The following is a 57435-nucleotide window of genomic DNA, read 5'->3' as shown; positions in this document are numbered from 1 at the left end:
GGGTCCCGGCTGCTTGGACGCTGCTCGGGAGCTCACGGTAAAGCGGAGCCGTAGATCCTTGAGCACCTGGGCTTGCGGAGTCGCTTACTTTCTGCGCATTACAGGCTGTGACAGATGCAGCAACAACGGCAAGCGACACTGCTTGCACGATAAGGCGGGTGAAGCCCTTCATCTTTTCTCCTTCTTCATATTAAGAGGTTGTTCCCTATGCCGGGTCATTGATTGTCGCCTTGCTGATCGCAGCCCCTCCGACACCCCACTTGTCCATGATCCGGCCGTATTCCCCGGAGTCGATCAGGCGTTGGACAGCATCCCTCAAGACGTCGCGGATGTCCGTGCGGTCCTTGGCCACGACGATTCCTGCCCGGACGGGGTTGTTGATTGCCCCGGCGAGATCGTAGTCGGGACTTTGCTTACCGGTATAAGCGCACACGGCGTAGGCCGTGACAACGGCATCGGCACGGCCCTGTTTGATCTGCAACAGTGCGGCTGGGATAGAGTCGAACGTCAGGACCGTGACCGCAGGTTTCCCGTTGGGGATGCAAGTCTGTTCGCTAAGCCGTCGAAGATTTTGCACATGGTCCGCGCCCGCCTCCGCCGCGACCGTCTTGCCGCAGAGGTCCTCGTAAGCTGTGATGTTTTGAGGATTGCCCTTCCTGACCATGATCCCCGAGCCGGTGGTCGCGAAGTCGACAATGTCGACTTGCTGCCGCTTGACCGGAGTATCACTGGTCCACGTCCAGTAAGCGTCTACGCGATGCGAATTCACCGAGGGTACCGACTGGTCGAAGGCGATGTTCTGCAGGTCCACCGGCACACCGAGATATTGCTCGATGCCCCTGGCAAGGTCGGGGTCCACGCCGACGATGGTGCGCCCGTCATGGTCGATGATTGCGAACGGTTCGGCGCTTGCGGCAAGTCCGACTTTGAGCACGCCAGCTGCCTTGACACTGCTCGGAAGCTCGTTGAAGAGCGGCGCCGTAGATCCTTGAACACCGGGACCTGCAGAATCGCCTACTTTCTGCGCATTACAGGCTGTGAGCGACACTGTGATCAGTGCCACGGATACTGCCGAGATGACACACAATCTCTTCATCTAACACTCGCATTCTTGGACAACGCTGTCCGTTGTTGGGGTGGTGCCAAAGGGGTTGGCTGACTCGTGTGCCAGCCGAAGCTACGAACAAACGATGCTTCCGGAGCAAGCTCGTCTTCGGTCTGCCAGATGCCCTCGAAGTCGGCGGTTGAGGCTTTGACGACCGGGGACCAGTGCATTGGGGCAGACTCTTGGCGGAACAATGATGGGCCCACAGCCTAAAGCGACAGGCATGCTCAAAATCGCCACTTCGGCCGGCCCTCAGCCTCTTCAATCTCTCCACGGAACGGGCTCAGGTTGTCGATACCACTTAAACTCCGTGCTGGATTATCAACGACCAGCTGATCGATGACTTCTGCCGAAATGCCTCGTTCTTGAAGCAGGCCTAGGAAGTGACCGAACAGGAATGTGTACCCGTAATGGCCAGAGGCTCGTAGAAGGCTGCGTTTGCCAACGTCCTGCGAAAGTAGAATCCGGTCTGCGTAACCTGCTTCGAGGAGCGCGAGGAGGTAGCCTAGCTTGCGCTCTGTGTCCTGTTCACTGGTCCCTCGGATCGTATCGAGCTGGACCCAAACACCCGCCCTCGCCAAAGCTTCGCGATAGCCAGGTTCATGGACAGTGTCGCAGTGACCGACAATGATTCGTGCCGGGTCGACATTTTCCTCACGCAGGATCTCCACTTGCGCAATCCCGGTGGGGTAGGCGACCGAATGCAGGGAGATCGCGACTCCAGTTTGCAGCTGGGCCCGCGCCGCAGCCCGCAGAACTAGTTCTTCCCGGGGCGTGATTCTCCAGTCGTCGCTTCCGATCTCGCCGATGATTCCGGCCCTTATTCCTCCCCCGCCGGGGAAGCCCTCTGTCAGGTCCCGAACAAATGCTTCTGCCAGGGAGTCGATGCTTGCGTCCGCGAACAACACATCATCGAAGAACGAGTCCCGGTAGTGTCCGGTACCCAAGACGATATGCACGCCCGTGGCGTCCGATAGCGCCTTGATGGCACGGATGTTTGATGGCGTGCGTGACCCGAGCGGTAAGTAACCCTCGTCCGACGGCGAGCCATCGAGCAGGCCCGCTGGGTCTGGCGAGGCACCCACAGTCATCTCGGCCGGCGTTAAGTCGACGATAGTGCCTCCGCCTACATCGCGAAATGCCGCAAGCTCAGCCTCAAGGACCACGCGGTCAACAACCAACCCGTCAGTGGGGAACTCCTGAGTCCAGTTCACGTAGGTGTGTTCATGCATGAGCACCCGCCCTAGCCCGTCAGCTGCCACCGTTCCACGAGCGGTCTCGATCATAGGGCCCATGACGCCACCGGCAGATCGACAGTTGGGAAGGAACAGGCATGTTCCTTCAGGGCTGTGACAGATGCAGCAACAACGGTAACCGACACTGCTGGCATGATGAGCCGGGTGATGCTTTTCATCTTTCTCGTTCTTTCTATTCAGTCGTTGTACTTGCCGAGTGGTTAGAGGTCGCTCATGTTCGCCAGCCTTGCGCTGGGATACCAGCCGAGCAGGCGGACGGACCGCGCAGCACCAGCAAGCTCGTCCTGAAGCCGCCGGACGTCACGGAAGTCGGTCGCGGAAGCTTCGACAAGGACCCGGTATTCCCCCAAGTGAGCCCTAGTGGTGATGCAGTCAAAGCGGGACAGCGACAGACCGGACCGAACCAACGCCGCCTGGATCCCCGCGAGGTCGCGCGACTCCGGCTCAATCAGCACCGTGCACCGGTCTGGCTGTTGGAGCCGCTCTCGATCACGCCCCAGGAGCCAGAAACGAGTAATGTCTCCAGGCGGATCGGCGATTCCATCTGCGAGTACATCCAGCCCGGCTGCTTCGGCGGCACTGCGGTGGGCAATGGCCGCTCCGAAACCGTGAACCGTTGCAGTGACCATCTCCACGCCCGATGCTGTGGAGTTCGCGGGGACACGGGATGCCTGCGGGACGTGGCTGGATAGCCACTGGTCGCATTCAGCCAGCGCCTCCGGATGGCTGTACACCGCGGTGACTTGGTCAAGGCAGACACCAGGTCGCACCGCGAACGCCATGACGGCTTCGTAGACGACCTCTCCGGAAATCTCGACATCGCTTCCGAAAATCGACCTCAGATGCGGGCCGATCAGGCCGTTCAAGTTAGTTTCCACCGCCAACAGCCCGAAGTCGAGATCACCCCGGGCGACGGCCGCTACAAGATCTGCCGGGGTGGAGCGTGGCTCCCCCTCCGCATACCAGGCAGCAAGGAGCGGGGCTACGGCTTTTGAATGGAAGGACCCATTCGGTCCGAGATAGCCAATCTTCATCTGGGCCCCTTTCAGTCAAGGAAATTATGTGCTGCTAGTCACAATCGTGCGGTACATTGGACCGGTCTGTACAGGCCAATCTGACGCAATCAGGCCAGTCCAATCTTGGAGGGAGTCCGCTATGGCCGTTCGCTCGACAATGCCGTCGATAGCCGAGCTGTTTTTGGAACTTGAGGATTCCAATCGCCCGATGCGCTGGCGCCTCACCGTTGCGATACGATCAGCGATTGCAGACGGAAGGCTGTCCGTCGGGGCGCCGCTGCCGCCCAGCCGAACGTTGGCGTCGCAACTCGGCTGTTCGCGATGGGTCGTGGTCGAGGCATATGAAGAGTTGACGTCTGAAGGGCTGTTGGTATCGCGGCCGGGATCCGGTACCGTGGTCACCTCCTTGGCCATCACCACGCCCGAACGCAGAGCCCTTGAACTGCCACCAAGTGAACCCCGGATCACCTTCTCCGCCGCCTTCGCTGACCTTAGTGCCTTTCCGCGGGCGGAATGGGCCAAAGCAGCAGCACATGTGATGGCCAATGCATCTCCCCGCGACCTTGCATACCCCGTGCCCGACGGGGCACCTCAGTTCAGGACGGCCCTGGCCCAACGGCTTCGCAGAACCCGGGGAGTGCGCGCCGACCCGCCCGACGTGATCGCGTGCGGTGGGACCGTGCATGCAATCGGCCTACTCGCACGCGCCTTGCGACGCGAGGGGCACACCTCAATAGCCATAGAGGATCCGGGGTGGACGCGGCTTTGTCCTCCTTTGGAGGAGGCCGGACTCCGAATTGTCCCCATCTCCGTCGACGAGAAGGGAATCCGGGTAAAGGACCTTGCTGAGCGTAACGACGTCCGGGTTGTACTGACGACGCCGGCTCACCAGTTCCCGCTCGGCGTTGTCATGGCCCCGGAACGGCGGGCAGAACTGCTTCACTGGGCCCAAGCCCGCGATGGCTTGATCGTCGAAGATGACTATGACGGAGAGTTTCGGTACGACCGGCACCCGGTCGGTACGTTGCAGGCGTTGGACCCGGAGCACGTCGTGTACATCGGCTCCACAAGCAAAATTTTGAGCCCGGCACTGCGCCTCGGTTGGATGGTGGCGCCACAACGCATTGGCTTGGCAGTGTCACGAATAAGGGCATCCGTTGACCTTGGCGTGTCAGTCCTTGATCAGCTAGCCATGGCATTTCTTATGGATACCGGCCAACTTGACCGCCACCTGCGCCGAATTCGCCTCGATTACGGCCGAAAACAGCAACTTCTAAGTGACCTCGTCCAACACCATCTTCCCGGATCGACAGCAGACGGAATCGCCGCAGGCCTCCACGCAGTGCTTCAACTGCCCGATGGGGTGGACGAACACCATGTAGTAAGCCGGGCCGCGGAAAGAGGAGTCAAGGTTCTTGGCCTATCCCAGTACGGACACGGTTCCCGAAACCTGCCCCCAGCTCTTGTCCTCGGATACGCAGGCCTTACCGAGTCAGCGATGAGAGAAGGCGTCGCCATATTGGCTGAGGTGATCTCCACTGGCCCAAGCATTTGAGATTCCAAACAGCCCTTCCGACTGCCAATCGCAACTGCTGATCCGACGACAGCCGGGTCCAAGAGGCCTCACCCCTTGACTAATTAGACGAATAGCTGATCCCGCCACGGCCGACGGCTGGAGCCCGCTGGCCATTGCTTCCTGCAGGAACCCGGTCTCGGAGGCGTCCGGTGGCTAAGACGGGGCGGGAGTTTCGTTCCCGGCGCTAGCTGCGCCCGGCAGAGCTCTGCACCAACGCCTCGTCTTTCAACAGGACCGCTGGTTGACAACCGCTCCAATAGTCGCAGTGCGTAGCCGTGCTCGCATGAAATCCGCCGTTCTGCTACCACGCCTGCTTTTCTCTCGTCAGACCAAATGGGACGTCATGGCTCAGGGCCACAGTGCAGCGACCCGGCGCCTCATGAATGACCAGGATTCCGCGGAGGCCTTCTGTCATTGCCTTTCCCTGCATCAGCAATACAGCGTCGTTGAGCTCGTGTTCCAGCATGTCCTTGCTGGTTGCCGTGAGCGTTAGGGGTTGATCCTGTGTGTTTTCGTTCATCGTGCTTGCTTTCTTCTGGCTGTGATTGATTGTCTCCGGTCGATAATGACGGAGACCGTGGTTGAACCGCGGCGATCGGGTTTGCCGTGCGCGAATACGTCCCGGACTTGTTCGCGGGAAAGGTCACCGCACGGATGGGGCCGCCGGCTGCGGGTGCGCGGTCGATTCGCGGCCTCATCCACGCGCAAAGGGATTCTTCATTCTTGCCAGGGCACAACCACGCTGGCGGCCCCCGGCGGGAGCTGAAGCCGCTCGAGAGTGAACCAGGGGCGGGCTTCCTCGAACCACACGCTGACGTCATCGTCCTGGTGAATGGCCACCCGTCCACGGCCCCCATCGAGCCAGATCCAGAAGATTGACGCGTCCGGGGCAACGATGTCCACCATGCCGGTTGTGACGTTTTCGTTTTCTCGTTCAACGCAAACTCTGTCGTCTGGGTTCAGGAACACCCATTCGGCAGGCGTCAATGGCGGGCCGTGGGAATGCCGGCAGTGCCCTTTCACCACAATCTCATTGATGCGCGCCTGCTCCATCGAGACTGTCCTTCCTGCTGACGCGCAGTGCTCGGGGAGCATGGCAAGCTCTTCGACCAGTTGCACTGAGCGGAAAGGCCCCCGCTCCGGTGACGGGGTCAACGCACGATCACGTATAGCTTGCGGATTGTGGTGTGGACGTCCCATACCCCTTGCCAGCCCTCCGGGGTGATCAGTGTGTCACCGGCGCAGACCGTCACCGAATTTCCGGCGCTGTCCGTCAGCGTGGCCCTGCCGGTAAGAACCTGGCAGATCTCGGCATAGCCCTCACGGGAGGCAGTGAAACGGCCCGGGGAGCATTCCCAAAATCCCACCTCCGTCCCGGCGGCCTCCCATATCGATTTGCTCGTTTCGACCTGCCCGGCTGTCAAGGATGTCTCCTTCAACGCCGTCCGTCCAAGTTGAATGGTGGCAGGTTTGGCCACCACGACTGTTCCTACAGTGTCCCTCATTCTTCTGCTTACCTTCCTGAGATGAGGCCTGCGATGCTCGCAAGCGCTGACGTTCCTGGTCGACCAGAGCGGCATTCATTGCGGTCGGCCGCCCGGTATGCCCCGTAAATTGTCTGGACGGCCAGCCACCGAAGGGGTTCAAACTCCCAGTTGCGGGCCTGATGGTTCGTCCAGGGCAAACGTGTCAGATCAGTGTCGCGTCGGAGAATAAGATCGGTCAGGGTGCGTCCGGCCAGGTTGGTCGTCGTGACACCGGTACCGACGTAGCCGCCTGCCGATCCCAGCCCGGTCCGCGTGTCGTACTGCACGCTGGCTGACCAGTCCCGAGGGACACCGAGCACGCCCGACCACGCGTGATCGACCTGGACGTCGTGTGCGGCGGGGAAGAACCGCACGAGCAGATTCCGGAGGCTTTGGATGGTGGCCTGGTCGGTTCTGCCGTCCTGGTCGACCCGGGACCCGTAGCGGTACGGGACGCCGCGGCCGCCGAACGCGATGCGGTCATCCTCCGTCCGCTGCGCATACATGTAGACATGTGCGAAGTCGCTGAGGGCTTCATATCCGGACCAGCCGATCTCCTCCCAGAACTCCTTCGGGAGGGGTTCGGTGATGATCATTGAGGAGTTCATGGGCAACCACGTCCGGTGCTCTCCCTCAAGATCAGCGGTGAACCCTTCCGTCGCCCGGATGACGTGGTCCGCATGTACCGTCCCGTGTTCCGTCTCCGCCCTACCGGGCAGGATGTATTTGACGCGGGTGCCCTCGTAAATGGGCACGCCGGAAGCTTCCACCGCCGCCGCCAGACCAACGGCAAGCTTCGCCGGGTGGACGCGGGCACAGTGCGGATGCCAGATACCTGCAAGGGTGCCTCTGACACCCACCCGGGCCGCCGATTCTTCTGCGGACAGCAGGACGACGTCCGTTCCGGGCCATTCGCGCTGCGTGGTGAACGAAGCGTTGAGCCGCTGCGCCTGCGCGGGGGTGTACGCAACGTTGAGCTCGCCCCCCTTTCGGATGTCGGCGTTGATGTTCTCTTCCGACGCGACCCGGATCACCTCGTCCACAGACCGGTTCATGGCGTGCTGCTGATTGACGGCCGCCTGCCGGCCGTGAGTACCGACGTACTGGTCCAGCCCTCCGGTCACGGAGTTCGTTAGCCAGCCGCCATTTCGGCCGGAGGCTCCGTAGCCTGCGAAGCGGGACTCAAGGACCGCGATCCGGATGTCGGGGACGGCCTTCTTCAAGTAGTACGCAGTCCACAACCCCGTGTAGCCTGCCCCCACGATCGCGACGTCCACCTGGGTGTCCCCGGGCAGGGAGGGTCTGGGCGCGTGCAGACCGACTTGGTCCCACCAAAAAGACACGTCCCCGTTGCGCATCATTTCGCGGCTCCGGAAATCAACGTTCCGCCCAGGAAAGTGGACAACACCTTGACGTGTTCGACATCCGAGGAGTCAACACTCAAGGGGTCCCGGTCCACTACAACAAAATCCGCTAACTTACCCACTTCTACGGTTCCTTTCTCATGGTGTTCGTCCACTCCTTTGGCGGCCCACTCCCCGAACATGCGCAGTCCTTCGAGAGCTGAAATCCGGTGAGGTGAAGGCTTCGCGCCCGCCGTTCGGCTGGCCGCCAGACTGACGTTCCGGAGCGGGCTGATTCCATCTGGAACGGTTCCGGTTGCATCACTTGCTCCGATGACCTCAAACCCTGCGTCGATCAGCTGGCGAAGGGGCTGGAATCCCTGCTGATGTCCTTCGTCCGATACAGCGAAATGCGGTGTAGCCACAAGTCGTACCGGGGTAGCCGCAACGAGTGGAATGTCTTCGGGGTCGGTGAAGTCGGCACCGTGCTCAATCCGGTGCCGCATATTCATACGCCGTCGTGAAGCAATGGAGTTGATCACCTCACATACGAGCCGAATGGCGTGCGGGGTTACTGCGTGCATGAGCAGCTGGACGCCTGAACGATCCGCGGCATCCACGAACTGTTCAAGTTCCGCCCGGTCCCATTTCGTATCGTCTCTATGTTCCCCATAGGCCGTCGCCCCTTCCCCGTCGATGAAGGTCTTGGCGCCGCCGAATCGCAACATGTCGTCTCCGAAGCCGGATTCCGGCCCCCACGCCAGGACTTCTTCCAGGCTCGCAGTTCGCGGGACGTGAACGAAGAACCGCACACGGAACGGCAGCTCATTCGCCTTCGCCAGGCGGTGCAACGCCCGAACATCATCCGCGGAAGTCGAAATAGTGCTGAGGCTCGTGGTGCCAACAGCTGAGAACGTAGGGCGGGCGTGCGCCCTCAACGCAGACATGACCTCGGCCGATGAGTGCGTGGGCAGGCGGTCCCAGACTTCCGTGAACACGCCTGTCGGCCCTGATCTATCGACGTCTACATCCATCCAGGACGGTAGGGACCGCAGGTCATCGAGCCCCAGCGCAGTGATTGCAGCCGTGTTGAGGCAAGCTACATGCAGGCCGGCCATCACCACCATGGGTTCGCGTGGGCTGATCCAGTCAAGCTCGTCCTTGTGGGGCAGCCGGCCTTCCACGACTTTGTGCTGTAGCCCGAAGGAGCTCCGTGCGATGATCCATCCCCGTGGCTGGGACTGCCTGGCCTGCGCCAGATGCTCCAGAATCTCCGTCAAACTGCGGTGGGGGGGTGAATGCACGGAAACGTGATGCTCCAGACCCGCGAGAGTCAGCTCGAGGTGGCAGTGCCCGTCTACGAACCCCGGTAGAAGTACAGACCCAACCAAATCAACCACGGAATCAGCCCGTGCCGCATCAATGCTTCCAGCAGGTCCAATCTGTTCAATACGCGGCCCACACACGAGCACGTCGCTCGGAACCAGGGTCTGCCTACCTCCGAGGAGAGCATTTGCTCCAGTGAAAAGCTTGCGTTCCTGGCCCATCACGTTCCGCTGTTGGCGGGCACGACGACGCCGTTCGCTGGGTCCCAGCCAACGCATATGTGTTCACCCTCTGTGAGCGCGCCTTGACCGGCCGCTTCATGGAGGCGCCCGCGCGTGCCATCCGGCAGTTGAATCAGAATGCGACGGAAACTGCCGAAGTACGACACGTCGGATACCACCGCCGGCAAGACGTTGTGCCCGGACGGTTGTTGCCCCGCGGGGATCACGGTGAGGTGCTCCGGCCTGACAATCAAGGCTGCCTCGCCGGACACGTCCGAGGACGGAACGCGCAAAACGCGATTGCCGTAGGCGACCTCGGTGCCGGAACTCTTTCCGTGGAAGACGTTCGATTCCCCGAGGAAACGCGCGGCGAACAGCGTCCGCGGACGCTCATACAGCTCAGAGGGTGTACCGATCTGCTCGATGCAGCCTTTGTTGAACAGCACGATTCGGTCACTCAGCCCCATCGCTTCGCCCTGGTCGTGGGTGACGAAGAGGAACGTGGTACCGACTTCACGATGGATGCGGCCAATCTCGACCTGCATCTCATCCCTTAGCGCCTTGTCGAGTGCGCTGAGTGGCTCGTCCATAAGCAGCACCGGGGGGCGATAGACCAGAGCACGCGCCAGGGCTACGCGTTGTTGCTGGCCGCCGGAGCACTGCCTCGGCAGTCGGTCTTCGTACCCCTTGAGGTGAACGAGGGCGATGGCTTCATTGATGCGGTCTGTGCTCTCTGACTTCGATAGGCCACGGCCATGCAAGCCGAACGCGACATTGTCGCGGACAGACATGTGCGGAAACAGGGCGTAGTTCTGGAACACGACTCCCAGGTTGCGGCGGCCCGGGGACAGCGCCGTCACGTCCCTGCCGCCGATCCAGATTCGACCCGAGGTCGGCTTCGCAAAGCCGGCTATGAGATTCAGCGTGGTGGTCTTCCCGCTCCCGGAGGGTCCGAGGAAGGTCACGAACTCACCGGGCGCGACATCGATCGAGGCATTCTCGATCCCGACGGCGCCCGTGCGGAAGCGTTTGGTGATGGCGTCGAGTCGAACGCCGGAGGTGTTTGTGCTCATTGCATTGCCTTCTTTTGTCGCCGGTCGCCTTTCCGGGCGAGCATGGGCAGCAGAACAACCACCGTTGTCACTGCCAGGATGATGGTGGAGACTGACGCGATGGTCGGATTCACTTCGTTGGTCATGCTGACGAACATTTCGATCGGCAGTGTCCGAACTTGCGGGGACTGCAGGAAGCTTGCCGCGACCACTTCATCGAATGAGGTGACGAATGCGAACAGGGCTCCTGAGGTCACCCCACGGGAGATGTCGGGAAGGACGACGCGGAAAAATGTCCTCAGCGGTCCGGCGCCCAGGCTTGTGGCTGCCCGCTCCAAGGCGGGATCGACACCGGCAAGGCTGGAGAGCACCGTAATGACAACGAATGGCATTGCCAGAACGGTGTGGGCCAGCAGGAAGCCCTGCAGGTTGCCCGTCAAGTGCCAACGAAGGTAGGTGGCGTAGATGGCTACACCGCTGACGATTCCGGGCACGATCATGGGGGCCATGAGCGCCCCGGTGATGATCGTTGCGGCCCGTCCCCGGATCCGTCGTATCCCAAGGGCGGCAGTGGTACCGAGAATCGTTGACATGACGGTCACCAGGACACCAATCAGAACCGAGGTCCCGATGGAATTGATCCACCGTGGATTCTCGAAAATGTTTGCGTACCAATGAAGGTCAAACCCCTTTGGTGGGAACGCGAAGCTCTCTTGCGATGCGAACGAGACCGGAATCACTACGAGCAAGGGGGCAATCAGGATCGCACCGACCAGAACGGCCCACAGGCGCAGGCCCCAGCCGGATTTGTTTTCCTCATTCATTGCTGTCCCCTCCTTCAGAGGGCATGATGCCTCTCGTTGCTCTGCGAGCGATGGCAAGGAGCAGTCCTGTGATGACCAGTAGGACCAAGGAGAGAGCGCCGGCTCCGGCGAAGTCCAGCAGCCTGCCCACCTTGGTCTCGATGAATTGGCCGATGAGTGACTGCTGGGGTGAGCCGATCAGCCGGGGAGTGACCCAGAACCCCAAGGCGAGGATGAATACCAGTACCGATCCGGCGGTTACGCCTGGTAATGAAAGGGGAAGAAACACCTTGATGAACGCCCGTTGGCGCGACGCTCCCATCGAATAGGCCGCGCTGAGCAGATTCCGGTCAAGTTGGGTCATGTTGTTGTAGAGCGGCAGGACCATAAAGGGAAGGAGAACCTGTGCCATCGCGATCGTGACGCCGACCTGGGAGCCGAGCAGGGGTATTCCGCCCAGGCCGATTGATCTGAGGAGGTTCGCGATAGGCCCGTTGGGCTGCAGGAGCACGATCCAGGAAAAGGTCCGGGCCATGAGACTCGACCAGAACGGGAGCAAGACAAGAAACAGCAGGATTGATCTGGCCTTTGGCTTGGCAATGCTCATGAGGTAGGCGTATGGGTAAGACAGAACCAGGGTCACGGCGGTGACCAGCAGGGCAACGATCATGGTCCGGACGAGGATGGTGATCGAGGTTGGGTCACTGAACAAACGCGCGTATTGTCCGAAGCCTGGTTGAGGCTCCAGGAAACTCCGGGCACAGAGAACAACGAGCGGGACCAGAAAGAACACCACGACGACGGCCACCGCCGGTACTGCAAGCAGGGATCCGTGCAGCTTGGTTCCGGGCCTCGCCAACGTGCTAGTCATCATGTGCTCCATCGCTCCAAACAACGCGTCCACCGACGACGGTCAGATCGGACTCCAACCCGCGTAGCTCCCTCGGTGTCATGTGCCGCGGGTCCTGCCGATAGACAGCGCAGTCACCGCGGCCGCCGACGCGCAGTACCCCGATCTGACCTTCAAGACCGCCTGCATAGGCCGCGAACTCCGTGTAGGTGCGGATCGCGGTTCCCACGTCCACGGATTCACCAGCGTCGATCACCAGCCCGTCGCGGTTCTGCCGGTCGAGCATTGCCGCCACACCGAACCACGGGTTGGTGGCAAATGGTTGGGTCCCTCCGGTGTCGGAGTTCCCCGGTGGCATCAGACCGGCCTGTACCAGTGATCGGTAGGCGTAAACCCCGGCGCCGTCGTCTGCATGGATGAAGCCGGCAGTGGGCACAGGGATGACGCTCAAATCGCGAAGACGGGTGATCATGGCCTCGTCGATCCACTGGTTCGCAACGTGCTCCAGCCGGGTCCGCCGGTCGCGTGGTTCGGACACCCGCCCCGCTTCGTCGATGGCGTCCAGGGCCACCATTTGTGCCAGGTCTCCGATCGCGTGAATCCAGACTTGAAGGCCGGCCCTGTCCGCAATGACGAGCTCTTCGACCAAGTCTGCGTAGTGCCTGGTCACGGCACCCCATTTGCTGGGGCTCAAGGCGAGATGCCGGGAATCGAAGGACGACGAGTCATCGCCATCGACGAAGAGTTTGACGCCGTTGAGCCACAGGTGGTCATTCCCGAAGCCGCTCCCGATCCCGATGCCCGCAAGCTGGCTGACGGATGACAGGATGGGGTTCAATCCGGGCGCAACCGTGAGCGTCAGGCTGAGGCGAACGGGGAGGCGGCCGTCGGCGTTGAGCCGTTGGTAGGCACTGACTCCCTCGGCGGTGGCCGGTAACTCGTAGACGGTGGTGACGCCGTGCCTGGCGAATGACGTCGTCAGTTCGAGTTCGAGAATGTGTTGAAGTCGTTCCGGTGAGGTCGCCGGCACCGGGAACAGGTGGAACCCTTCGTCAACCCGTCCGGTAGGAACTCCGTCGTCTGAAAGTTCGACCAGGGTGCCGCGCGGTGATGTGTACCCGCGTACGATTCCGGCCCGCTCGAGAGCGGCCGAGTTGGCGCTGAGCCGGTGCATACTCTCCCGAACAAGGATGGGCACGGTGCCTGAAACGGCATCAAGTTCAGAACGGTTCGGAAGATCTTGCCCGAATGTCCCCTGCGCGATCAGCCAGCCATCAACGGTTTTCCCGAGGTTCTGCTGCAGACGCTCGAGCGTGTCCTGCCGATGCAATCCCCGGACGTCGAGCCATTCACGGCTCAAGGCACAGAATTCGACGTGCGTGTGAGAATCGATAAGTCCCGGCAGGATCGTTGCGCCGTCGACATCGACGACACGGATGCCCGGCAGGGTCTTGGTCTTTGCGAGCACTTCGGCGGTGGTGCCGAGGACTGTGACGATTCCGTCCTCTATCAGGATGCTCTCGCTCCGGGATCCATGCTCGTTGAGCGTGCTCACGGATCCATTAATCAGTGCTATGGAATGCACGGTTGCCTTTCAAAAAGGGATGTGTCCGCCGGCGGGACGAATGCCCGCCGGTGGAACGCCTGGCTGGGTCAGCCGGCCGTCCAGGCCGTCCAGCGGGAAACGACATCGTCCTGGTTCTGGGCCCACCAGCTGTTGTCAACCTGGTGGGAGACAGCGCGATGGTCCTTGGATGCTGAATCCCAGGCGGACTTCATGGGGTCCAGCTTGGGAGTTGCCGCGAGATTCGCCGCGCCGTAGGCGATGCTTTCTGCCCAGCGGGTCTGTGGCTCCTTGGATACGGCGTAGTCGATGAACTTCTGGGCGGCAACCTTGTTCGGCGAGCCCTTGACGATAGCGAGCGAGGCCCAGTGGTAGACGTTGTCCTGCCAGACCGGGACGTAGGGTGCTCCGGCCTGAGCAGCTTCATATCCTCGGCCTGACCAGATCAGCATCATGTCCGCGCGCTGCTGCTCCATCATCTGCACTTGTTCGGCTCCCGAGGACCAGAAGAGCATGTTGGCTTTGACGCGGTCCAGCACCTTGAACGCCCGGTTATAGTCGAGCGGGTACAGATGGTCCGGCGAAACGCCGTCCGCGATCAGCGCAAGCTCAAGGTTGCCCTCGGAAGGATCATTGGACATTGCGCGGCTTCCCGGATACTTATTCGTGTCGAAGAAGTCAGCGATGGAGGTCGGCGGCTTGTTCCCGTACTTGTTCTTGTTGTAAACGATCGTGTAGGAATACGTGTCCAAAGGCACGCCACAGTCCTCGACCGTACCTTCCGCAAAATCGCTCTTCTTGATGTTGCTCAGGTCCAGCTTTTCAAAATACTTGCCACAATAAGCGGGAACATCCTGCTGGCCGGCCACATACACGTCCCATGTGGGGTTCCCGGTCTCGGCCATGACCTTGAGCTTGGCCGGGTCCACAGGACTCTCCACCGTCACCTTGGTTCCGGTGTCCTTCTCGAACGGACCAATGATTGATGATTGCTGTGCGTCCTGGAAAGCACTTCCATAGGTGACCAAAGTCAGCTTCCCCGTGTCGGATGACGAGCTGGACGCAGCATCAGGGGACGCCGAGGCGCCGCAGCCAGCTAGAAGGAGAGCCAGAGCGGCTGCTGCCGCCGCACTCCGTTTACGATGTGACATCTGTTTTCTCCTTGAAAGATAGGACTGCTTTGTCCCATGGGTGGAGGCATCAGCGCGTTTGCGCTAAGCAATGGTTTGCATGTTCCCCGGCCACCTCAGCGGATCACGCTGCCTGACTGATTGCCCGTACGAATGCGGGAGGGGTGCTGTTCGTGTTTCGACGCAGAACCCACGTGGTTCTGGTTTTGGCGTCTGACTCGAGCCAACTGAGGCAGCTGCAGTTCAGGAGCCTCGTTGAGATATTCACATGTTTTACAACATTGTTTTACCAAGCTATCCTTACTGAAGGAACACGTCAAGAGCCGGGCTGCAAGGCGTCCTCGCAGTTCTCCGTGCCGTACCGAAAGGGGTGCCGATCGTGCCGATCGATGTCAACGAGTCCGTCCGCCTGTCGGATATCGCCAAGGCAACCATCCGGGTTGCCAGTGAGCGGGGCAGCCGCGGCGTGACACTGCGCTCAGTGGCAGAACATCTTGGCCGGTCCACCGCCTTCATCACCAACTTTGTTCCGTCGCGCGCGCAACTGATGGTGAATGCACTGGAGCATGCTCGCGCCGGGTGGGGAGCCGACCGCGAAGAACGGCTGTCCGGGACGGTGGGGATCGAGCGTATGGTTGGCGTAGCGCGTTGGATGTGCACCACTTCAGCCGAGGACATTGTGCTGCGCGCGCTCTGGATTGAGGCCATCGCTGATGTGCGGGGAGCAAACGCGGCATATGAGGTAGTCAAGACCGTCACGGACACCACATATGCCGAGTTCCTGCGATCCTCGCATGACGCCGGCTTGGCCCATGCGGAGCAGATTGCGGACATCCTGTATCTGTTTTGCCGTGGTTTTCACGTCAAGTCTGTCGAGGATCCGGACATATGGACCGACGAGAAGGCAAACAGGGCCCTGGAACACCTCCTGAACAAGTTGCTTCTTGATGCCCGGGGCAGCTGAGGCGCTTCGATCGGCACGTGTGCTAAAGCTGGATAGGCTGGCTGCCCACACAGGCGCCACGGCCTCCTGGCCCAAGAACTCCCCTGGATCTGACGGCCGATGTTCCATTTGGGCTGGGCGACAGGTTGCTATTAAATTGGTCGCTCCGTTTACGGACCGTGGCGAGGACGGACAGACGGGCCGTCGCCGCCCCTAGCAGGGGCCGAACGGTCCCCGAAGATTCACAGGACTGTTTCAAAGGCCCTTCCATGGGCAGGCAATCCGGATTGGCGGACGGTCGGCGCATGCTCGGAAGCGAAATCCCCGACCGTCCGCGTGGCCCTCGTCGCTGCCCGCAGCCGGACCTCGCTCGGGGACCCGGCTGCTCCCGACGAGAACTGCTGAGTTCTTTCAGCTGACGGCAGTCAGGGCGTCGTCGTAGATCGCGAGTGCCTGGTGCACTTCTTCGGGAGTGACCACGGCGGGCGGGACCACGTGGATGCGGTTGTCGGCGATGAAGGGCAGCAGTCCGCGGTTCATGAGCTCGGCCTTGACTCGTCCCATGAACGAGGGGGTGACGGGCTTGCGGGTCTGGCGGTCTTCGACGAGTTCCAGGGCCCAGAAGACGCCCCGTCCGCGGACCTCACCGATCACGGAGTGTCTTGCTGCAAGCGTGGCCAAGCCGGGCTCGAGGTGGTCGCTGCCGATGAGCCCGGCATTTTCGACAATGTTGTCCTCTTCGAACGCATCGATGGAGGCCACGATGGAAGCGGCGGCCAAGGGGTGGCCGGAGTAGGTCAGGCCTCCGGGGAAGACGCGCTCGTCGAACGTGCCCGCGATTTCCTTGGAGATGATGACGCCACCCACCGGGACGTAGCCGGAGTTGACGCCCTTGGCGAAGGTGATGAGGTCCGGGCGGACGTTGAAGGCGTCCAGGGCGAACCAGTCGCCGGTGCGTCCGAAGCCGGCCATGACCTCGTCGAGGATGAGGACGATTCCGTGTTCGTCGCACAGCGCGCGGACGCCCTCAAGGTAGCCGGGCGGTGGGACCAGGATTCCGGCGGTACCGGGAACGGTCTCGAGGAGCACGGCGGCCACGGACTGGGGGCCTTCCAGTTCGATGGTCCGGCGCAGGTGCTGCAGGGCGCGCCCGGCTTCCTGCTCAGGTGTCTCGGCCCAGAACTCCGAGCGGTAGAGGTATGGGCCGAAGACGTGGACGTGGCCGCGGGAGTATTCGTTGCGGATACGGCGCCAGTCCCCCGTCGCCACGATCGCCGCCCCCGTGTTGCCGTGGTACGAACGGTAGCGGGAGATGACCTTGTCACGGCCGGTGTGCAGGCGCGCCATGCGGATGGCATTCTCGTTGGCGTCTGCGCCGCCGTTCGTGAAGAACACCTTGTCCATGGTGCCTGGCGCGTGGGAGAGAATCTTTTTTGCCGCGAGACCCCGCGTGAAGTTGGCGTGGGCCGGGGCAACCGTCGTGAGGGTATCGAGCTGCTGCTTGATGGCCTCGATGAGGCGGGGGTGCTGGTGGCCGATGTTGGTGTTGACCAGTTGGCTGGAGAAGTCGAGGTACGTCCGTCCGTCGTGATCCCAAACGGTGCTGCCCGACCCGCCGGCGATCGCCAACGGGTTCAGCGTTTTCTGGGCGGACCAGGAATGGAAGACGTTGGCCCTGTCCAAGGCCACGACGTCGAAGTTGGTGATGGGTGCGGCCAGGGCAGTCCGGTTGGGAGTCACGGGAAGGTCCTCTCGTAGGGGCGTGGTCTTCCCTTTCATGATGTTCCTGGAGGGGCGTGAAAGTCCTTCGACATTTGTACAGTCAGCAAGGCGCGGAACTACGTTTTTCCAAGTAGGCTACAAGCGTGCCGCCAACCATCAATGCGATCCTTCGCAACCGCTCCCTCAACCTGCGCTTGGTCCAGCCTGACGGAGCCAGTCCGGCCGTTGACGCCCAGGTTTCGTGGGTACACAGTTCCGACCTTGATGACCCGACGCCGTTCCTGGACCCTGGACAGCTCCTCCTGACCGACGGGACGCAGTTTCCGGTCGACAACGCCGGCGATGATCTTTACAGCGCGTATGTGGCGCGGCTCGTAGAACACGGGATCAGCGGGCTCGGATTCGCCACGCAGGTCATCCACGGGGTCTTGCCGCAAGGCTTGGAGGATGCGTGCCGGCACCACGGCCTGCCGTTGGTTGAGGTTCCCGACCGCACGCCCTTCATTGCCATCATCCGTTTCGTGGCGGATTGGCTGGCGAGGGAGCAGAATGCGCGATCGGAGTGGTCGCTCCAGGCGCAGAGGGCCATCGCGAGGGCGGCGCTTCGCCCCGACGGACTGCGATCCATCCTCGCCGAGCTTGAGCGGCAGCTCCAGGGCTGGGTTGCCCTGTTCGACGCCGCGGGGAACAACATTCTGATGCCCAACAACCGCCCGGTGCCCTCTGCGCTGATGCCGGGGGTGGCGGAGGCGGTCAGGAAGGCGCTGGATCAAGGCTCCCGGTCTGTTTCCCAGCTGACGGTTGAAGGGGAGCAGATCACCTTGCAGACCTTGGGACGACGGCACTATCTGAGGGGAGTGCTGGTGCTTGGCGCCATCGAGCCGTTGGACCCGGCACGAACGGACATCATCAACAGCGTGATTGCGTTGGCCAGCCTGGCGCTAGAGCAAACGCGGACGCTGGACACCGCAAGGCGCCATCTGCGTGCGGGCGTGTTCGAGCAGCTACTAGCTGGGAACACGGATGTGGCGGACCGGACCGCGCGCCAAGTGTGGGGAAGGCTGCCTGTTGAGCCGCTGGTAGTGACGGTGGCACAGCCTCCGGGCGAAGGCCAGAACCTCCTGGAGGCCCTTGAGCTGTTGTCTGACGATCATCGCGGTGCCGTCTTCTATGCCCAGCGTAACGAGAACGTCGTTGTCCTGGCGGGGCCAGCACTCCATCAAAAGGTCGCGGGCCTGTTGGAAAGGTACGGCGCGACCGCTGGATCCTCTGGCGAGGCCGACTTCGGCAATCTGGCCGCGGCGCTGAAAGAAGGCGAGCGATCCCTGCAGAGGGCCGTAGAGTTGTCCCGCCCGATGGTGGCCTTCGAGGAGATGACCAAGGGCGGAATGCTGGGCCTGCTGCGGCGGGAAGAATCTGAATCGGTGGCCCGAAGGCTCCTTGAGCCTTTGGTTCAGCACGATCAGGCTGAGCTGACGCAACTGCTGCCGACGGTTTCGGCGTGGTTGCGGAACAACTGCGTCTGGGACCTGACCGCCCGCCAGTTGGGGATACACCGGCACACCCTTAGGAACCGGATCGACGCAGCCGGAGCTGTCCTGGGGCTCAACCTCGATGTCTTGCGGGACAGGCTGGAACTGTTCGCGGCCGTGCAGTTTCTGGAGGAGAGTTAGGGGTTTCGGGGGATATCTGCGCGCGGGTTGGATGAAGGCGGCCGATATGTGAGCGAGCGTCTTAAATGCCTGGAAAAGACGGCGAGCCTCCGGCGCGTTCGGGATGCGGGACGCACCGGAGGCCTTGGCTGTCAGAGCCCACTGCAGATGGCCCTGACACCTGTTTGGTTCTGGTTCCTAGTTTTGCGGGAAGCCCAGGTTGATTCCGCCATGGCTCGGATCCAGCCAGCGCGAGGTGATGGCCTTCTCCCGGGTGAAGAACTGGAAGCCCTGGAGGCCGTAGGCCTTGGAGCTGCCGAAGATGGAGTCCTTGAAGCCACCGAAGGAGTAGTAGGCCACGGGAACCGGAATCGGCACGTTGATTCCGACCATGCCCACTTCCACCTCGTTCTGGAAGCGGCGGGCCGCGCCGCCGTCGTTCGTGAAGATCGCCGTGCCGTTGCCAAAGGCGCCGGAGTTGATGAGCTGCAGGCCCTCTTCGTAACTGCGCACCCGGACTACAGATAGCACGGGTCCGAAGATTTCCTCCTGGTAGACGCGCGAGGTGACCGGAACGTCGTCGATCAGCGTGGGACCGAGCCAGAAGCCGTCCGGGTCACCGTCCACCTCAACGTTCCGGCCGTCCACGACCACCGTGGCGCCGTCGGCGGTCGCAAGGTCGATGTAGCTCGCGACCTTGTCCCGGTGCTGCTTGGTGACCAGCGGTCCCATGTCGCAATTGCGGCGGCCGTCGCCGATGCGGAGGGTGGACATGCGGGACGTGATCTTTTCGATCAGTTCGTCAGCGACGGGCTCGACGGCGACCACCACGCTGATGGCCATGCAGCGTTCACCGGCGGAACCGAAGCCGGCGTTGATGGCGGCGTCGGCGGTCAGGTCCAGGTCCGCGTCGGGCAGTACCAGCATGTGGTTCTTGGCCCCGCCGAGTGCCTGGACGCGCTTGCCGTTGCGGGCGGCAGTCTCGTAGATGTACTGGGCGATCGGCGTCGAGCCGACGAAGGAAATGGCCTTGACGTCGGGGTGCGCCAACAGACCGTCCACGGCTTCCTTGTCGCCGTGCAGGACGTTGAAAACACCGTCGGGAAGACCGGCCTCGGTGAAGAGTGCGGCCAGCCAGTTCGCGGCGCTGGGATCCTTTTCGCTTGGCTTGAGGATTACAGTGTTGCCGGCGGCGATGGCGATCGGGAAGAACCAGAGCGGCACCATGGCAGGGAAGTTGAAGGGGCTGATGATGCCGACGACGCCCAGGGGCGCCTTGGTGGAGTAAACGTCGACGCCGGTGGAGACGTTCTCTGAATGCTCACCTTTGATGAGGTGCGGGAAGCCAGTGGCCAGTTCGGCCACTTCGAGTCCTCGGGTGATTTCGCCCAGTGCGTCGGAGACTACCTTGCCGTGTTCGCAGGTGATGATCCCGGCCAGTTCGCCCTTGCGCTCGTTCAATAGTTCACGGAATCGGAAAAGGATCTGCTGGCGCTTGGTAATGGACGTATCGCGCCACGCCGGGAATGCCTTGTGGGCAGAGGTAATGGCCGCCTGTATGTCGGCGCCGTTGGCCAAGGCCACCCGCTTCGTCTCGACGCCGCGAGCGGGATCGAAGACCGGGGCGGTGCGGGCGCTGGAGGGGAGTGCTTCTTCTCCCCCGATCCAGTGGGACAGTACAGGAAGTTCTTGGAGAGTGGACACGAATGTTCTCGCTTTCGGACAAAGGCTGGAGAATGCGGAGGATTTCCCTCCCACTGTAGGCATTTCAGGTGCACGCCCGGGGATCGATATATGTCGAGCCTTGCTCCCCATTCAGGACATTTGTCCAGGACCGGAGGTCACAGCCGAAGAAGAATCATTGGCCGTGCCCCGCGTTGAAAACAATGTCCTGCCACTTCTTGTGGGCAGTCCGGTCGCCGGTCATGACGACATGTTTGACGTTGGTGTATTCCTCAAGTGAGTACGTCGACATGTCCTTCCCAAAGCCAGAGGCCTTGACCCCTCCGTGGGGCATCTCCGACACGATAGGAATGTGCTCGTTTATCCAGACGCACCCAGCCTGAATATCCTGGGCTGCACGGAGGGATCTCCCCACATCGTTTGTCCATGCCGAGGCTGCCAGCCCGTAGGGCGTGTCGTTGGCCAACGTGATTCCGTTAGCATCAGAGTCGAATGGCAACGCGGTCAGCACCGGCCCGAACACTTCTTCCTGGACAATTTCCGACGCTTGGTCAACGTCCACCACGAGAGTAGGCCGATAGAACGCGCCTGCTGAGAGTTCCCCCTCGGGGGCGTGGCCGCCCGCAAGGATACGCGCTCCGCGACTACGGGCACGGTTGACGAAACCGGCCACTCTGTCCCGATGCGTGTGCGAAATGAGAGTGCCCAGGTCTGTTGAAGCCTCCATTGGGTCACCTAGTACCACCCGGTCCATCAACTCGGCCACTCTCTCGATGAAATCCCCATACACGGGCGCCTGAATGTACGCCCGTGTCGCGGCCGTACAGTCCTGACCGGCGTTGATGATTGATGCGGCGACTGCACCGTGAGCCGCAGCTTCGATGTCTGCGTCGTCAAACACCAGGAACGGTGCCTTGCCGCCGAGCTCCAAATGCACACGTTTAGCCGTGGCACTCGCTGCTGCCATGATGTGCCGGCCGATGGCGGTGGACCCGGTGAAGGACACCATATCGACGTCCGGATGCCTCACCAAATGCTCCCCCACCACTTCCCCGGTGCCAGTGACGATATTGATGACACCATCGGGGATGCCTGCAACTTTGGCCGCCTCGGCAAACATCAGGGTCGTACCTGGGGTCAGCTCAGAGGGTTTGAGCACAATGGTGTTACCCGCTGCAATGGCCGGCAGGATCTTCCAACCTGCCATCTGCAGGGGGTAGTTCCAAGGAGCAATGGAGCCAATGACGCCGATTGCTTCCCGCCGGATCATTGAGGTTCCGCCCGCGCCGTACTCCCCCGCGGCAAGACCCGGTAGGTGCCGGGCGGCGCCCGCAAAGAAGCTCGCATTGTCGACTGTGCCCGGGACATCAAAGCCCGCAGCCAACCGGATGGATTTGCCCGTCTGCGCGCTTTCAACGACAGCGAGCTCTTTGCTGCGGACCCGGAGTTCTCCGGCCAGTCGCTGGAGCACTTCGGAGCGCTCCGCCGGAGCCCACCGAGACCAATCCATGAACGCCCGCTTGGCCGACGCTACTGCGTAGTCGACATCCCCGACGTCGGCGTAACGGATGATCTCCGCGGCCCCGCCAGTCACCGGGCTGATCCTTTTTGCTTCGAGGCCGGATCCCGCGCGGAATTGGCCATCGATGAATTGATGCATCAGGAAACTCCTATTGTCGTAGTCGGTCAGGAGGTACTACGGGGCATCGCTGACGACCGGGCGTGAGGTACTACTGGCTGGGGGCCAGATAGAGCTTGCGGAGCGGATCGTGAACCAACCAGGTGGTGCGCATCCCTGCGGCCAGCCTGACGACAGTTCCCGGAAGCAGCTCAAGCGATGAAGGCGATCCTCCGGCCTCCTGCAGCGCCAAAGTAGCCCGTCCGGCGGTAACCAAAAAGATCTCATCCGCCTCGACGTCGTACATACCTCCGCTGGTCATCTCCCAGATACCGAGCGTGAGACCGCCGAACGTTCCGAGGCCGTGAAGGCCAGTGGTGGGCGAGCCCTGAGCCACCTGGTCCCCTGGCACGGCCTCGTGCTTCAAAGCGACGGCGTTGACGTTCAGCGCCTGGCCGGCGCGCAAGTCCTTTGCACTCACGAGTCGAATCCCATTCCGATAGCGTCCATGACCTTCAGGAATGGCCCGCGTTTACCTTGATTTCTGTCGGCTTTCACCATGGCAGCTGTCATAAGTCGAACGCCGATCCACGCGATGGGTTCGGGCGGGAACGGAAGCGGCTTCTTCTTCACCAATTGAAGTTCAGTCAGCTGCGTTTTTTCTCCCGAGAGAAGGTCCAGCGTGACTTTCGCTCCGAACCGGGTTGCGGCTACGCCAAGTCCTGTGTATCCAGCGGAGTGAACGACCCGTCCGGAATGTGCGGTGAGGAAAAAGGAGAAGAACCGGCTGCAGGTATCAATCGCCCCGCCCCACTGGTGGGTGAACTTCACGTCCGCAAGCTGCGGGAAAGTGGCGAAAAAGTGCGCGGCGAGCTTGCGGGACGTTGCAATGTTCTGTTCATACTCGGGTTTTACTCGCCGCCCAAAATTGTAGACAGCGTCATAACCGCCGAACAGAATTCTGCTCCTCCCCTCGACGTCCTTGGTCAACCTGTAATAGTGGAAGCGGTTATTCAGGTCCGCGACTCCCTGCCGGTTTTGCCAGCCAATGGACTGCAACTGTTCGTCGCTTAGGGGTTCCGACATCAGTGCATAGTCGTAAACAGGGACGGTGAAAGGACGCGCCCGTCTAAGCAGCGGTTGGAATACGTTGGTTGCCAAGGCCACTTTCGATGCCCGGACAGTTGCATTTGAAGTGCGGACGAGTATGGCGCCCCGCACGGGTTCCACCCGTTCAACCGGCGTGTCCTCATAGATCTCGACTCCCAGTTCCAAGCACACCCTGCGCAGACCCCAGGCCAGCTTTGCCGGGTGGACCATCAGTGCGCCGTCCCGCTCCCACAAACCCGCGTGGTAGAGGGGCGACGCGATCTCCTTGCCGACGGCGGCACGGTCAAGGTACTCAGAGTGGTCCTCCTCGACCGACTCCAGAAGCCAGTGGACCTGGTGCGGTTCAGTAGCCACCTTCAGGACGCCGGTCGCTTCGAGGTCGCAGTCGATCCCGTACCGTTCTATGGACTCCTGGATCTCTCTTAAGTTCTCACGACCCAATTGCTCCAGCAGCTGCACTTCGTCGGGCAGGTGCTGGCGGCCGTTGGACTCTCCGTGTGTCAAAGATGGCTCGCAGAATCCGCCGTTTCGTCCGGAGGCCGCCCAGCCAATGCGACGCCCTTCAAGCAGTACTACCCTCCTGTCGGGATCGCGTTCCTTGGCCAGGACGGCGGTCCAAAGTCCGGTGTAGCCGCCACCGACAATTGCCAGGTCTGTCGAAGCGTCCGCCAGCAACGGTGGCAAAGCCTCCGGCCGGTCTGGGTCGTCGAGCCAATAGGGGCGTGGTGCCGCCGAGGCCAGCGCGTTGTCGATTTGAGCAGGTGAGGCTGCTGCCTCGGCGCGGTCATAGCTGATCATTTGCCGGTTCCTTGGTTAGTGCATGTTTGGGATGTGGTGGCTAAAGCTGATTCGAGGACAATGCAGTCGGCGGCGTCGGTTCTGCCGTTGCGGAGCAACCCAAGTTGATCAGGACGACACCTGCAATGGTCACGAAGATTCCAACTATTTGAAGGACACCCAGCCGTTCATTGAAGGCGACGATGCCCAGGACCGCTATGAGTACTGTTCCTGCGGCTGACCAGATGGCGTAGGTGGCGCCAACGGTGAGGGACTGCAGAACCAAACTGAGCAAAAAGAAGGAAATGGCATAACCCAGCACCATTCCAACGGTCGGCCACGGTTTAGTGAAGCCCTCCGAAGCTTTCAGAAGCACGGTGGCAACAACCTCGCACACGATCGCTGCTGCCAAGAAGAGCCAATGCATATTTTTCCAATCCATGTTCTGGCGGCGCATGCCCGACGCTTGGCGGCGGAGGCAAGCTGTTGCTGAAATCGCAACCGAATCCCGATAAAGTTGCGTTCAAGAGAAATTTAGCACCGTACGACTGCTTCGAGAACAGCTTTCCCCGATGTAGTTCGTTGCCCGAGGAGCGACCAAGCCTCGGTCGGGAGCTCTCCTCCGGCCCCAATCCCCGGCTTCGCATGGAAGCCGGGGCGAAGTTGACCGGCACTGGAATGCAGGTAACACTGGCTCAATGGTCGAAGATGCTAAGCCAGAATTTTCCAGCCGGGCCCGAAGTAACGACATGAGGGAAGCAGCACCGGCCCAGGTCAATACCACAGTTCGCTTGGACGACGTTGATCGCAGGATCATAGCTGCGCTGCAGCTCGACGGTCGCAAACCATTCAAAGACATCGCCGAGGAATCGGGAATTCCTGCCTCCTCCGTCCGTTACAGGGTCCAGAAGCTCGAAGAGTCCGGGATCCTGCAGATTGTGGGAATCGCCAATCCGCTGGCAATCGGCTTCGACAGGCTGGCTATGGTGGGCATTAAATGTGCACCTGGAACCGGGCGCGACGTCTGTGCGAGCCTGGCCGATTTTCCTGAGACGAGCTACGTCATCCTCACCGCGGGTACGTTCGATGTGATGGTCGAGGTGGTCTGTCGGGACCTTCCCCACTACACGGAGTTCCTCTATGACAGGCTCCAACGTGTCCCTGGGGTCCAGTCCACGGAAACGTTCTTTGTCCTTGAGGCACATAAGCTCGCTTATGGATGGGGCGTCGGTAGTAGCTAAGCGGCCTGCTTCTACCCTCGCCCGCGGCTCGAACGCGCACGCGCACGCGGGCCAGCTCACGCACGTGAGTATTCCCGGTGACCACCAATCCAGACCTCAACAACTGAGGCCTGAATGAGCGCCTGTTCGTGCTCAAAAATGTCACGGTCCAGGACAACAAGGTCTGCGAGCAATCCTCGGGCAATACGCCCGGTCCGGCCGTCGCGTCCATTGACGAAGGCGGAGCCCGAGGTGTAGGCCGTGAGCATTGTGGCCAGATCCAGGCGATCGAGTTCCGAGATGTTTGCCGTGCTGTCCAGGTAATGGGAGTTCCCTCCGGCCGCGCCTGCACAGGCGAGGGGATCCGGCGTCGTGACAGGCCAGTCACTTCCTGCCGCCAGACGAGCCCCGGCCGCCTGCAAGCGGCCCAGCGGGTATTCGAACCGTTCCGGATGTTCGATCAGCGTGGATTGGTGCAGGTGGTCGTGCGGCACTGAAGAACCGGCCCAGAATCCCTGGACATTTGCGGTGACGCCAAGCTTGGCGAATCTCTCAAAGTCAGTTGGCCCTACGACAAACAAATGTGCAATGTGATGGCGGCGGGGTTTCGGACCATTTTCCTCGATGGCGGCCTCGATAGCATCTAGAATCCAGCGCGTAGTGCCGTCGCCGAAGGAGTGGTAGTGAACAGTGAATCCGAGCGCGTCCAGGGCCACCGTCGCCTCGCGGATCTGCTCGGCGGTCATGAATAGCAGGTTCGAGCCGTCCACCATCATCTTCACGGTGTCCGCGATGACCCTGTCCGCTTCAGCGGCGTCCTCGAGTTGCTTGCGCCGTTGCTGTATTTCAGGGATCTGTTCCAGTCCTCGGGTCTGGTCCCACCAGAGTGCCGTTGTCAGGCGCAACCGGAGACTGCCGTCCTTAAGTACTTCGCGGTACGCCTCTAGCTGATCCGGCATGCCAAGCCCTTCTCCCACCAGGGCGTCCTGGACTGACGTGATTCCCATTTGCAGCACGTGGTCCTGAGCCTTGAGAATGAACTTCATGCGGTCCCGCGTCGAGAGCTCGGGCATCGCCCGGCGCACGACAGCAACGGCGTCCTCCTCAACCATCCCGGTCAAATCACCGTTGTGGTCGCGTTGAAAGAAGCCGTGCAACGGGTCCGGGCTGCCGTTGTGCACACCTGCCGCGGTCAAGGCGGCGGTGCTGACCCACGCACCATGGCGGTCATACGGGCTGAACACTGCTGGCCGGCCATCGACGAGTTCGTCGAGCTTTTGTCGCGTTGGTCCGTGACCGTCGAAGACGTCCCTGTTCCACCCTCCTCCGGTCACCCAGGCAAGGTCAGGGTGTCTGGATGCGTAGAGGGCTATCGCTGAGTAGACCTCTTCGGGGGTCTCCAGGCCTGAGAGGTCGCAAGTCAGGAGATCCTGCCCGCCAATCCCCATGTGGATGTGCGCATCTTGGAAGCCCGGAGCCAGGAGCTTTCCGGTCAGGTCAACGATGTCCGCGGCCCGTGTGTCCAGAGCACCTGCCACCGTGACGTCCGCGATTCTCTCATCCTCAACCATGACGTCGAGCGAACGGGGCGCGGCGAATCCAGGCGTCCAGACTTTTCCGCCGACGAACGCTGTTCGGTTCAAGTTATTAGTTGGCATGGATCTGCCCTCCCAGCGAGCCAGCCACGACGGCTCCTTCAAAGACCACAGCGTCGAACGTTATGTTGCTGATCGAGGCCGGGTCTACTGTAAACGGATCCTCGCCCAAGACGCTGAAGTTTGCGATCTTTCCAGCTTCCAAGGACCCCATCTTGTGGTTCAGGCGCAGCTGTTTTGCTCCGTTGATCGTATAGCCCTCAAGGAGCCGTTCCCTTGAAATCCGGGCGGACGCATCCGGTCGCATGCTGCCGGGGTGGGCGTCGCCGTCGAGCGGGTATTCCGGGTCGATTCGAGAATGCGCTACTTGCATTCCGAAGAGCGGATTTCCGCGGTGTAGCTCGTATGCCGTGACCACGTCGCTGGAGAAGGTCAGCAACGCGCCGCTGTCGGCAAGCTCGTTGAAACGGTACATTCTGTTCCAGCGCTCTCTTCCCAGAAGCTTCTTTGCGACCACCCCGAAGTAGGCGCCCGACCAGTGAGCCGTCCAATTGATGACGATCCCCAGTTCCGCGGGCCTGGACATGTCCTCCGGATCGATTAGCTCACAGTGCGCCAGCGTGACCTGGGTTGTCCAAGTGCCGCCGGCTCCCCTCACGCTGTTCTGGGCTGCCTCGACGGCGTCGCATGCGACCCTGAAGCCGCGATCACCGACCACGTGGATGTGCAGATCCGCCTCTTCGCTGTTGCACAGAACCAAGCACTGCTCAAGTTCATCCGCATCCATTCCGATCTCGCCCAGCTCTCCGCCCGTTGAGTGGTCACACAATGGGCTGAGGAGGGCGCTGTTGCCGGTCTCGTTGGTGCCGTCCAGAAAGAGTTTAAGAGTGTTGATGTTTATATGCTCGGTACCGTATTTTTTTTGGCACCCCTTGAGGCGGGCGATTACATAAGGCAAATCCTCGGCGTGGCGGAAGCGAAGTGATCCTTCGTAGTACATGTTGAGTTCGCCTCGGCTATCAAGTTCGTTGACGGATTCGAAGATCTCCTCGTCCTCTACCAACGCCTCAAAGACAGAGGTTACGCCGTGCTCAGTCATGAACCTAAAGAAGCCGGCGACCCTTTCGGGAGTTAGCTGCTCCGGCGGTGTCCAGCCGAGGTTTTCAAACATCTTTTCAAGGAAGTGCAGGTGCACGAAGTCGCGTAAAAGTCCTGTCGGTTCACCATTTTCATCACGGACGAACATCTCCAATCCGGGGACCGGATCCGGAGTGTCACCGGTGACTTCCATGAGTTCAAGCATCTTGCTGTTCACCCAGTGTTCGTGCTCGCTGAAGTTTTGGCAGAGAACGGGACGATCCGAAACCGCGGAATCCAGAAGTTCCTTGGTCGGCGCCATCTCTGTAAAGGCATCTGTTGGGTAGTACTCAAAGTAGAGATACGGCATTTCTTCCGGCGGATGGTCCTCGGCGTATTGGGCGATGAATTCCAGAAGCTCGCTGACATTGCTGGTCCACGGCAGGCGAACGTGCCACTGGCTCTGTGAAACCATGCTCGGGTGCGTGTGAGAGTCGATGAACCCAGGAACTACCGCCCGCCCGCCGAGGTCGTACTCCACCAGTCCGTCCGTGTTCTCAAAGGAAGCCTGGTCGCCGATGTAGGTGATAAGGCCGCCTTCGACAGCGATCAATTCAGCCCGTGGTTGGTGCTCATCCGAGGTGTAGATATTTGCATTCTTCAGCACCATTCCCATGGTGGATCTCCGTTCATTGTTGCACCGTTGGCATGTCCCAACGGGATAGCGAGAGACATTAATTAGTCAAAAATGACTAGAAATTTGCGCAGATCTCCTGGGGCTCGGAGCGGGGCGAATGGATCCTGCCAAGGGCCCGGCACGTCCGGGGGACAGGGCGCCCATTGTTATAGCAAGTCTGCGGCCTCAAGTTGCAGTCGGTCTTGCCGGAGGCGGCCCAGGTCCCAGTCCTGACGGGGTACGGAATCGAGCAGTAGCCGGGTATAGGGGTGTTGAGGATGAGCGAGGACTTCTTCAGTGTGCCCTCGTTCCACTATCTTTCCTTTGCGCATCACGATGACCTGCTCGGTGACGTAACGGACCACGGCAAGGTCATGGCTAACAAACACGTAAGCCATGCCCGTCTCCTTCCGGATTTGCTCAAGAAGGACCAGAACCTGGGCTTGAATCGAGACGTCCAAGGCTGCCACTGCCTCGTCAAGCACGAGTATTTGAGGCGCAATGCCCAACGCTCGGGCGATGGCAGCCCGCTGCCTTTGCCCACCGGACAGCGTTCGTGGAAGGGCTTCGGCCTGCCGCGAACTGAGTCCAACTTGATCCAGAAGTTGCCTGACCTTCAGGCGCCGCTCCTCCTTAGTCAAATCAAAGTGCAAGCGCAGAGGTTCTTCGATTGCCTGGCCAATTGTGAGCCGCGGGTCAAAGGAATGATAGGGATCCTGGAAGATCATTTGAACGTAACGTGCCGTTTCACGCCGACCGCGTTGAGCCGCGCCCGAAAGCAACACTTCTCCGGATGTAGGCGTTTCCAGACCAACGATCATCCGCGCCGTGGTCGACTTACCTGATCCCGACTCACCCACGATTCCAAGCGACCCGCCACGGAAGAGGCTGAACGACACATCGTCCACAGCCGTGAATCCCTTGAATTTCTTGGTCAGGGACCGTGCCTGAAGCAAGGCGCCGGTGCCTGTCAGATGTTCTTCCATTTAAGCCGCTTTCGCTTCGCCGGGGCGTACGCACGCGACCGTGGACAATCCATGCCGCGACAATGCGGGAACGTCGTCGGCGCATTCAGGTACCGCCAGAGGACAGCGGTCCCGAAACGCACAGCCTGAAGGTGCTTCTGCCAAGGCGCGGGGCCTTCCCGCAATCGGCGTCAGGGACATCCGCTCCCCCGTCAGCTTGGGGTTGGAATTCAAAAGACCAATTGTGTACGGGTGCTGCGGATTGCTGAACAGACCCTGCGCTGGTCCGGTCTCGATCACACGACCGCTATACATTACATAGGCGCGGTCGCACATAGCGGCTGCCAACTCCAAGTCATGGGTGACGAACAAGAGGCCCGCGCCGGTCCGTGCCTGGAGTTTCCTCAGCAGCGCGACAACCTCTGCTTGAGTTGTCACGTCCAATGCAGTTGTCGCCTCGTCGGCTAAGACAAGGCGCGGTTCAGTGGACAAGGCGCCCGCAATGACGATGCGCTGAAGCATGCCGCCCGAAAATTCGTGCGGGTACTTGCGCATCGCAGTTTCCGGATCACGGATTCCCACGTCCCGGAGCAATTCAATTGCCCGAATTGCCGCCTCTCCGCTCCGTACGCCCTGGGCACGGAGCCCTTCGGTGACAAAATCACCGACTCTGCGCACCGCGTTGACTGAGCTGCGTGGATCTTGAAAGATCATGGACGCCCGCCGCCGTCGGACCTCTAGCAGATCAGCCCGGCTGGCCGCGGCAACATCTATTCCATCAACAGTGACTGAACCCGAGACCTTTGTGCGGCTTGGAAACAAGCCCATTGCCGCACGTGATGTCAGGCTTTTACCTGACCCTGACTCACCCACGAGGCCCACAATCTCTCCCGGCCCGACGTGCAGGTCGATCCCGTCGAGCAAGGGCCGCGGACCTTGGTCAGTTTCGACCACCATGGACAGCCCGCGGATGACCAACGGCTCTGAAGTTGCTGGGTGAGACAGCGGCGCGAGGTCCGATTTCATTATTTGCTTCACTACGATCCGCTCACCTTGTCTGAGATGGTCTCTCCGATGACATTGACCGACAGCACAGTGACAATGACTGCCGCGCCGGGAAAGATAATGCTCCAGAGGTTGCCCTGCAAGACAGCGCTTTGGCTGAATGCGATCATCGAACCCCAGTCGGCTGCCGGAGGCTGTACACCCAGTCCAAGGTAGGACAAGGCAGCAAGGTCGAGCATCGCATAACCGAAGGCGAGGGTGGCCTGCGCCAGAAGCACCGGCAGAATGTTGGGCAGGATATGGCGCAGGGTGATCCAGATCGAACTGAATCCCATCACTGCGTGGCTGCCCACGTACGGCCGCACCTGCTCTTGAAGGACCGCCGATCGGACAATTCTTCCCATAAAAGGGACGTATCCAATTGCCAGGGCACAGATGGGAGCCACCAAGCCAGGACCGAAAATAGCTACGGACAACAAGGCAAGCAGTAGCGTGGGGAAGGCATACACAATGTCCATGCCGCGGGAAATGACAAGATCGATCGGGCCGCCGACACGGGCCGCGAGCAAGCCCAATGCGGACCCGACCAGCATGGTTAACACCGCTACAGCAAGTGGCGCCAACAGGCTCAGGCGAGCTCCATGCTGGAGACGTGACAGGGTATCCCGCCCCATGCCGTCGGTGCCAAGAAGGTGAGTTGCGGACGGGGAAGAAAGTGCCGACAGGAGGTCCGTCTGGTCAGGATCGAATGGGGCAAGAACCGGGGCCAAGACCGCAACCAACGACGCTATGGATAGTGTCACGATGGCGGCGACGACCAGCACAGGCGGGCGGCGTCGTCGAACCCATCCGGCCCTGGTGACAGCGAGAGCGGTAACCGTCATGACAGTCCTCCAACGGTGCGGACCCGTGGGTCGATCAAGGGTGTGATGAGATCTGTAACCGTGCTGGTCACGACGAACAACGCAACAGCCATCAGGGAAATAGCTTGGACGACGGGGAAATCACGGCGCGCTATGGAGGTCACCAGCAAGGAACCCAGACCCTCGACGCCAAACGCAATCTCCACCACCGCCGTTCCGACAAAGAGGTATGAGAGCACCAGGGCGACGAGCGTTACAACCGGTCCAAGTGAGTTCCTCACCACGTGGCGGCGCATAATGTCCCATGGGGGCACGCCACGGCTCCTGGCCACTTCAACGTGCTCGGCTCTCAGTTCTTTTTTGAACGCAGTCCGTGCCACCCTTGCCAGCAGACCGAAAGTCACAATCGCGAGGGTGATGGCGGGCAAAGTGAGGTGATAAAGCATGTCCGCGAACCCGGAGCCGGAGCCTGTGGCCGGAAACAGCCGGAGCTGGACCGCGAAGACGCCCAGGAGGACAAGTGCCACAATAAACGACGGAGTCGCAATCGACGCACTCGTGATAATGAGCCCTAACTGGTCCAGGATTCCCGGTCGGGTAGCGGAAACCATGGCGATGCCCAACCCCACAACCAGAGCGAGGATCGCCGAATAGCTCACAAGCACCGCAGTCGCCGGGAGGCGGGCACCAACAAGATCTGTCACCGGTGTTGAATAGAGCAGCGACTGGCCAAAATCGAACTTGGCGATCCCGCCAAGCCATTGCGCGAACCCGCTGAGTAGATCTTGGTCAAGGCCCAACTTTTCCCGCAGGGCCGCCCTCTGCTCAGGATTGAGTTTGACACCTGATGTGAGGGCCGCAAGTGGATCGCCGGGCACAAGCTTGAGCGAAGAATAAATGATGAAGGATGCCACGAACATCGTCACCATGCCCGCGGACAGCCGGGACACGATCCACCGTGTCATCGAGCGACCTCTTTTCATCGCTACTTGCCCCCAAGGCTTGCGAGCCAAGGCGCGTAGAGGTATGACGGCGACGGAACCAGCCCGGTCAGCTTGCCGGAGTAAAAGACGCTCAGACGGTCAGTCAACAAGGGAATCGCCGGCAGGTCATTGGCCAGAATGGCTTGGGCCTCAGCGACAGAGGCGGCACGCTTTGCATCATCAAACTCGGAGAGCGCTGCGTTGACCGCCGCGTCGTACTTTGGATTCGAGTAATTCGCAAAGTTGTAGTAATTACCGGTCGTCCAGTACTGGTAGTATTCCGCAGGTTCGCGAAAATCGAGATACCCGATGGACACAAAAGCGTCGATTCCGGCTCTTGCTTGCGGGCCGCCGAAGAGCGCGGCGTAGTCTGCTTGCTGGAGCGGCTTCAGTTGTACGTTAAGCCCGATGCTCTTCGCGCTGTCGGCGATAACTGTCGCCACCTTGGATTGCTCCTCCGTGGAACCAGGGTAGGCGAGCACAATCTCGGTCTTCGCATAGCTCGACTCGCTGAGCAGTTGTTTAGCCTTGGTCAGGTCTTGGTTGGCCGCCGGGAGTTTGTCCCATGCGCTTTGGAATACGCCCTGGGAGTAGCCCCAAGTAGCCGGTGGAACCAAAGCCCGCAAGGGTTCGGCCGCGCCGAGATAAATGCTCTTTGCTATACCGGCGTAGTCAATAACGGCTTGGAGTGCGGCACGGGTCTTCACGTCGGCCAGACCCCCTTGCAGATTGGTGACTGCAAGGTAATCAGTGCCGTAGCTGTTATTGAAAAGAAGGTTCCCCGAAGTACTCAAGCTCTGGAATCCGGAAATCGGAACAGAGAAGGAACCGTCAACGGATCCACCCCTAAGAGCAGCAATTTGAGCGGACGAGTCGGTGGTGAAGGTGAACTTCGCTGCTTGAACCAATGGCTTTTCAGCTGAGTTCCACCAGGAATCGTTCCTGAGTACGGTAACGTTCTGCCCTGACGACCACTTGTCCAACTTGTATGGGCCTGTGCACATAACCCCGCCGGCGGCAGTACCAAAGTTGGCACCTCCCTTCTCGGCATACGCCTTTTCCACGACTGCAAAGGCCGGAGTGGCAAAGAAGGAGGCCGTCATCGAACTCGGCTGTTTCAAACGCACCGTGACTTCGTTGTCACCCGTAGCCGAGGCGGTAGCGCCGGGTCCCGCCCACATCGCCCACGACGATCCAGTAGCCGGATCGAGCACCCTATTGATGCTGTAAGCGACATCCTCTGCGGTCATCGGCTGCCCATCCCAGAAAGTCACTCCCGCGCGGAGCTTGATGACGTAGGTTCGGTCATCTGTCTTACCAATGGATTCAGCCAGTCCCGGCTTGACCTCGCCGGAAGGAGTTTGCGTCTGCAGTGACTCGCACAGGTTGGACACGATTGTGCTGTTTGACTCCAAGGCAGACAGGGCAGGATCCAGGCTGGCGGGCTCCCCGTAGGGCAAATTCCACGTGATCGACGCAACCGGAGACTTGGCCGCTGGCACGTCAGTTGTGATCTTCGGTTCAAAGGCAGCAGTGGTAGCCCCACCGCCGCCGCAGGCAGCGAGGAAGAGGGCGACAGCAGCGGCGCCGGCTGTCGCGGCAGTGGCTCTACCTAAAGTCATAGGGGTTCCTTTTCGTTCCAGGGAACTACGGGTGGGATGGTGACGGGCCTCACAGGCGCCGCTCGTCCTTACAGTCTGGGACTTGTTTTTTATTTAGTCAAGACTGACCATGTACTTATCGGGCTGAAAATGGATAGCTCTTGGCGGCAGTAAACTCAGGACCAGCTCATGGGGTTTCACGCCAACTACGGCCCGAGCAGGAGACTGCGAGTAATTTGTAGTCAAACTTGTCTAGGAATGGAGGCTTGAGTGGGACGCAGATCCGTAGCCATCGAACGCCGTCGCCAGATCATCGCGGCGACGGTCCAGTGCATGGCCGCGCATGGAGTCGGGGGTACCACCTTGGAGCGGATAGCGGACGCTGCTGGCATGGCGCGGGGCCACATGCGGCATTTTGCCGGCAACCGCGACGAGCTGCTAACCGATGCCGCGCAAACTTTCTTCTTTGGCGATCCCGGGGCGGACGAACAAGCCCCAGGGATACCCCCCAAGGAAACGCCGATCCTGGATCCCAGCCTGAGCCTGCCCGAAGCCTTGGACTACCTCTTCGGCGAGTTCGCTGAACCCACCGAGGAAAACCCGGCGGCGTTCGCATTCATCGACGCCGGCAGATCGATACCTGCCATCCATGACATTGTCGTCCGCGCGTACCTGGGGATGCACTCCTCAATGATGGAAATACTCCAGACGGCCGAGCCGGATGCAGACGAAACGCATTGCCGGGTGACGGCCTACGGCGTGCTGACCATGGCCATCGGAAACATGTTCATCACGGATATTGATCTGTCTCAAGAGCGCATACAAGACGCTCGAACCATGGCTGAAGCCATGCTCGCAGGACTTCGGTCCCAAGCAGCGGCCTAGCCGCCGTCAATATCTAATCGTGTCGATCAGCGCGATAATACGATCGATAGTGCCGGGATCCGTCTCCTCCGGCTTGGCCCCAGTCCCCCACCATGGATGCGTTGAAGTGGCCGCGCGCGGGAGATAAAACCGGCTGCCCCGCTTGGCGCGAGCCTATCCATGCGGATTTCCCTGGGGCAGTCTCCGACCCTGGATGGCTGCGTGTGTCTTGCGCAGGGCCGAGATTGAGGAATCGTATGAACGCTGTGCGACGCCCACAAAGAGACAGTCGATAACCATCATCTGGGCTATGCGGCTGCCCAATGCCCCTGGCCGGAAGGGCGTCTCTCGGGCTGCTGTGCTGAGCACAATGTCGGCTGCACGGCCCAGCGGGGACTCGGCGTGGTTGGTGATTGCGATGGTGGTTGCTCCGGCCTCTTTGGAGAGTTTGAGGAATTCGACGGTGTCCATTGTCGTTCCCGAGTGCGAAATGGCAACGGATGCGCAGGAGGAGTCGAGAAGTGCTGCGGAGGTCCACGCGGCGTGCGCCTCTGACCAGCTGAACGATACTTTGCCGATCCGGTGCAGCTTCTGCTGCATGTCCTGCCCGACCAGCGCCCCGGCTCCGACTCCGAAGATGTCGGTCTTCAGCGCCTCAGAGATCGCTGCGACTGCCTCGGCCAGTTTGTGGATGTCGAGCAGTTGGGCAGTGTCAGCGATCGACATCGTCTCGTTGAAGGCAATTTTGGAAACTATGTCCTGGAGGGAGTCCGATTTGTCGATGTCTTCATAGACCTCCGCCGGAACGTTGTTGACGAGACTCTCGCGGGTGGTCTCCCGCGCCAGATCGAGGCGAAGATCGGAATATCCGCTGTAACCGATTTTCTTGTAGAAGCGGACGACTGAGGTAGTCGACGTCCCGCATCGTTCGGCGAGCTCTCCGATAGACATCATGGCAACTCGAGAGGGGGCGGCGAGGACCACGTCGGCGATGGCGCGCTCGGACGGCCGCAGCGACGGAAGGGCTGAACGGATCCTGACCAGAACAGTTCGTGATAATTCCGCGTTTCCTGCCTCTTCCACACCATTCTCCTTCTCTTGACTCCTCTAACAAGGTACCGGGTTCATGCCCACAGACCCATGTATATATGTTACCCAAGAGTGAGATTTTATGTAAATGATTGACATATATCCGATGGAGGCACTACCTTCGGTGTAAGGAAAGTCACAGGACGGACAGTTAGGGACATTGATGGGAACGAAGCCGCACCGCAGCCACGAGAGTTCGGCATGGCTCGAGATCAGCACGGAGGCACGGAATGTTCGTACTCTCGATCTGGATCAGCGCACGACCATCGAGATTCTGGAAGCGCTCAACGATGAAGACCAACTGTCGCCGGCAGCGGTTCGCGCCACGTTGCCGCAGATGGCCAAGTTGGTGGAGGCCGCCGCCGCATCCGTCCGGAACGGCGGCCGCGTCCACTACTTCGGCGCTGGAACATCGGGGCGACTCGGTGTCCTTGACGCCGCTGAACTGAGACCGACGTTCAACCTTCCTGAAGGCGTCGTCATTGCACACCACGCTGGTGGCCCCGCGGCTCTGACCCAGGCGGTGGAAAACGTCGAAGACTCCTGGGAAGCAGGCGTCGAGGCCGCCTCGGATGTCCGCTCCGGCGACGTCGTCGTCGGTATTGCAGCATCCGGGCGGACCCCGTATGTCGGCGGCGCGTTGACGGCCGGCCGAGAAAACGGAGCCACAACAGCGCTTATTGCCTGCGCCACAGCGCCGCAGCTCGGACCACTGGCCGATTTCGTGCTTGCCGCGGACACTGGTCCTGAGGCGTTGGCCGGATCAACCCGGCTTAAAGCCGGCACGGCACAAAAACTCATGCTGAATGGATTCTCCACCGCCCTGATGATCCGGCTCGGCAGGACCTGGTCAAACCTGATGGTTTCCATGGTTGCCACCAACGAAAAACTCCGGGCACGCTCCGTCAGGATCCTGATGGAGGCCACCGGAGGCACTGAAGACAGCTGCCGCAGCGCACTTGAGTCCGCAGACGGTGAGCTGAACGTGGCTCTCGCCGTTATGCTTACCGGCGCGTCCCCCGCCGACGCCCGCGAAGCGCTTGAGTCGGCCAACGGTGACGTCCGGTGCGTCACAGAAGCCCTTCGCCGGCACTGAACCCGCGCAGTCGGAACCACACATGGACAACTTCGCAATCACGCCCGGAAAGCAGCCTTGGATGAGTAAGAGTCAGCGACGGGAGGGGACCTCGAAGGGCACATACACCGCGTTCCGCGGCATTACCGGTTTCTCGGTCCGGGATCTGGACCGTCTGGCATTGGCGCACGACGCCTCGCATTATCTGTTGTCACCGCAGGCCGTCGTCGCGCCGCTGGATCCGGCCGAAGTCGGACGGATCATGGCGGCGGCTGCCTCGGCGGACCTCCCCTTGGTTTTCCGGTCAGGCGGGACGTCGCTGAGCGGACAGGCCGTCACGGACGGCCTGTTGGTGGACGTGCGGAAGCACTTCCGTTCCGTCGAAGTTCTTGACGGCGGCGCCCGGGTCCGCGTGGGGCCTGGCGCCACCGTGCGGAGCGTGAATGCGCGGCTGGCCCAATATGGACGCAAGCTTGGCCCGGACCCCGCCAGCGAGGGCGCGTGCACCATTGGCGGAGTCGTGGCCAACAACTCCTCCGGCATGTCGTGCGGCACCGAATTCAACACGTACCGCACGCTGGAATCCTTGGTGTTCGTCCTACCGTCCGGCACCGTGATCGACACCGCGGACCCTGCGGCGGACCAGCACCTGCGCGCCAAGGAACCGGACCTGCATGAAGGGCTAATCCGGCTGCGCCGCAGGATCAGCATCAATCCTGCATCCGTGCGCACCATTGAGCATCAGTTCTCCATGAAGAACACTATGGGCTACGGGCTCAACGCCTTCCTTGACTTCGAGGCACCAGCCAAGATCCTGGAACACCTCATGATCGGCTCCGAGGGGACCCTCGGGTTCATCGCCCAAGCAACGTTCCGTACCATCGAATCCCTGCCCTACGCTGCCACCGGGCTGATGACCTTCTGCTCGCTCAACGCGGCGGCCTCAACCCTGCCCGAGCTGGTCGCGTCAGGCCTGTCCACGGTGGAGCTGATGGACGCCGCCTCATTGGGTGTGGCCCAGCGTCAGACAGGAACACCTGCCGCTCTGGCCCGGCTGGAGATCCAACGCCACGCAGCCCTCCTGGTGGAGCACCAGGCGCCAACACCGGAGGAACTGCTCGACAAGCTGCGACGGAGCCAGGCCCTGTTCGATTCCCTGGATCTGGCGGCCCCATTCGAGCTTTCCACTGACGCCAAGGAACGGTCAGCCCTGTGGCATATCCGCAAGGGCCTCTACACCACCGTTGCAGGCAACCGACCGGCCGGAACAAACGCCCTCCTTGAGGACATCGCCGTTCCCGTGTCTGCACTGGCGGAAACCTGCGAACAGCTGCTGGGCCTCTTTGACCGGCACCAGTACCAGGACAGTGTCATCTTCGGCCACGCCAAGGACGGCAACATCCATTTCATGCTCACGGAGCGCTTCGACGGCCCCTCCCAGCTTGACCGCTACGAGGCATTCACGGAAGACATGGTGGACCTTGTCCTCGGCAAGGGAGGCACGCTGAAGGCCGAACACGGCACCGGCAGGATCATGGCACCTTTCGTTGCACGCCAATACGGGCCGGAACTTTACGAGATCATGGGAATCATCAAGCGGCTCATCGACCCCAAGGTGCTGCTGAACCCCGGGGTTGTCCTGTCGGACGACCAACGCTCATACCTTGATCACCTGAAGACGGCGCCGGTGGTGGAAAAAGAAGTGGACCGCTGCGTCGAGTGCGGCTACTGCGAACCGGTGTGTCCAAGCAAGGACCTGACCATGACGCCCAGGCAAAGGATCGTGATCCGCCGCGAAATTGCCGCCGCCGAACAGCGGGCTGACCACGGACTCGCCGAACGGTTGCGCAAGGATTACGAGTACGATGGCGTCCAGACCTGCGCGGCGGACGGGATGTGCCAGAACGCGTGCCCGGTCCTCATTAACACCGGTGACTTGGTGCGCCGTCTCCGGGCAGAAAACCACAACACTGTCGCGGACAAGGGCTGGACAGTCGCCGCGAAGCACTGGGGAGCGGTCACTGCCGTCGGCTCCCTTGGCCTCAGCGCCGCCAAGGCGATGCCGGCACCTGCGGTAAAGGCCGTCACCGCCGCGGGAAGGCTGCTCCTCGGCGCTGAGAACGTACCACTCTACGCCACAGCCCTGCCCAAGGGAGGCCGCAAGCGAACCGGCAGCGAAAAGGCCGGAACGGGAGATCCGGCCGGATCAGTCGCCGATGCCGTGTACTTCCCCGCCTGCATCGGCGCCATGTTCGGCCCGGTTGACGACGGCCGCGGACGCACCGGGACCGGCGTCACCCAGGCCTTCCTGAACCTCGCCGACCGTGCCGGCCTGGAACTGGCCATTCCCGAAGGCATCGGGAACCTTTGCTGCGGAACGCCATGGAAGTCCAAAGGCTTCACCGCCGGATACGGTGTCATGAGAGCCAAAGTGCTTCCGGCCCTGTGGGAAGCCAGCGATCATGGACGGCTGCCCGTGGTCTGTGATGCTTCCTCATGCACTGAAGGGCTCGAGACTTTGCGGGACACGGCTTCATCCCCGGACGTTCCTGCGGAGTATTCCGGGCTCAGGTTTGTTGACTCCGTTCAGTTCGCGCGCGAGCGGCTGATGCCGCACCTTGAGGTTTCCCACCGCATGGAATGCCTGGCGATACACCCGACCTGCTCATCCACCCGGCTGGGCATCAACGAAGACCTCACGGCCATTGCCGCCTCCCTGGCGGAGGACGTCATGGTGCCTCCCAGCTGGGGGTGTTGCGCCTATGCCGGAGACCGCGGCCTCCTGCACCCCGAACTGACCGATTCCGCCACAGCGACCCAGGGCGCCGAAGTCAATGAGCGCCTCTATTCGGCGTACGCATCAACCAACCGGACCTGCGAATTGGGCATGACCCAGGCCACCGGCCACCAGTACCGGCACGTCCTCGAGCTGCTGGATGAGGCCACAAGTCCAAAGAAAGGAACCCTCTGATGGAGATCGTCATACTCCCGGACAGTGCCGGGATCGGCCGCCTGGCCGGAGACGTCATCGAATCCCTGCTTGCACGCAAACCGCACGCGGTCCTGGGACTCGCCACCGGGTCCTCCCCGCTCCCGATCTACCAGGACCTGACGCGCCGCCACCTCTCCGGAAGCTTGAGCTTTGCCGAAGCCGAGGCGTTCACCCTTGACGAATACATGGGGCTCCCGGACAACCATCCGGAACTCTACCGAGAGGTCATTCGCAGGGAATTCACCGGGCAGGTCGATTTTCCAGAAGCCATGGTTCACGGTCCGGACGGCAGCGGCGTTGACGTGCCCGAGGCCTGCAATGCCTACGAGGACAAGATCCGGGCCGCAGGGGGAGTGGATTTGCAGATCCTTGGCATCGGCACCGACGGCCATATCGGTTTCAACGAACCCGGCTCTTCCCTGGCCTCCCGCACCCGGATCAAAACGCTCACAGAGCAAACCCGGCGTGACAACGCCCGGTTCTTCGACCGCCCTGATGCTGTTCCCCGGCACGTAGTGACGCAGGGGCTGGGAACCATCATGGAAGCCAAGCACATCCTCCTTGCCGCCGCCGGCGCGAACAAGGCCCGGGCAGTCCACGAGCTGGCTGAAGGGCCTGTCACCGCCCTTTGCCCGGCATCAGTGCTTCAGTTTCACCCGCACGTGACCGTGCTGCTTGATGAGCCCGCGGCATCAAAGCTCGCCCTGGCCGACTACTACCGTCATTCCTTCCGGCACAAGCCCCACTGGCAAGGACTCTAAACAGCGCCCCACACAAGGTGCATCGAAGCGTCGGACGCCGCCGCCAGCGACGCACCATCCACCAACACCCACACAAAAGGACACACCATGAGCACCCCAACACTCCTCCAGCAACCACCTGCCAAGCAGGCCAGGCGCGCCCTCGTCGCCGGCTCCGTAGGCAACTTCATCGAATGGTACGAATTCGCAATCTACGGTTCTTTCGCCACCATCATCGCCGCCAACTTCTTCACCACGACGGGAGCGTCACCCACAGAAGCTCTCATCAAGACATACGCCTCGTTCGCCATTGCCTTCTTCTTCCGCCCCGTCGGAGCAGCGATCTTCGGACGGATCGGTGATCGGATCGGCCGCCGCCCCACGCTGATCATCGTCCTGCTGCTCATGACCGGGGCAACAACCCTCATCGGTGTTCTCCCCAACTACGCCACTCTGGGCGTCATGGCGCCTATCCTGCTGACCCTCGTGCGCATCCTTCAGGGGCTCTCCGCCGGGGGCGAATTCGGCGGCGCCGTCGCCATCATGACCGAGTTCGCACCCCCCGGGAAACGTGGACGCTACGGTTCATGGCAATCCTTCACCGTAGCTCTCGGCCTGCTGGCCGGTGCCGGCGTCGCGGCCCTGATGTCCTCGGTCCTGACCGCAACGGACCTCGGCGACTGGGGCTGGCGCATCCCCTTCCTGCTCGCCCTTCCCCTCGGCCTCGTGGCCCTCTACCTGCGGCTAAAACTCGAAGAGACACCCAACTTCCAGCGAACGGTGACGGCAGAGAAAAGCCACACCCCCGGCGTTGTCATCCAGCACCCCAGCAAGGCCGAAACCGCCAAGGCGATCCTGCTCGGAATCGGACGCCTCATGGGCTGGTCGGCGGCAGGCTATACCTTCCTCGTGGTCCTTCCCTCATACCTTCAGACAAGCCTTCACGCCACCTTCCAAGCAGCGCTGATTGCAACAGTGCTGTCCAATGCAGGCTTCGCCGTATCGATCATCCCCAGCGGCATGCTCAGCGACCGCTGGGGCCGCCGGCCGGTCATGCTGGCAGGCGCCATCCTCATCACCGTCCTGGCCCTGCCACTCCTGAAGATCCTCCAGGACCCGGCAAGCTCGCCCTGGCTGCTTGGGTCCGGTGTCTTCATCGCCGGCGCCGTCGTGGGCATGATGGCGGGCCCCGGCCCCGCCATGCTCTCGGAAATGTTCCCCACCACGGTCCGCTACACCGGTCTGGGAGTCGCATACTCGCTGTCCAATGCCGTGTTCTCCGGATCCGCCGGACTCATCATCACCGGGCTCATCGCGTCCACCGGCAACAAGGACATCCCCGCCTACTACGTGATGGCCACTTGCATCGTCAGCGTCTTTGCGTTGGCCACGCTGCGTGGTTCCGCCCACAAGAACGCACTCCGCGATTAACTGAACGAGAAGGAAAGGGAGGAGTGTCATGCGTATCATCGGCATGATGTCCGGAACGTCCTACGATGCGATCGACGCCGTCGCCGTCGACATCACCAGGGACGCAGATGCCTTGGTGCTTACTCCCTTGGGGACTGTGAGCGAGGCTTACCCAGAGGAGTTACGGGCGGCATTGGCGGCGCAGATGCCGCCCGCAACAACGTCCATGGAGCAGGTCTGCCGGCTCGACACCGGCATCGGCCAGGCCTTCGCGCGGCTCGCGGCCCGGGCCAACAGCGAGTTGTGTGACGGCCGGGCTGATCTCGTCGCCTCACATGGCCAGACCGTGTTCCACTGGGTCGAGGCAGGCACGGTCCATGGAACCCTTCAGATCGGAGAGCCAGCCTGGATTGCGGAGGCAACCGGCTGTGCTGTCGTGTCCAACTTCCGCTCACGCGACGTCGCAGCAGGGGGACAGGGAGCACCGCTCGTCAGCCTGTTTGACACGATGTGGCTGCGCGGACTGCCGGGAACACCGGTGGCCCTGAACCTGGGCGGGATCGCCAACATCACGGTGGCCTCCGGCGAACCGACGGCCTTCGACACCGGGCCGGCCAACGCCCTCATCGATGCCGCCGTCACGTCTATGACCGCCAGCCAAAAACACTACGACCACAACGGCGAACTCGGCGCCCGCGGCACCGTCAACACAGAACTACTCACCCGCCTGCTCGCAGATCCGTATTACTCCCAGCCGGCACCCAAATCCACCGGCAAAGAGCTATTCCATCTGCCCTACCTCAATGCCGCGCTAGCGGACAGCGGCACGCACGAGCTCGCAGCCGAAGACGTGATCGCCACCCTCGTCAGACTTACCGCCCGGACCATCGCTGACGCCGTCCGCGCGGCAGGCGGAACATCTGTCGTCGCATCCGGAGGAGGAACCCTGAACCCAACCCTGATGCGGGCCTTGGAAGACGAACTGGGAGCCGTTGAACTGGTCAGATCGGACGAGCTGGGCCTGCCATCTCCCATGAAAGAGGCCTGTGCCTTCGCCGTACTCGGATACTTGTCGATTCATAACCTTCCAGCCACGGTACCCAGCTGCACGGGCGCCAGGCACGCGAGCATCCTCGGCTCAATCACGCCGGGATCCGGCGGACTTCACATCCCGACCCCGACCCAGGGGCGGCCAAAAGCACTCCGGATCGCGGGGACAACCGAGAGACGCCCAGCATCCCAATGAATCGCCCGCGCAACATGAGGAACCAATGATCATCGCCGCCTCCGCCCTGCTTACGCCCCGCCAAACCGATAGCCCGGTATGGATCGAAGTCACCGAAGAAACAATAACGGCCGTCGGGCACGGCCAACCTCCGTGCGCTGCCGCTCACCTTGGCGAGGATGTCGGTATCGGTGACGCGGTAGTCGGGCAGATTGAAGAGGGCGGTGGCAGCGTCGGGGCGCGGGAAATAGGCTCGATCAAGGCTCGTAGCTCCTGACTCTTGATGAATGCGTAGAGAACATCCATCACAGCAGGGCTACGAGCCCTTCAGCTTTCAAGACACGGAATCCGTTTCACCACGAACCACGGAGAGCCGATATGACGGATGGATGGAGGTACCGCGAGCCGGTTAGCGTTCCTCCTCCGAGGTAGGCCAGAACACGCGCGTGGGCGTTCACCGAATCCAGTGAGCTACCGTTCCTGGTAGTTCTCATCACGCCGGGAAAACGAGTTTGCGGCAACCGCGCGGCTAGATGCTCAGCAGCGAGCGTTTGTGCCTCGATTTCCGATAAAGAAAACGACGGGTTGGCAACCTTGAGTACCCCCCCCCCGGATCTCGCCTTCCGGAGAGGTCAACAGGAAGTTCGCGTCCTGCTGACTACCGAGCGTTGCGGCTCGCAGTACCGAGCCGGTCAACGACTCAGCGAGACGCTGGGCCTCATCTTCCGTCACCAGCGGCGCAGGAAGTACGCCATGCGAAAAGAAGTCGAATGACTTATGAAAAACGGGAGTGTCCATGAAGAAACCTTTAGCCTAAGGCGGGGTTGGTGCGGCCCGGCAGAATGGTTGCACTCCGCGGGCTCATTCGGTCAGCCGAGCCCGGCATGGAGGTCCTCCAGCGGGACGACTTGACCCAGGATGCGCTCGGCAGCACGATGACCGGACAACAAGGCGCCATGCACGGTGGCGGGCTCAGTGCTCCAGGTAGCTTCCCCGGCGAGGTGCAGAACATTCCCCACCGGCGTAGCGATGGCGTCGTGGTCCTTGTGCGTGGCCCCGACCGCAACATACGAATATGAGCCCAGCGCATAGGGGTCGGACCCCCAGCGTGTGATCCAAGAGTTGACCACGGGTGGGACGTCGTCGCCGTAGATGTTTCTTAGCGCGCCAACGGCCGACGCGACGACCTCATCATCAGTCATAGCTTCAGTCTCGATGCCGCGCGGACCACCGGCGAAAGCGAGCAGCATTGGCCGACCGCTGACCACCGACACGTCGTACCACGTGTGCCAGCGGTATCCGGCCGGGCCCCATTGCCGGATGGCATACACCCCGTCCTCCCAAAATCGTTTCGGAAATTGCAGGAAAACCTTGTTGAAGACTCCCATGCCGACCCTTCCAATGGCACTGACGACAACGTCAGGCAATTCCGGATTGAAGTCGATTGAGTTCCGCTTGAGGACACCCAGCGGCACCGTGATGACCGCGTACCGGGCCTCTGTGTTGCCTCGGGCTGTGGTCACTCTTACGCCTGCCTCAGACCATGCAACTCCGGTCACTTGGTGGCCGAAACGGATGTCAAGTCCCTCGGCCAGGTTTGTCGTGAGTTGGTCATAACCGCCGGGGAAGATCACTTCCTCACCAAAGATGACATCCTCGTCGAGGCCTTCGGCCGCAACCCTTTCGATTTCCGCTCCGCATTGTTCTTCCGTGCGATGGCCGTAAAACTCCCGCACACTTTGGGTGCTTTCCGGAGACCAGCCAAGGGTGTCCAAGGCGCGTTCAGTAACGTCCAAGTAGGTCTCGCCCGGAGAGGAAGATGCTATGGCGCGTCGCACCTCATCGTCTGCTGCACGGACCTTGTTTGCCAGGTCGCTCGCCTCGCCCGGTTTCAGAAGCCGAAACTCGGAGTCGTAGTTCGCGATTGGGCGGCCGTCAGGTTGGAAGCTTCCTACCGTGAATTCGGCGGTCTCGATGTTGAATGCCGTTACAAGGTCAGTCAGCGGGTTCCCGTCGACGCCGTGTATCCAGGAGGCACCCTGATCAACAGAGAAGCCCGCGTCACGGTCCGTCCAGATTCGCCCCCCGACTCTGTCACGTGCTTCGAGGACGACCACCTTTTGTCCCGCTTGATGTAGAAGGCGCGCCGCCGTAAGGCCTGCAATGCCAGCTCCGACCACGACTGTATCGATCACACTCATTGGTGCCTCTCACAATTCATGTCTGTCCCTTGTTTGATATGACTTCGAAATGCATGGGCATGCGGCATTCTGACGTCCTCAATGTGAGAGCGCTCCGATGGCTGATGCCGCCCGGTATCCGGAGGCGACGGCACCAGACAGCGATTGTTCCGTTCCGGTGTGCTCACCAGCGATGGCGACCCGTCCGCTCAAACGGAGGAAAGCGTCAGCGTCGCCCGGGCGCCAGTCGAGTCCGGGAGCGCTGTACGCACCCATCGCCCATGGGTCGTCTGACCAGGTTGTAAGCAGTGGATCCCGCAGGGCACGCATGGTGGGCCGCATCTCTTCGAGGGCTTCAAGCCAAGTGCCGGAACCGTTCGTTGTCTGGAGCGCTTGCAGTGCGATCTCGCCGCCGGCGAAGCTCGAGATTACGGGCAGTCTGGAGGAACCGTCTGTAGCCAGCGACCGCCAGGACCACCAGCAGTGTTCCGCGTTCTGTATCGCGACGTCGTCACGGTCGGCGTCAATAGAGACCGCAAGCTTGGCGGCATGACCCATGATCCTATGGTCAAGGGCTTCCTGCTGCTCGGGCCGCAGCGGAAATCCAAGCTGTAAGGTGCGTAAGATCGGAAGCGGTACGGATAGGACTGCGCAGTCCGCGTCGTAGGCGGTGCCGTCGACAGTGCGTACCTGAACGCCTGCAGACGATTGATCGATCGATGCTACTGGCTGCGTGAGTCGGACCCGGGTGCCCAGCCGACGCGCTATCTCTGCAGAGAGTCGCTGATTTCCGCCGACGATGCGGCCCCCATCCTCGATGTGCGAGCGTGCTGAGGGCGCTTCATGAAGGAGGACTGCTTCGGCGCTGACGAGTTCGGGATTCGCAGCCGCCGACGTCGTCACACGCCTGTACGCCGGGTCCTGCCGATAGAACGCCCCCAACGATTCCTTGAAGGCCTGCTCCAGTGAAACGGACGTGAGTCCGTCAGCGAGCATCGCCTGGACGGTACTGGTAACGGTTTCCATGGTCTGAGCGAGCTCTTCGGAGGTCAGCACCCTGCCGTCGACCATGCGGCGCATGTATCGGACACCATGAGACATGATCGGGATCTTTAGTTCCGAGGCCAGTCGCCTAATCGGGAACTCGTCGGGAAAGATGAATTCTCCCCCGCGTTCCACGATTTGACCGTTGGGACGCTCCTCCGACCAGGATCGTCCGCCGACCCGGCTGCGGGCTTCCAGGACAAGGACATCGTGAGCGCACTTGGAGAGCTCCCACGCTGCCGTGAGGCCGGATAGGCCTGCACCAATGACTGCAATTTTCACTCGGCGCCACCGCTCCCTGTTGAGGTACGTGGAAGCGGTGTTCCGCGGGTCACGGGTGAGTCGATGTCGGTGCAGGTCTGGTTTTCACGGCGGCATGTTCCCAACATCTTGATCGAACCGATCTTCACCGGCCCCGTAGCGCGCGGATCTTCGGATACGCGCACAAGACCTTGATGCCGGAGGCGCGGGGATCCGCCTTTTCCCTCACTGGGCGGCAACGCCAGCGAGCGAACACAAGGGTTCTGAGCATATTTCATCTGCAAGAACTCTCTCTTAGTGAGTTTTCGGCAGTCTATACCATCTTTCACTGCGGTTTCATCATTTCAGTTCCCGATGAGCCATACTGGACCCATGACGACTGACACGATCAACAGCAATGATCGCGGCCATGTTCTGGACGACACCGATCGGACGCTGCTCACACTGCTGCAACGAGATGGGCGTCTTGCCTACGCAGAACTGGGCGCGGCGACAGGCTTATCCGCTGGCGCGGCACGTGCACGCGTCCTCCGCCTCCAGAAAACCGGCACCCTGCAGGTCGTCGGCGTCACCGACCCGCTGAAGCTTGGATACCGAAGCATGGCGATGCTCGCCATCACGGTCGACGGGGACATCGACGCCGCAGCAGATGCCATCGGCACAGTGGATGCCGTCATCTACGTGATCATGGCGGCAGGCTCCGTCGACCTGCTCGTCGAGGTCATCGCCACCGACCCTGACGATCTCTACGAAATCATCAACCGCAGAATTCGCACGATTCCTGGCGTGCGTGCAGTTGAAACCTTCACCTACTACCGAACACATACCCAGCGATTCGCGTGGGGAGCAATTTAGACCCTAGGGGTATCCTAGCCGGGGCCGTCGGAGAGCTGCGAAAATCCGCGAAACGTCCATGCTTGCAGCGGTGCGTTTCCGTGAAATCCCCGGACGATATCAACCAGTGACCACCATTTCTGGGGCCAATCTGGCACGGGGAGCCGGTCATTGAGAGTGTCCTTGGACGAAACGGGATGTGGTGGACAGCTGTGCCTTGGCATCCGGGATCAGTGGCGGGATCGTTAGTTCATCGGGGAGCGTGATGGCTTGGTTGAGGCGGATGTCCCGGGATGATGCCCCGATCTCGATACGGAATTCGCCGCCTTCCCGGCGCCATAGTCCTGGGCGGCCTTCGCCACGGTCAGCCAGGGCGTCCCAGTACGCGAAGTCCCGGTTCTCCAGCGTGAATTCGACGCGTACGGTTTGCCCTGCTTCAAGGTGGATCTTTTCGAAGCCTCGAAGCTCCCGTAGCGGACGCTGCACCTCCGCCTCCGGATCGCCCACATACAGCTGCACGACTTCCTGCCCAGGGCGTCGACCCTCGTTGGTTACGAGGCAGGACACGTGAACACGGGCAGAGTTTTCGTCAACTATCTGGACGGTCAGATCAGAGTACGCAAAGCTTGTGTACGACAGGCCATGGCCGAAGGGGTAGCGCACGGCGCGGTGGAGTGCGTCATACCAGCGATACCCGATGAACACGCCCTCGCCGTAGAGAACGGTTCCCCGTTCCCCTAGCCAGTTGGGTTGTCCGGGTGTGTCCTCGAGCCGCAGGGGGAAGGTTTCCGCTGTCTTGCCGGCCGGGTTGACCCGCCCGAACAGTACGTCGGCGACGGCGGTTCCGGCTGCCTGTCCGCTAAGCCATGCCTCGACGATACCGTCGACTCTGTCATGCCAAGGGTCCATGGTGACGGCTGAGCCATTGGCAAGAACCAATACCAGTGCGGCTCCTGTGCGATCCCTCAGGTCAGCCAGGCGCGAGATCAAGGCTGATTGCTCCGAGGGCAGCGCAAGCGTATCGCGGTCGTTGGCTTCTTGCTCGAAAGCCAGCGGGAGCCCGGCGAACACGATGATGGTGTCCGCGTGCTCGGCCGCTCTGACAGCCTCCTCCTGTAGCCGCTGCGCGGCGGGCGACAGGGGCCCTTTCGCGGACTGCTGAACGGCTGCCGCGAGTTGCAGATCCTTCGAGAGCGTGGCGGAACGTCGCGGCACGGCCGGCCGGTCGCCGACGGCGGCGAGTCCGTGCGCCGCCAATGTTGCGGTGTGGTCGTCCTGATAGGCGTTTTTCGGGAGGTAAACGTAGCCGGGCGCGTAGACGACATCTTTACCGGCGATAGCTCGGATGGCTTCAAGGGGAACGTCCACATGTGTCGGGTCCACTCCGGATGAGCCGCCGCCCTGGATTCGGGCGTGCTCGGCGAACGCGCCGATGACTGCGATTGTTCCGGACGGACTCTCGGAGAGAGGCAGTACCGGGCGCGCCGCGCCGGGCGGGGTTTCGTTCCGGAGCAAGGTGAGGCATGCAGCTGCGGCTTCACGCGCCAGCGCATGGTGATCGCTGGCCCGCAACAGCTCCAACTGCGGGGGTGTGAGACGGTCGCCCGCGTGGTGTCCAAGGTCGATGACCGGACCGTTGACCAGGTCCGGTCCAGGGTAGGACCGGCAGACGAGTTGCAGCACTCGTCGCGCCGCCTGATCGACTGTTGACTCGTCCAGCTCGCCGGCGCGCACGGCAGCAACGACCTCCGCGTCCGTGCGGCCTTTCGTGCCTGGCATTTCAAGGTCGAGGCCCGCTCGAAGGGCGGCAACCCGGTCATGAACGGCGTCCCAGTCGGAGATTACCGCTCCCGCGAAGCCCCACTCCTGACGGAGCACCTCGGTGAGGAGCCACCTGTTTTGTGAGGTGTGGACTCCAAGGAGCCTGTTGTAGGAGCACATGACCGTCCAGGGATTTGCCAGCCGGATGACCCGCTCGAACGCTGGGAGGTAGGTCTCGCGGAGAGTGCGTTCGTCCGCGACAACCGAGATGCGTGTTCTTTCGATTTCCTGGTTGTTCGCTGCGAAGTGCTTCAGCGACGTGCCGACGCCGGTGGATTGCACACCGTCAACGTAGGCGGCGCCGAGCTCGCCGGAATGCAGGGGATCTTCCGAGTAGTACTCGAAGTTGCGCCCGCACAGTGGCGAGCGTTTCATGTTGACCCCGGGGCCCAGAATCACCTGCACTCCTTGGGCCCGGGCTTCCTCCCCCAGCGCTTCACCAACGCGACGCACGAGGCCCCGGTCCCAGGAGGCTCCCATCGCTGAGGCTGTCGGGAACCCGGTAGCGGGGACCCAGACCATGTCGACGCCGGTCTCCTTCCTTAGCCCGTGCGGTCCGTCGCCGACCTCGATCGCGGGAATGGGCGCCGGTAGCCCGGGCCTGTCGATGGCTTGCGTGTACCAGTCGTTGACGCCGGAAAGCAGCGAGGCTTTCTCCTCAAGCGTGAGTGCTGACAGCACCTCTTCAACGTCGAACTGCGGGAGAGTCATGGTGTTTTCTTTCTGGTGCGTCACGTTGTCAGGAACCCGTCGGGGTCGTCATCGCGGATGTGCTTGACGAGTGCCGGGGTGAGGCCGATTCCGCCTTCCACGAGCGCGTCCAGCACGACGCCCCGCAGCGGTGACGCGTTTGCCACGGTGACCGGGGCGGCCGGCGCCATCATCCGCAGTTCGTGTTTCAGGGCGTCCCGCATCGCCGGATGTTCGGATGTCACCACAGAGCCGTTCAACAGCACAGGCACCTGCCCGCTGGTCAGGTCCGCGCCCACGCGGGCGACACACCACTGGGCGTAACGCACAAAGGCCGCGGCCTGCTCGGCGACGATGCGGCGGGCGACCGCGTCGCCGTCGTCCGCGAGGGCCAGGACGGCACGTGCCGCCTTCCACAGTTCAGTGCGGGGCAGGGCTCCGAAGCGCCGTGTGAAAAGGTGCCGAAGTTCCCAGGCGTCCTTCACGTCATACAGCCGGCAGAGCGCGTCGGCAAGGCGGGTGGCCGGGGCGTTTCCCATCCAGGCACGGCAGACGGCCGAGAGCGCACTGTTACCGAGGCCCTGGCCGCCGAGGTCGTCGAAAACGAACCATCCCGAGCATTCCTCGCGCCCATCGGCCGAACGCGCGGCGACGGCGGGACCGGTACCGACTGTGATGGATGCCCCGACACCGGTCCCGTCAAGTAGCCTCAACGAAGCGAAGGCATCGTTTTTGATGCTCAATTGCCCGATGCCGTTGCCGTAGCGTGCACGGATTCGTTCTTCCCAGAACCGGGCGTCTTCGGGATAGTCGACGCCGGCCAGCCGGAACGCTGCTGAGTGGATCCCCGTGGCAATGATGCCGGCGCCTGCGAATGCTGCATCGATCGCCCCGAAAACCGCGTCTTGGGCATCCTCTACCGACTCGGCACCGTAGATGTCACCCCGGCCGCCTCTGCCTCGTCCCAGAACGGCGCCGGTCCGATCGACGACGAGGGCGACGGTCTTGGAATTTCCTGCGTCGACGGCGAGGAACAGGTGCTCTGATGACGCGTCCGGTAGCGTTGTGGCGAAATTCTCCATGCTCAGCGCAGGAGCCGCTGGGGCAGGTAGGCGCGGTGGGCGTATGCCATTTCGTCATAGAGCTCCTCCGCTACCCGGAGGGTTGGGACCATGGGGTTCGCTGCAAGGGCACGAATTCCGTCTGCGCGGGTGCCCTTCCAGGCAGCCTCGGCGGCCAGGTACTGGTATTCGGCGAGCTGCTGCACGATTCCACGGACAGCGTGCGGCAGCGGACGCTGCGGGAGTGGGGTGACGCCCTTGCCGTCGACGTTGCACCACATTTCCACGACAACGTCCTCGTCGAAGCCCGGCAGTGCGCCACCGATGTTGGGCAGGTTCACAGGAAGGCTGGCGGGTTTGTCGTTGTAATAGGCACTCATGACGTCGATTGCTAGCTCCAGCTCGTGGATGCCGCCACGTGACCGCTTCGGGTCCAGCAGGGGGACGTCCCTGTGGGACTGCTCCTCGTAGTGTTCCCAGTAGCCCGGAAGGGCGGCCAGCAGGTCCTCGGCCCTGGTGGTGGGGGCGCCCTGCAACTGGCGAAGGATTTCCTCGCGGAAATAGTAGTACTGGAAGTAGTCCGCCGGCACGGAGCGCATGGTCACCGCGAGGTGGAGCATTCGTTTCTCGTGAATTCCCAAGCTTGGATCGTCCTTGCGCGCGTGCCAGGCCTGGTCCAGAAGCGGCATGAGGTCTTCGCCGTCGTACGTGTGTTCGGTGGACCAGCAGTTGTGGTTCACGCCGGCCATGATGATGTTCGCGCGTTTCGGGTCAAGCCCGGCAGCGTTCAGCACGGTGTTCGGGAAAACGATCGGTCCTTCGCACATGGACCAGATCGTCCGGTCGGTGAAGCGGGTTACGGCTTGGGAGACGATGTTGATCGGGTTGGTGTAGTTGAAGATGATCGCGTTGGGCGCAACGGCGTCCAGGTCACGGATGATGTCTTCGTAGATGTGGATCGAGCGAAGCGACATGAAGAACCCGCCAGGACCCTGGGTTTCCTGCCCAATGACGCCATGCTTAAGGGGAATGCGTTCATCCAACGCCCGCGCATTGAAGTCCCCGGGCCGGAAGCTGGCCAGCACCGCATCGGCGTCGGTCAGTGCTTCACGACGATCCGTGGTGGAGCTGATGGTGATGTCCAGGCCTTTGGCCTTGGCGATCTTGTTGCCGATGGTCTCCACGGCCTTGAGCCGTTCGGGATTGACATCCTGGATGACGATCTCTGAACCGTCGAACTCCTCTCCGTGCTCAAGGATTGACGCGACGGTTCCTGCGCCGCGGGAGGAACCTCCACCGATGTATACAAGCTTGATTGCTGACATGACTGTGTACTTCCTTGGTTGTTGGATGGCTGGGTGGCAGCAGGTTCAGACGCGAACGGTTGCGGCGTCGTGGTCTACGAGAAATGCCGCGTTTCGGCATTCGGTGGCAATGGTGGCTGGCCAGTCGGGCTCGTATTGGTGGGCGTTGGCTATTCGGGAATATGCCTCCCGCTTGTTTTGGCCGCAGAGGATCATGACAACCTCTGTAGAGAGGCGCGCGATGGTGTCGACACCGACCGTGACTCCGTGGCGGGGAACCATGCGGAGATCCGTGAATTCCGGGAACGTGTTCATGTTGTCCCGACGGGTCGCCTCACCAAGTTCGACGATATGGGTGCGTGCGTTCCGCGGGGTTCCGGGCTGGTTGAAGGCGACGTGCCCATCGGTGTCACCGGATGCCAGCAGAAACAGGTCGATGCCACCGGCTGCTTCGATACGTGAATCGTACTCGCCAGGATCCGAAGGATTTGCCGTCCAGATTTCGGTGGGCGGGGTTGTGCCGGCGTCGGCGCATGCCCTTGCGATGGGCGCCAGGATCTCGCGCCGGGCGAAGCCCAGACATGAGTATGACGCTTCGGGGTCGACGATCCGCAAGCTGCCGTCCCCGTCCGGGAGTACGTAGTCGTCCATCATGACGATGGTCAGCTTGGAGAGGTCCGCCCCTCTGCCGGCCTTCCGGGCGAGCGCTGCATAGACGGGTGCCGCGGTTCGACCGCTCGGGCAACCGAGCAGGAACGGGCGCCCGGCCTTCCTCTCCATGCGTTCGAGGATGAGGTCAGCGATGATGGTGCCGATGGAGTTGGCGTCGGGCAGGATCTGCGGAGTCAATTGCATCTGGTTGTTTGCCTTTGTTCGGTGGTGGTCCAAGCGCAGGAGCGGTTACTCTTTGATGGCTCCGGCGAGCATTCCGGAGATGAACTTGCGCTGGAAGATGGCGTAGAGGATGAGGACCGGTGCTGCGACGATGAGGCCGCCCGCGGCCATGAGGTTTATTTGCGTGACGTATTTGCCCTGAAACACTCCGAGGGCAACGGTCGCCGTCTGGTTTTCTCCGTGGAGGAACACCAGCGAGAGGAAGTAGTCGTTCCATGTCCACATGAAGCTGAGCAGGATCAGCGTGTACACGGCGGGCATGATGTTCGGAGCGGCTATGGACCACAACACGCGGAACGGTCCGGCCCCGTCGAGCTCGGCTGATTCGAAGACGGCCCGCGGGAGGGACCGGAACGCAGCCCTCATCCAGAACACCCCGAAGGGAACGCCCATGCCCAGCTGGATGAGGATCACCCCCAGGAGGTTGTCGGTGAGACCGAAGGAACGGAACTGGTAGTACAGCGGCACGATGATCACTTCAAGAGAGACCATCATTCCCAGAAGAATCAATGGGAACAGGACCCGGTTGCCGGCCACGCCGAGCACGCCGAACGCGTACCCGCCAAGAAGTGCCAGCAGAACACCCACAACCACGACGGTCAGGGTGATCACTGCCGAAACAGTCATGGACCTGGCAAAGTCTGCGTCGTTCCACGCAGTGACAAAGTTTGCCCATCGCAGGTCGGCCGAGGGACGACCTGCCCGGTCCGGGCTGAGGGCTGCCGCAACAAAGGTAGCTACAGGCCACAGCACTGCCAGTGCCATCAGGACGAGGACGAAGTACTTCCAGGTCTTGTTCATGCGGTTGAACATGGTTACTCCTTCTCAGACACACGGGTGATGGCCAAGGCAATGGCGAGGCACAGGATTGCCATGACGACTCCGATAGCCGCAGCTTGGCCCACATTCGGATTGACGAACGCTGCCTTATAGAGTGCCACCGCCGGGGTCTGTGTCGATGTCCCCGGGCCACCGCGCGTTGTGATCCAGATCAGGTCGAACGCGCGGAGCGCCGCCGTTACTGTCAGGGTGAGCGCCACAGCGATCTGGCCCCGCAGGCCCGGCAGGGTTACCGAGAAGAACTCCCTGATCGGTCCGGCCCCGTCCATGCGCGCCGCTTCATAAAGATCCGGGGAGATGGACGCCGCCCCGGAAATGAAAAGCACCATGCAGAAACCGAAAGTCACCCAGGTGCCGATGAGTCCGACTGCCGGCAGCGCCCACGTGAAATCACCCAGCCAGTTCTTCGCCAAAGCGTCCAGGCCAATGGCCCGCAGTGCTTCATTGATCGGGCCTTCAGGGGCATACATGCGCTTGAACAGCAAGGCGATCACCACGCTCGTCATGACCTGTGGCAGAAAGAAAATCCAGCGGAACACTGCCATTCCCCGCTGCTTTGCCTGTGTGATGAGCGCAGCGGAGACGAGGCCGAGGGCGATTGGAAGCAGTGAGAAAAAGAACAGCAGTACCAGCACGTTCCCCAGGGTGGACTGCAGCACCGGGTCGGTAAAAAAGGTGGTGTAGTTTTGCAATCCTACCCAGACCGCGGCGGTGACGCCGTCCCACTTGTAGAACGAGTATTGGAGCGACTGCAGCATCGGCCACAGCACCACCGCGGCGTAGAGCAGCAGGCCAGGAGCCGCGAACAAGAGCCCTGTGAGGCGGGTCCGTCGGCGCGCGGACGATTTGCGCGGGCGGCGTACGGCACCGACGGCGGGCCGTGCGGCCCGGGCTTTGGTCATGGTCATCGTTTTAGGATCCGTGGGAGGCCAGGAATGCGTCGCGGTCGGTGTCCACGGCCTTCGTGAACTGTTCCGGGGTGGTCTTGCCCGCAAGCAGCAGCTGAGTGTTCTGGGTGAGGGTGTCAAGCATCGTCGGGCTCGACCAGTCGAAATACGGGACGTAACCATCCCCGGAGTCGAGTTTTGCCGTAGCGGTAGCTTCGCCTTTCAGACTCAGTGTGTCCGGGGTCGACAGGCCTGAATTGAGCATCGGCACGAGACCAAGATCTACCGCTGTCTGACTGGCCTTCTTGGACATCAGGAAGTCCAGGAACGCCGCAGCAACGTCGGGATGCTGAGACTTGGCTGAGATCACCATCGCGCCGGGGGCAGCACCGATGCCGACAGTGGAGTTGCCATTCACCTGGGGAAGCTGCATGTAGCCGAACTTGTTCAACTGATCGCCCGACAGGCCCAGGGCTCCGGTGTACTCGAAGCGGAAGACTCCCTTCCCATCGAGGAAATTCGCCAGCGAGGTCTGGTAGTCAAGGCCTTCGAAATTCGGCGACAACCAGCCGTTCTTTCCCCACGTCTGCAGGGTCGTGGCGGCCTTTTCAATACCGGCGGAGCTGGCGTCGACCTTTGACTTTCCGTAAACGAAATCGTTGATGCTCCCCTGCGCCCCAAAAAGCGACTGGAGGCCGAGCAATGCTGCCGTGTTACCGTCCAGACCGCTGTAGCTAAACGGGACTTCGCCGGCTTCCTTGACCTTGGCCGCAGCCGATTCGACCTCGGCCAGCGTGGCCGGAGCCTTGATGCCGAGTGCTTTCAGCTTGTCGGCGTTGTAGTAAATGCCGATCAATGAAGCTCTGGCGAGTGGCGTGGCGAACCAGGACCCCTCGCCGATTGCCCTGAAGTCCGTGGTGAACTGGTTCTGACGCGCTATGGTCGCCGGGACCTTGTCGCCCCACCCGTACAACTGCGCATAGGCGTCCAGGTTCCGGACAAGGTTTCCCTTCGCCAGCGTGCCCAGCGATGACCACCCGTTGTTTGCCGAGGCGATATCCGGACCGTTGGGGTCCTGAAGCTGCAGGTTCAACGTACTTGTAAGCTGCCCCCAGTCTTCACGGGTGCGTTCAATAGTGACATTCGGGTATTTGGTTTCGAAATCCGTGATGAGGGTTTGTACCCATTTTTCCTCTGCCGATCCCCAGAAATCCGACAGTTTCAACGTCACTTTGCCCGCCCCTGCCACATCCGACGACACAGCAGCAGGTGCTGTTGGCCCCCCGCCGCCGGCCCCTGGGACGCAAGCAGTCATGGCGAGAAGAGCCACGGAACCTACCAGCGCCGCCGCCGCGGTACGCACCTTCTTCGAGAACATAGTCACTCCGTTGTGGTCGTAGGGATTACCTGCGGCTGATGACAATCAACCGAGCCGCACTGAACGCTACCATCACTGAACCAGTTACACCAGATAAAAACCAGATATAGAAATATTCAGACCAGTTGAGCAATATGGTACTCTCTGGTCATGACCCTTCCCGCAGCATCAGCCGAGGCATACGCCGATCTCTCCAACGACCTGGACTCCGGCGTTTACGCCCCGGGCTCCAGACTGCCCGGTGAACGCGACCTCTCCGCAAAGATCGGAGTCAGTCGCGCCACACTGCGCGCAGCACTTGGCGCTCTGGAGAAGGATGGGCGGCTGCGCCGGTCGGCCCAGCGCGGATGGTTCGTTCCCTCACAAGTGGTCGGGGAGCCACCGAGCACCCTGCAATCATTTACCGAAATGGCACGAGCCCGTGGACTGCGGGCCACTGCACGCGTGCTGCGGCAGGAAGTTCGTCCTGCAACACTGGATGAAGCCGAAAAACTCCGAATCGCACCCACATCGCCGGTGATTCAGATCGATCGACTGCGGGGTATGGACGGCACCCCGGTTTGCTTCGACGTCGTCGTCCTCCCTGAA

The 57435-nt window shown here is 61.5% G+C and carries 50 protein-coding genes (2 of these 50 running past the window's edge); 13 read left to right on the top strand and 37 right to left on the bottom strand.

The genetic code is table 11. The annotated features are described in order from the left end of the window. From AC3WJM_RS08810 to AC3WJM_RS08795, 4 genes are all read right to left on the bottom strand, one after another. Positions 1-172 carry the beginning of an ABC transporter substrate-binding protein gene (locus AC3WJM_RS08810; protein WP_492271667.1) on the bottom strand. Its footprint begins 725 nt before the window's first position, so the window shows 172 of its 897 coding nt (coding positions 1-172); it begins with the start codon at positions 170-172; its stop codon lies off the left edge, out of view. A 33-nt stretch (positions 173-205) separates the two neighbouring features. Further along, entirely contained in the window at positions 206-1096 is an 891-nt protein-coding gene (locus AC3WJM_RS08805; RefSeq protein ID WP_492259964.1) for an ABC transporter substrate-binding protein, read from the bottom strand. A 236-nt stretch (positions 1097-1332) separates the two neighbouring features. Next, the gene (locus AC3WJM_RS08800) at positions 1333-2337 is read right to left on the bottom strand and encodes a phosphotriesterase family protein (protein WP_492259963.1); all 1005 of its coding nucleotides are present in this window, start codon (positions 2335-2337) and stop codon (positions 1333-1335) included. A 224-nt stretch (positions 2338-2561) separates the two neighbouring features. Beyond that, complete coding sequence (locus AC3WJM_RS08795) at positions 2562-3395, bottom strand: prephenate dehydratase (protein WP_492271666.1); 834 nt, start codon at positions 3393-3395, stop codon at positions 2562-2564. Positions 3396-3516: 121 nt separating this feature from the next. On the opposite strand from AC3WJM_RS08795, the gene pdxR reads away from it, so the two are divergent. Continuing rightward, complete coding sequence (pdxR, locus tag AC3WJM_RS08790) at positions 3517-4932, top strand: MocR-like pyridoxine biosynthesis transcription factor PdxR (RefSeq protein ID WP_492271665.1); 1416 nt, start codon at positions 3517-3519, stop codon at positions 4930-4932. A gap of 322 nt (positions 4933-5254) precedes the next feature. Here the strand turns inward: pdxR and AC3WJM_RS08785 are convergent, their stop codons facing one another. The 10 genes from AC3WJM_RS08785 to AC3WJM_RS08740 all read right to left on the bottom strand — a co-directional run bounded on the left by AC3WJM_RS08785 (position 5255) and on the right by AC3WJM_RS08740 (position 14789). Then, entirely contained in the window at positions 5255-5473 is a 219-nt protein-coding gene (locus AC3WJM_RS08785; RefSeq protein ID WP_492271664.1) for a hypothetical protein, read from the bottom strand. Positions 5474-5670: 197 nt separating this feature from the next. Beyond that, positions 5671-6006, bottom strand: coding sequence for a hypothetical protein (locus AC3WJM_RS08780; protein WP_492271663.1), 336 nt, complete (start codon positions 6004-6006; stop codon positions 5671-5673). Between the two features lie 98 nt (positions 6007-6104). Then, the gene (locus AC3WJM_RS08775; RefSeq protein WP_492271662.1) at positions 6105-6458 is read right to left on the bottom strand and encodes a cupin domain-containing protein; all 354 of its coding nucleotides are present in this window, start codon (positions 6456-6458) and stop codon (positions 6105-6107) included. 8 nt (positions 6459-6466) lie between these two features. Further along, a complete protein-coding gene (locus tag AC3WJM_RS08770; protein ID WP_492271674.1) occupies positions 6467-7837 on the bottom strand; it encodes an NAD(P)/FAD-dependent oxidoreductase in 1371 nt (456 codons plus the stop codon). Then, positions 7837-9369, bottom strand: a complete 1533-nt coding sequence (locus tag AC3WJM_RS08765) for an amidohydrolase (protein ID WP_492271673.1) — start codon at positions 9367-9369, stop codon at positions 7837-7839. The genes AC3WJM_RS08770 and AC3WJM_RS08765 overlap by 1 nt, the downstream gene beginning before the upstream one ends. Next, positions 9369-10442 (bottom strand): ABC transporter ATP-binding protein, encoded by a 1074-nt coding sequence (locus AC3WJM_RS08760; protein ID WP_492271661.1) that lies wholly within the window; start codon positions 10440-10442, stop codon positions 9369-9371. Before AC3WJM_RS08760 ends, AC3WJM_RS08765 begins: the two co-directional genes overlap by 1 nt. Next, entirely contained in the window at positions 10439-11245 is an 807-nt protein-coding gene (locus AC3WJM_RS08755) for an ABC transporter permease (RefSeq protein ID WP_492271660.1), read from the bottom strand. The genes AC3WJM_RS08760 and AC3WJM_RS08755 overlap by 4 nt, the downstream gene beginning before the upstream one ends. Next, entirely contained in the window at positions 11238-12095 is an 858-nt protein-coding gene (locus AC3WJM_RS08750) for an ABC transporter permease (RefSeq protein WP_492271659.1), read from the bottom strand. Before AC3WJM_RS08750 ends, AC3WJM_RS08755 begins: the two co-directional genes overlap by 8 nt. Then, on the bottom strand, positions 12088-13629 hold the full coding sequence (locus AC3WJM_RS08745; RefSeq protein ID WP_492271658.1) for an amidohydrolase: 1542 nt from the start codon (positions 13627-13629) through the stop codon (positions 12088-12090). The genes AC3WJM_RS08750 and AC3WJM_RS08745 overlap by 8 nt, the downstream gene beginning before the upstream one ends. Before the next feature lie 98 nt (positions 13630-13727). After that, the gene (locus tag AC3WJM_RS08740; protein WP_492271657.1) at positions 13728-14789 is read right to left on the bottom strand and encodes an ABC transporter substrate-binding protein; all 1062 of its coding nucleotides are present in this window, start codon (positions 14787-14789) and stop codon (positions 13728-13730) included. A gap of 358 nt (positions 14790-15147) precedes the next feature. On the opposite strand from AC3WJM_RS08740, the gene AC3WJM_RS08735 reads away from it, so the two are divergent. Next, complete coding sequence (locus AC3WJM_RS08735; protein ID WP_492259951.1) at positions 15148-15732, top strand: TetR/AcrR family transcriptional regulator; 585 nt, start codon at positions 15148-15150, stop codon at positions 15730-15732. 390 nt (positions 15733-16122) lie between these two features. Here AC3WJM_RS08735 and AC3WJM_RS08730 read toward each other — a convergent pair whose 3' ends face one another. Further along, entirely contained in the window at positions 16123-17490 is a 1368-nt protein-coding gene (locus AC3WJM_RS08730) for an aspartate aminotransferase family protein (RefSeq protein ID WP_492271656.1), read from the bottom strand. Between the two features lie 86 nt (positions 17491-17576). Between AC3WJM_RS08730 and AC3WJM_RS08725 the strand changes: the two genes are divergently transcribed. After that, positions 17577-19106, top strand: coding sequence for a PucR family transcriptional regulator (locus tag AC3WJM_RS08725; RefSeq protein WP_492271655.1), 1530 nt, complete (start codon positions 17577-17579; stop codon positions 19104-19106). Between the two features lie 177 nt (positions 19107-19283). Here the strand turns inward: AC3WJM_RS08725 and AC3WJM_RS08720 are convergent, their stop codons facing one another. From AC3WJM_RS08720 to AC3WJM_RS08700, 5 genes are all read right to left on the bottom strand, one after another. Next, positions 19284-20789 (bottom strand): CoA-acylating methylmalonate-semialdehyde dehydrogenase, encoded by a 1506-nt coding sequence (locus tag AC3WJM_RS08720; RefSeq protein ID WP_492271654.1) that lies wholly within the window; start codon positions 20787-20789, stop codon positions 19284-19286. A gap of 154 nt (positions 20790-20943) precedes the next feature. Further along, positions 20944-22428, bottom strand: coding sequence for a gamma-aminobutyraldehyde dehydrogenase (locus tag AC3WJM_RS08715; protein ID WP_492271653.1), 1485 nt, complete (start codon positions 22426-22428; stop codon positions 20944-20946). 70 nt (positions 22429-22498) lie between these two features. Then, positions 22499-22867 (bottom strand): cupin domain-containing protein, encoded by a 369-nt coding sequence (locus tag AC3WJM_RS08710; RefSeq protein WP_492271652.1) that lies wholly within the window; start codon positions 22865-22867, stop codon positions 22499-22501. Next, entirely contained in the window at positions 22864-24294 is a 1431-nt protein-coding gene (locus AC3WJM_RS08705) for an NAD(P)/FAD-dependent oxidoreductase (RefSeq protein WP_492271651.1), read from the bottom strand. Before AC3WJM_RS08705 ends, AC3WJM_RS08710 begins: the two co-directional genes overlap by 4 nt. A gap of 40 nt (positions 24295-24334) precedes the next feature. Continuing rightward, positions 24335-24730 (bottom strand): DMT family transporter, encoded by a 396-nt coding sequence (locus AC3WJM_RS08700; protein ID WP_492271650.1) that lies wholly within the window; start codon positions 24728-24730, stop codon positions 24335-24337. Between the two features lie 292 nt (positions 24731-25022). Here AC3WJM_RS08700 and AC3WJM_RS08695 point away from each other — a divergent pair, with 292 nt between their 5' ends. Next, entirely contained in the window at positions 25023-25514 is a 492-nt protein-coding gene (locus tag AC3WJM_RS08695; protein WP_492259943.1) for an Lrp/AsnC family transcriptional regulator, read from the top strand. A 56-nt stretch (positions 25515-25570) separates the two neighbouring features. On the opposite strand, the gene AC3WJM_RS08690 is transcribed toward AC3WJM_RS08695, so the two are convergent. From AC3WJM_RS08690 to AC3WJM_RS08660, 7 genes are all read right to left on the bottom strand, one after another. Beyond that, positions 25571-27151: an amidohydrolase gene (locus AC3WJM_RS08690; protein WP_492271649.1), complete on the bottom strand. Its 1581-nt coding sequence runs from the start codon at positions 27149-27151 to the stop codon at positions 25571-25573. Continuing rightward, the gene (locus tag AC3WJM_RS08685) at positions 27141-28841 is read right to left on the bottom strand and encodes an amidohydrolase (protein ID WP_492271648.1); all 1701 of its coding nucleotides are present in this window, start codon (positions 28839-28841) and stop codon (positions 27141-27143) included. Before AC3WJM_RS08685 ends, AC3WJM_RS08690 begins: the two co-directional genes overlap by 11 nt. A gap of 167 nt (positions 28842-29008) precedes the next feature. Next, positions 29009-29827, bottom strand: coding sequence for an ABC transporter ATP-binding protein (locus AC3WJM_RS08680; protein WP_492271647.1), 819 nt, complete (start codon positions 29825-29827; stop codon positions 29009-29011). Continuing rightward, entirely contained in the window at positions 29828-30832 is a 1005-nt protein-coding gene (locus tag AC3WJM_RS08675) for an ABC transporter ATP-binding protein (protein WP_492259939.1), read from the bottom strand. Between the two features lie 11 nt (positions 30833-30843). Beyond that, on the bottom strand, positions 30844-31695 hold the full coding sequence (locus tag AC3WJM_RS08670; RefSeq protein ID WP_492271646.1) for an ABC transporter permease: 852 nt from the start codon (positions 31693-31695) through the stop codon (positions 30844-30846). Continuing rightward, complete coding sequence (locus AC3WJM_RS08665; RefSeq protein ID WP_492259937.1) at positions 31692-32639, bottom strand: ABC transporter permease; 948 nt, start codon at positions 32637-32639, stop codon at positions 31692-31694. The genes AC3WJM_RS08670 and AC3WJM_RS08665 overlap by 4 nt, the downstream gene beginning before the upstream one ends. Positions 32640-32659: 20 nt before the next feature. Beyond that, positions 32660-34279, bottom strand: a complete 1620-nt coding sequence (locus AC3WJM_RS08660; protein WP_492271645.1) for an ABC transporter substrate-binding protein — start codon at positions 34277-34279, stop codon at positions 32660-32662. A 249-nt stretch (positions 34280-34528) separates the two neighbouring features. On the opposite strand from AC3WJM_RS08660, the gene AC3WJM_RS08655 reads away from it, so the two are divergent. Further along, a complete protein-coding gene (locus tag AC3WJM_RS08655; RefSeq protein WP_492259935.1) occupies positions 34529-35143 on the top strand; it encodes a TetR family transcriptional regulator in 615 nt (204 codons plus the stop codon). A gap of 153 nt (positions 35144-35296) precedes the next feature. Here the strand turns inward: AC3WJM_RS08655 and AC3WJM_RS08650 are convergent, their stop codons facing one another. Next, positions 35297-36205 (bottom strand): MurR/RpiR family transcriptional regulator, encoded by a 909-nt coding sequence (locus AC3WJM_RS08650; RefSeq protein ID WP_492259934.1) that lies wholly within the window; start codon positions 36203-36205, stop codon positions 35297-35299. A 169-nt stretch (positions 36206-36374) separates the two neighbouring features. Between AC3WJM_RS08650 and AC3WJM_RS08645 the strand changes: the two genes are divergently transcribed. The 6 genes from AC3WJM_RS08645 (at position 36375) to AC3WJM_RS08620 (ending at position 43930) form a co-directional block, all read left to right on the top strand. Continuing rightward, positions 36375-37307 carry an N-acetylmuramic acid 6-phosphate etherase gene (locus AC3WJM_RS08645; RefSeq protein ID WP_492271644.1) on the top strand — a complete coding sequence of 311 codons (933 nt, stop codon included), beginning with the start codon at positions 36375-36377 and terminating at the stop codon, positions 37305-37307. A 61-nt stretch (positions 37308-37368) separates the two neighbouring features. Then, on the top strand, positions 37369-40257 hold the full coding sequence (locus AC3WJM_RS08640) for an FAD-binding and (Fe-S)-binding domain-containing protein (protein WP_492271643.1): 2889 nt from the start codon (positions 37369-37371) through the stop codon (positions 40255-40257). After that, complete coding sequence (gene nagB, locus AC3WJM_RS08635) at positions 40257-41039, top strand: glucosamine-6-phosphate deaminase (RefSeq protein WP_492271642.1); 783 nt, start codon at positions 40257-40259, stop codon at positions 41037-41039. Before AC3WJM_RS08640 ends, nagB begins: the two co-directional genes overlap by 1 nt. Before the next feature lie 87 nt (positions 41040-41126). Further along, positions 41127-42449, top strand: a complete 1323-nt coding sequence (locus AC3WJM_RS08630) for an MFS transporter (protein WP_492259930.1) — start codon at positions 41127-41129, stop codon at positions 42447-42449. A 28-nt stretch (positions 42450-42477) separates the two neighbouring features. Next, positions 42478-43674, top strand: a complete 1197-nt coding sequence (locus tag AC3WJM_RS08625; RefSeq protein WP_492271641.1) for an anhydro-N-acetylmuramic acid kinase — start codon at positions 42478-42480, stop codon at positions 43672-43674. Between the two features lie 25 nt (positions 43675-43699). Continuing rightward, a complete protein-coding gene (locus AC3WJM_RS08620) occupies positions 43700-43930 on the top strand; it encodes a hypothetical protein (protein WP_492271640.1) in 231 nt (76 codons plus the stop codon). Between the two features lie 592 nt (positions 43931-44522). Here AC3WJM_RS08620 and AC3WJM_RS08615 read toward each other — a convergent pair. Both AC3WJM_RS08615 and AC3WJM_RS08610 read right to left on the bottom strand, forming a co-directional pair. Continuing rightward, complete coding sequence (locus tag AC3WJM_RS08615; RefSeq protein WP_492271639.1) at positions 44523-45854, bottom strand: flavin monoamine oxidase family protein; 1332 nt, start codon at positions 45852-45854, stop codon at positions 44523-44525. A 78-nt stretch (positions 45855-45932) separates the two neighbouring features. Further along, positions 45933-47234: a flavin monoamine oxidase family protein gene (locus AC3WJM_RS08610; RefSeq protein WP_492271672.1), complete on the bottom strand. Its 1302-nt coding sequence runs from the start codon at positions 47232-47234 to the stop codon at positions 45933-45935. 276 nt (positions 47235-47510) lie between these two features. Between AC3WJM_RS08610 and AC3WJM_RS08605 the strand changes: the two genes are divergently transcribed. After that, a complete protein-coding gene (locus AC3WJM_RS08605) occupies positions 47511-47993 on the top strand; it encodes an Lrp/AsnC family transcriptional regulator (RefSeq protein ID WP_492271638.1) in 483 nt (160 codons plus the stop codon). A 147-nt stretch (positions 47994-48140) separates the two neighbouring features. On the opposite strand, the gene AC3WJM_RS08600 is transcribed toward AC3WJM_RS08605, so the two are convergent. Genes AC3WJM_RS08600 through AC3WJM_RS08570 form a run of 7 tightly spaced genes read right to left on the bottom strand, consistent with a single transcriptional unit; the run spans position 48141 to position 56847 of the window. Next, the gene (locus AC3WJM_RS08600) at positions 48141-50504 is read right to left on the bottom strand and encodes a glycoside hydrolase family 3 C-terminal domain-containing protein (RefSeq protein ID WP_492271637.1); all 2364 of its coding nucleotides are present in this window, start codon (positions 50502-50504) and stop codon (positions 48141-48143) included. Positions 50505-50524: 20 nt separating this feature from the next. Next, a complete protein-coding gene (locus AC3WJM_RS08595; RefSeq protein WP_492271636.1) occupies positions 50525-51565 on the bottom strand; it encodes an N-acetylglucosamine kinase in 1041 nt (346 codons plus the stop codon). A 2-nt stretch (positions 51566-51567) separates the two neighbouring features. Further along, positions 51568-52869: a family 4 glycosyl hydrolase gene (locus AC3WJM_RS08590; protein WP_459342901.1), complete on the bottom strand. Its 1302-nt coding sequence runs from the start codon at positions 52867-52869 to the stop codon at positions 51568-51570. A gap of 45 nt (positions 52870-52914) precedes the next feature. Further along, the gene (locus tag AC3WJM_RS08585) at positions 52915-53703 is read right to left on the bottom strand and encodes a 6-phosphogluconolactonase (RefSeq protein WP_492271635.1); all 789 of its coding nucleotides are present in this window, start codon (positions 53701-53703) and stop codon (positions 52915-52917) included. A gap of 45 nt (positions 53704-53748) precedes the next feature. Continuing rightward, the gene (locus tag AC3WJM_RS08580; protein WP_459342903.1) at positions 53749-54555 is read right to left on the bottom strand and encodes a carbohydrate ABC transporter permease; all 807 of its coding nucleotides are present in this window, start codon (positions 54553-54555) and stop codon (positions 53749-53751) included. Between the two features lie 2 nt (positions 54556-54557). Further along, positions 54558-55490: a carbohydrate ABC transporter permease gene (locus tag AC3WJM_RS08575; protein ID WP_492271634.1), complete on the bottom strand. Its 933-nt coding sequence runs from the start codon at positions 55488-55490 to the stop codon at positions 54558-54560. 4 nt (positions 55491-55494) lie between these two features. Beyond that, complete coding sequence (locus tag AC3WJM_RS08570) at positions 55495-56847, bottom strand: ABC transporter substrate-binding protein (protein WP_492271633.1); 1353 nt, start codon at positions 56845-56847, stop codon at positions 55495-55497. Between the two features lie 150 nt (positions 56848-56997). Here AC3WJM_RS08570 and AC3WJM_RS08565 point away from each other — a divergent pair, with 150 nt between their 5' ends. Next, positions 56998-57435, top strand: partial view of a GntR family transcriptional regulator gene (locus AC3WJM_RS08565; RefSeq protein WP_492271632.1) — the 5' portion only. Its footprint extends 282 nt past the window's final position; 438 of the gene's 720 nt are visible here — the first part of the coding sequence; it begins with the start codon at positions 56998-57000; its stop codon lies beyond the right edge, outside the window.

The sequence above is a fragment of the Arthrobacter sp. FW306-1B-G06A genome (assembly GCF_058781765.1).
The sequence above is the reverse complement of the archived record's forward strand: the minus strand, read 5'-3'. Positions and strand labels throughout refer to the sequence as shown.

Excerpts from the sequence above, each read along its gene's own strand:
- AC3WJM_RS08700 (WP_492271650.1), bottom strand. The coding sequence starts at position 24,730 with ATGCGCCGCCAGAACATGGATTGGAAAAATATGCATTGGCTCTTCTTG.
- AC3WJM_RS08740 (WP_492271657.1), bottom strand. The coding sequence starts at position 14,789 with ATGTCACATCGTAAACGGAGTGCGGCGGCAGCAGCCGCTCTGGCTCTC.
- AC3WJM_RS08685 (WP_492271648.1), bottom strand. The coding sequence starts at position 28,841 with ATGGGAATGGTGCTGAAGAATGCAAATATCTACACCTCGGATGAGCAC.
- nagB (WP_492271642.1), top strand. The coding sequence starts at position 40,257 with ATGGAGATCGTCATACTCCCGGACAGTGCCGGGATCGGCCGCCTGGCC.
- AC3WJM_RS08615 (WP_492271639.1), bottom strand. The coding sequence starts at position 45,854 with ATGAGTGTGATCGATACAGTCGTGGTCGGAGCTGGCATTGCAGGCCTT.
- AC3WJM_RS08690 (WP_492271649.1), bottom strand. The coding sequence starts at position 27,151 with ATGCCAACTAATAACTTGAACCGAACAGCGTTCGTCGGCGGAAAAGTC.
- AC3WJM_RS08765 (WP_492271673.1), bottom strand. The coding sequence starts at position 9,369 with ATGGGCCAGGAACGCAAGCTTTTCACTGGAGCAAATGCTCTCCTCGGA.
- AC3WJM_RS08595 (WP_492271636.1), bottom strand. The coding sequence starts at position 51,565 with ATGGAGAATTTCGCCACAACGCTACCGGACGCGTCATCAGAGCACCTG.
- AC3WJM_RS08795 (WP_492271666.1), bottom strand. The coding sequence starts at position 3,395 with ATGAAGATTGGCTATCTCGGACCGAATGGGTCCTTCCATTCAAAAGCC.
- AC3WJM_RS08770 (WP_492271674.1), bottom strand. The coding sequence starts at position 7,837 with ATGCGCAACGGGGACGTGTCTTTTTGGTGGGACCAAGTCGGTCTGCAC.
- AC3WJM_RS08715 (WP_492271653.1), bottom strand. The coding sequence starts at position 22,428 with ATGCATCAATTCATCGATGGCCAATTCCGCGCGGGATCCGGCCTCGAA.
- AC3WJM_RS08600 (WP_492271637.1), bottom strand. The coding sequence starts at position 50,504 with ATGACTCTCCCGCAGTTCGACGTTGAAGAGGTGCTGTCAGCACTCACG.
- AC3WJM_RS08665 (WP_492259937.1), bottom strand. The coding sequence starts at position 32,639 with ATGACACGGTGGATCGTGTCCCGGCTGTCCGCGGGCATGGTGACGATG.
- AC3WJM_RS08805 (WP_492259964.1), bottom strand. The coding sequence starts at position 1,096 with ATGAAGAGATTGTGTGTCATCTCGGCAGTATCCGTGGCACTGATCACA.
- AC3WJM_RS08620 (WP_492271640.1), top strand. The coding sequence starts at position 43,700 with ATGATCATCGCCGCCTCCGCCCTGCTTACGCCCCGCCAAACCGATAGC.
- AC3WJM_RS08625 (WP_492271641.1), top strand. The coding sequence starts at position 42,478 with ATGCGTATCATCGGCATGATGTCCGGAACGTCCTACGATGCGATCGAC.
- AC3WJM_RS08755 (WP_492271660.1), bottom strand. The coding sequence starts at position 11,245 with ATGAATGAGGAAAACAAATCCGGCTGGGGCCTGCGCCTGTGGGCCGTT.
- AC3WJM_RS08605 (WP_492271638.1), top strand. The coding sequence starts at position 47,511 with ATGACGACTGACACGATCAACAGCAATGATCGCGGCCATGTTCTGGAC.
- pdxR (WP_492271665.1), top strand. The coding sequence starts at position 3,517 with ATGGCCGTTCGCTCGACAATGCCGTCGATAGCCGAGCTGTTTTTGGAA.
- AC3WJM_RS08660 (WP_492271645.1), bottom strand. The coding sequence starts at position 34,279 with ATGACTTTAGGTAGAGCCACTGCCGCGACAGCCGGCGCCGCTGCTGTC.
- AC3WJM_RS08730 (WP_492271656.1), bottom strand. The coding sequence starts at position 17,490 with ATGAAAGGGAAGACCACGCCCCTACGAGAGGACCTTCCCGTGACTCCC.
- AC3WJM_RS08675 (WP_492259939.1), bottom strand. The coding sequence starts at position 30,832 with ATGAAATCGGACCTCGCGCCGCTGTCTCACCCAGCAACTTCAGAGCCG.
- AC3WJM_RS08800 (WP_492259963.1), bottom strand. The coding sequence starts at position 2,337 with ATGCATGAACACACCTACGTGAACTGGACTCAGGAGTTCCCCACTGAC.
- AC3WJM_RS08670 (WP_492271646.1), bottom strand. The coding sequence starts at position 31,695 with ATGACGGTTACCGCTCTCGCTGTCACCAGGGCCGGATGGGTTCGACGA.
- AC3WJM_RS08645 (WP_492271644.1), top strand. The coding sequence starts at position 36,375 with ATGGGAACGAAGCCGCACCGCAGCCACGAGAGTTCGGCATGGCTCGAG.
- AC3WJM_RS08575 (WP_492271634.1), bottom strand. The coding sequence starts at position 55,490 with ATGACCATGACCAAAGCCCGGGCCGCACGGCCCGCCGTCGGTGCCGTA.
- AC3WJM_RS08640 (WP_492271643.1), top strand. The coding sequence starts at position 37,369 with ATGAGTAAGAGTCAGCGACGGGAGGGGACCTCGAAGGGCACATACACC.
- AC3WJM_RS08760 (WP_492271661.1), bottom strand. The coding sequence starts at position 10,442 with ATGAGCACAAACACCTCCGGCGTTCGACTCGACGCCATCACCAAACGC.
- AC3WJM_RS08785 (WP_492271664.1), bottom strand. The coding sequence starts at position 5,473 with ATGAACGAAAACACACAGGATCAACCCCTAACGCTCACGGCAACCAGC.
- AC3WJM_RS08680 (WP_492271647.1), bottom strand. The coding sequence starts at position 29,827 with ATGGAAGAACATCTGACAGGCACCGGCGCCTTGCTTCAGGCACGGTCC.
- AC3WJM_RS08775 (WP_492271662.1), bottom strand. The coding sequence starts at position 6,458 with ATGAGGGACACTGTAGGAACAGTCGTGGTGGCCAAACCTGCCACCATT.
- AC3WJM_RS08630 (WP_492259930.1), top strand. The coding sequence starts at position 41,127 with ATGAGCACCCCAACACTCCTCCAGCAACCACCTGCCAAGCAGGCCAGG.
- AC3WJM_RS08570 (WP_492271633.1), bottom strand. The coding sequence starts at position 56,847 with ATGTTCTCGAAGAAGGTGCGTACCGCGGCGGCGGCGCTGGTAGGTTCC.
- AC3WJM_RS08705 (WP_492271651.1), bottom strand. The coding sequence starts at position 24,294 with ATGATCAGCTATGACCGCGCCGAGGCAGCAGCCTCACCTGCTCAAATC.
- AC3WJM_RS08580 (WP_459342903.1), bottom strand. The coding sequence starts at position 54,555 with ATGTTCAACCGCATGAACAAGACCTGGAAGTACTTCGTCCTCGTCCTG.
- AC3WJM_RS08585 (WP_492271635.1), bottom strand. The coding sequence starts at position 53,703 with ATGCAATTGACTCCGCAGATCCTGCCCGACGCCAACTCCATCGGCACC.
- AC3WJM_RS08750 (WP_492271659.1), bottom strand. The coding sequence starts at position 12,095 with ATGACTAGCACGTTGGCGAGGCCCGGAACCAAGCTGCACGGATCCCTG.
- AC3WJM_RS08695 (WP_492259943.1), top strand. The coding sequence starts at position 25,023 with ATGAGGGAAGCAGCACCGGCCCAGGTCAATACCACAGTTCGCTTGGAC.
- AC3WJM_RS08780 (WP_492271663.1), bottom strand. The coding sequence starts at position 6,006 with ATGGAGCAGGCGCGCATCAATGAGATTGTGGTGAAAGGGCACTGCCGG.
- AC3WJM_RS08590 (WP_459342901.1), bottom strand. The coding sequence starts at position 52,869 with ATGTCAGCAATCAAGCTTGTATACATCGGTGGAGGTTCCTCCCGCGGC.